This is a genomic window from Streptomyces rubiginosohelvolus (assembly GCF_014649875.1).
Taxonomy (GTDB): domain Bacteria; phylum Actinomycetota; class Actinomycetes; order Streptomycetales; family Streptomycetaceae; genus Streptomyces; species Streptomyces rubiginosohelvolus.
In genome coordinates this window covers 1-57,671 of record NZ_BMTW01000016.1, presented here as the reverse complement: position 1 = coordinate 57,671, position 57,671 = coordinate 1, and the positions used below count along the sequence as shown (strand labels likewise).

Below are 57,671 nucleotides of genomic sequence, written 5' to 3'. Positions count from 1 at the left end.
CGGCGGGGCGGCGGTGTCTCCGGAAACCGTCTCCCGGACTCCAGCGGTGTTCGAGAGGTTTGTCGGTTACAGTGCGGAAATCAGCAGACCGTATGGTGAGGCCCCCTCGTGTTGACGCAGACCACCACCCGGGTCCTCGAACCCAGCGACCTCGGCGCCGCACTCGCCATTCTCGAGAGCGAGCCCGTGGCCAACGCCTTCGTGACGTCCCGCGTGCAGGTCGCGGGGCTCGACCCCTGGCGCCTCGGCGGCGAGATGTGGGGCTGGTACGCCGACGGCAGGCTCCGCTCCCTGTGCTACTCCGGCGCCAACCTCGTCCCCATCTGCGCCGGACCCGAAGCCGTCCGCGCCTTCGCCGATCGGGCCCGCAGGGCAGGCCGCCGCTGCTCCTCCATCGTCGGCCCCGCCGAACCCACCACCCAGCTCTGGCGGCTCCTCGAACCCAGCTGGGGACCCGCCCGCGAGGTCCGCGGCAACCAGCCCCTCATGGTCACCGAGAGCCCGGCCGCCGACGTCACGCCCGACCCGCTCGTCCGCCGCATCCGCAAGGACGAGGTGGAGGTCCTGATGCCGGCCTGCGTCGCGATGTTCACCGAGGAGGTCGGCATCTCCCCGCTCGCCGGCGACGGCGGCCTCCTCTACCAGGCCCGCGTCGCCGAACTCATCAGCACCGGCCGCTCCTTCGCCCGTATCGACGACGGCAAGGTCGTCTTCAAGGCGGAGATCGGCGCGGCCACCCCCCAGGCCTGCCAGATCCAGGGCGTCTGGGTCGCCCCCGAGCACCGCGGCAAGGGCCTCTCCGAAACGGGCATGGCCGCCGTCCTGCGCTACGCCCTGGCCGACGTCGCCCCCGTCGTCAGCCTGTACGTGAACGACTACAACACCCCCGCCCGCAAGGCCTACCAGCGCGTCGGCTTCCGCGAGGTCGGGGCGTTCATGAGCGTCCTGTTCTGAACCGCCGCGCTTACCCGGGCGCCCGCCCCGGCCAGTAGGGTTCCGGCATGGCAGCCCCCGCAGAAGGCCCCCCAGCACCCGACGCCGAGATCGGCCCCGTCGACCTCGCCGCCCGCGTCGACGAAGCCCTGCACGTCCAGGCGGCCGCCTTCGGACTCAGCCAGGACGAGATCGACGTACGCCGCCACATCGTCCTCAGGCACCTGGAACACCCCCGTGCCCGGGCACTCGGCGCCACCGCCCCCGACGGCCGGCTCGTCGGCTTCGTCTACGGGCTGCCCAACGACCGCACCCAGTGGTGGTCCACCGTCGTCGAGCCCTATCTGCGGGCCACCGGGTCCGACGGCTGGCTCGACGACTCCTTCGTCATCACCGAACTCCACGTCCTCCCGGGCCACCAGCAGCGCGGCATCGGCCGCACTCTGATCACCACCATCACCGACGCCGTCGACCACCCGCGGTCGATCCTCTCGGCGATCGACAAGGACAGTCCCGCCCGCGCCCTCTACCGCTCGCTCGGCTACCGCGACCTGGCCCGCCAGGTCGTCTTCCCGAGCGCCCCGCAGCCGTACGCGGTCATGGGAGCGCCCCTGCCGCTGCTGCGGCCGAACTGAATGGATTTCCGCCCGCCCGCACCGCCCGGTTAACCTCGGGCTCACCACTTTCGCGAGCAGGAGTTCACCATGGCCCAGGTCCAGCGCATGTCCCGATTGATGATCAAGACACTGCGCGACGACCCGGCGGACGCCGAGACGCTCAGCCACAAGCTGCTGGTCCGCGCCGGATACGTACGCCGCAACGCGGCCGGCATCTGGTCCTGGCTGCCGCTCGGCAAGAAGGTCCTGGACAACATCTCCAACGTCGTCCGCGAGGAGATGGACGCCATCGGCGCCCAGGAGGTCCTGCTCCCCGCCCTGCTGCCCAAGGAGCCCTACGAGGCGTCCGGCCGCTGGGAGGAGTACGGCGACCTGCTCTTCCGCCTCAAGGACCGCAAGGGCGGCGACTACCTCCTCGGCCCCACCCACGAGGAGATCTTCACCCAGACCGTCAAGGACCAGTGCACGTCCTACAAGGACCTGCCGGTGATGCTCTACCAGATCCAGACGAAGTACCGCGACGAGGCCCGCCCCCGCTCCGGCGTGCTCCGCGGCCGCGAGTTCCAGATGAAGGACTCGTACAGCTTCGACACCACCGACGAGGGCCTCGCGCACTCCTACGCCCTGCACCGGGCCGCGTACATCAAGATCTTCGAGCGCCTGGGCCTGGACCACCGCATCGTCTCCGCCGTCTCCGGCGCGATGGGCGGCTCCGCCTCCGAGGAGTTCCTGGCCCCCGCGGCCGCCGGTGAGGACACCTTCGCCGACTGCCCGAACTGCGACTACGCCGCCAACACCGAGGCCGTGACCTTCGCGCTCGCCCCGGTCGACGGCTCGGCGCACGGCGCGGTCGAGGAGCTGGACACCCCCGACACCCCGACCATCGAGACCCTCGCCGCGCACCTCGGCGTCCCCGCCTCCGCCACCCTGAAGAACCTGCTGGTCAAGGTGGACGGCGAGATCGTCGCCGTCGGCGTCCCCGGCCACCGCGAGGTCGACCTCGGCAAGCTCGGCGAGCACCTGGCCCCCGCCGTCGTCGAGCTGGTCACCGCCGAGGACTTCGTCGGCCGTGACGACCTCGTACGCGGCTACGTCGGCCCCCAGGGCCTGGAGAAGGTCCGCTACCTCGCCGACCCCCGCGTCGCCCCCGGCACCTCCTGGATCACCGGCGCCAACAAGGAGGGCAAGCACGCGAAGAACGTGGTCGCGGGCCGCGACTTCGAGGTCGACGAGTACCTGGACGTCGTCGTCGTCGAGGAGGGCGACCCCTGCCCCAAGTGCGGCACCGGCCTGGTCCTGGACCGCGCCATCGAGATCGGCCACATCTTCCAGCTCGGCCGCAAGTACGCCGACACCTTCCAGCTCGACGTCCTCGGCCAGCAGGGCAAGCCCGTCCGCGTCACGATGGGCTCGTACGGCATCGGCGTCTCCCGCGCCGTGGCCGCCCTCACCGAGCAGACCGCCGACGACAAGGGCCTGTGCTGGCCCCGCGAGATCGCCCCGGCCGACGTCCACGTCGTCGCCGCGGGCAAGGCCCTCCAGACCGAGCTGGCCCTCGACGTCTCGGAGAAGCTCAACGCGGCGGGCCTGCGGGTCCTCGTCGACGATCGCCCCGGCGTCTCGCCCGGCGTGAAGTTCACCGACTCCGAGCTGATCGGCGTGCCCAAGATCCTGGTCGCCGGGCGCCGCTCCGCCGACGGCGTCCTGGAGCTGAAGGACCGCCGCACCGGCGAGCGCGAGGAGCTGACCGTCGACGAGGCGATCGCCCGCCTGACGGCCGACCTGGCCTGATCCCTCGGATCGCGTACGAGGAGGGCCCCCGCACACCGTGTGCGGGGGCCCTCCTCGTACGTACGGCGAACCGTTACAGCCAGCCCGCGAACTCCAGGTTCACCTCGCCCATCTGACGCCGCCCCTCGGCCAGCGCACGGGTGCCCGACTCGACCGCCCGGAACAGCGTCCAGCCGTGCAGCCGCGCCTGCTCCACCTCCAGCGACTCCGCCAGCTTCTTGACCCGCCGCCTTGCCGTCGCCGGGCCGCCGGGGGAGGCGATCAGATCCTCCGCCCGGTCCCGCACCAGCCGCGCCAGGTCATAGGCGCGCTCGCCCACCAGCGGCTCGGGGCCCACCGTCAGCCACGGCGCGCGCTCCCCGGACAGCACCTTGCTCTGCCGGAAGTTGCCGTGCAGCAAAAGGAGTTCGGGCTCCCCCTCGACCAGCTCCGCCCGGGCCGCGAGCGCCGCGTCCACCAGGGGTGCCAGCTCCGGGTCGGCCTCGGCGGCGGCCCGCATTCCGGCGCTCTGCCGTTCGGTCCGCGTGCCCACCGTCTCGAAGGCGTGCCCGGCGGGCGGCTCCACCCACAGCCGGCGCAGCGTGCCCGCCGCCTCCAGCAGGGCCTTCGCCTCCGGCAGCGAGCGCAGCGACACCTCGGGGTGCAGGCGCTCCAGCAGCAGCGCCCCGGACGCGTCGAGCTCCGTTCCGGCCGGTGCCGGGGTGTCCAGCGGCTTCACCGCACCCCAGCCGTTCCAGTGCTCCAGCGCCGCCCGCTCCAGCCCCGGCCCTGCGACCGGCGGGGCGAGCTTCAGCGCGGCCGGGGTCCCGTCGGCCCGCCGCACCAGGACCACCAGGGAACTGCGCCCGCCGGGGGCGGCCACCCGCTCCACGGTGAGGCCGTCCTCGGCGGCCAGCGCCCGCTCGGTCAGCGCGGGGAGCCCGGCCAGCCAGTCGGCCGCCGCGGCGTCCCCGTACATCTCACCGAGCGCGCGCACCAGGCGCTGCGGCGGTTCGCAACCCATACGTCGTGTGTTCCCTTTCCCGATCCTTCGGATCAGCGCGTCCCGTCCGCGCCCGCGGCCTCCACCGGGCCCGTAGCGGCCGGATCCGCACCGGCGGCCCGCTCGGCGAGCCCCGGAAAGGCTACGTTGCCGCCCCGCCAGCGGGCCGACCGCACCGCGGCCTCCCGCAGCGCGCCCGCCGCGTCCTTGCGCCGCGCGCCCTCGGTGGCCCGTACGAGATCGGCGTAGGCGCCCGCGATCCGGTCCTCCAGGACCGCGGCGAGCCGCACAGCGGCGGGGCCGTCCGGCACGGCGAACGGCAGGGCGTACGCCGCGTTCGAGGCCACCGGGCGCCCGCCCAGGTCACGCGCGGTGCGCGCCAGCGCGTCCCGACGGGCCCGGTGCGCGTCGTGCGCCGACCGGGCCTCCGCACCCTGCTTCCCGTCGAGACGGCCGCCCAGCACGCCGTACCCGTACACCGCGGCGTGCTCGGCGGCCAGGGCGGCCTGGAGGGCGGTCAGCTCGGGGGAGTCGGAGTCGTCATCGGACCGCCGGATCGAACGGGTGCTCATACGGCTGTCTCCTCGGCCAGTTCGGTCAGCAGATACGCGTGCGCCGCGGCGGCGGCCGCCACCGAGGCCAGCAGCCGGGCCAGCTCCGGCCCGGCCGTCAGCAGGGCCTCGGTGTGCGCGTCGGCCCGCCGGCGCTCGGCGGCGGCCAGCTCCCGCACCGCGGCCTTCGGATCGGCCGACACCGGACCGGCGGGCGCCGGAGGAGCCTTGTCGCCCTTCGGCTCGCCCTTCGCGCGCGGTGGCGCCAAGGCCTTCCCGTGCTCGGCCACGGCCGCCCGCAGCGGTACGAGGCCCGCCGCCGTGGCCGGATGAGCCTCGGCCACCAGGTCGTACCGGGCGAGCAGGAGGGCGCCGTCGCGCACCGCCTTCTCGCGCAGCGCCTTCTCGGCCTTCGCGGTGGTGGCCCGCGCGCCGGAGTGCGCGGGCTTCTTCCCCCCGGCGCCTTCGTCGTCGCCCCCGCAGCCGGTCAGCACCGCACCCAGGGCGAGAGCTCCCGTCGCGGTGAGCGCCCCCCTGCGCGTCGTCCCCGTGCGCCGCACGTTTCTCCTTCGGGCCTGGACCGGTCCTGACAGGATCTGTCCTGATGTGATCACCGCAGGCGAGCGTACCCGCGGCCGAGCGGCAGGCGGACGGCAACACCCCTGGCGACCGGATACCCTTTGACCTGACGCACGACGATCCCCACAACAGCACACGCGGCCGAGGAGTCACCCGGATGAGCACCACCCAGAGCGAGAGGCTGCGCGGGCTGCTGGAACCGCTCGTCAGCGCGCAGGAGCTGGACCTCGAGGAGATCGAGGTGTCCCGGGCCGGCCGACGGGGAGTGCTGCGGATCATCGTGGACTCCGACGAGGGCGTCGAGCTGGACGCCTGTGCGGAGCTGAGCCGCGCGATCTCCCAGAAGCTGGACGAGACCGACGCGATGGGCGAGGGCGAGTACGTCCTCGAAGTCAGCTCCCCCGGCGCGGACCGCCCGCTGACCGAGCACCGCCACTACGTACGCGCCACCGGCCGGCTGGCCAGATTCCATCTGACCGGCGACGGCTCCGGTGAGCTGGTCGCCCGCATCCTCGCCGTCGACGAGGACGGGCTCGACCTCGAAGTGCCCGGCGTCAAGGGCCGCAAGCCCACCGCCCGCCGCCTCGCCTTCGACGAGATCGCCAAGGCGCGCGTGGAGATCGAATTCAACCGCAAGGACAAGAAGGAAGAGGAGGCGTAGCCGTGGACATCGATGTGAAGCTTCTGAAGGGCTTGGCGCAGGACAAGGAGATCCCCTTCGACGTGCTCGTCGGGGCGATCGAGTCGGCCCTCCTCATCGCGTACCACCGCACCGACGGCAGCTACCGCCGCGCGCGCGTGAAGCTCGACGAGAACGGCCACGTCACCGTGTGGGCCAAGGAGGACCCGGCCGACCTCGAAGAGGGCCAGGAGCCCAAGGAGTTCGACGACACCCCCTCCGGATTCGGCCGTATCGCCGCGACCACCGCCAAGCAGGTCATCCTGCAGCGGCTGCGCGACGCCGAGGACGACAAGACCTTCGGCGAGTACGCCGGACACGAGGGCGATGTCGTCACCGGCGTCGTCCAGCAGGGCAAGGACCCCAAGAACGTCCTGGTCGACATCGGCAAGCTGGAAGCCATCCTGCCGGTGCAGGAGCAGGTCCCGGGCGAGGAGTACACCCACGGCCTGCGTCTGCGTACGTACGTCGTCCGGGTCGCCAAGGGCGTCCGCGGCCCGTCGGTGACGCTCTCGCGCACCCACCCCAACCTGGTGAAGAAGCTCTTCGCGCTGGAGGTCCCGGAGATCGCGGACGGCTCGGTGGTCATCGAGGCCATCGCCCGCGAGGCCGGTCACCGCACCAAGATCGCGGTTCGCTCCACCCGTGCGGGACTGAACCCCAAGGGCGCCTGCATCGGCCCGATGGGCAGCCGGGTGCGCAACGTGATGGCCGAGCTGCACGGCGAGAAGATCGACATCGTGGACTGGTCCGACGACCCGGCCGAGATGGTCGCCAACGCGCTCTCGCCCGCCCGGGTGAGCAAGGTCGAGGTCGTCGACCTCGGCGCGCGCTCCGCCCGCGTCACCGTGCCGGACTACCAGCTGTCCCTGGCGATCGGTAAGGAGGGGCAGAACGCCCGCCTCGCCGCCCGCCTCACCGGCTGGCGGATCGACATCCGGCCGGACACCGAGACGGACGAGGAGCGGGAGAACGCCGACCGCGAGCGGGCCGAGCGGGCCCGGGAGCGCTCGGAAAGGCGTTGACCCGAAGCCGCTCCAGGGAATAGATCTTGGACGCACGCCGCTGAGATCACGACAACATCCGTTCGATTTTTGCCCCAAAGGGGTGAGGTCGGTACGGGGAGGTAGACTTAACCGTGTCTGGCCGGACGCAAGCCCGCGCTTGCCCCGAGCGAACCTGTGTGGGATGCCGGGAGCGAGTGACCAAGAGCGAGCTGCTGCGCATCGTGGTGGACGAGGGCGCCTGCGCCCCTGATCCACGCGGTACGCTGCCCGGCCGGGGTGCATATGTGCACCCCACCTCTGTCTGTCTCGACCTGGCGGTTCGCCGCCGGGCGTTCCCCCGGGCCTTCAAGGCCAAGGGGCCGTTCGACACCGCGGCACTCACGCGGTTCGTCGAACGGGTGACACCGTAAGAAAGTGAACGGCACGGGACCCCGTGCGGTCAGGTACCTCGCGAGTTGGAAGTAGGTCGAGATTGCGATGAGCACTCGATGAGTACGCGATGAGTACGCCCATGAAGTAGCGACGGTCCGGCGGTAACCCGGACCTAAAAGGAGCGAAGTGGCTAAGGTCCGGGTATACGAACTCGCCAAGGAGTTCGGCGTCGAGAGCAAGGTCGTCATGGCCAAGCTCCAAGAACTCGGTGAATTCGTCCGTTCGGCGTCCTCGACGATCGAGGCGCCGGTTGTACGCAAGTTGACCGACGCACTGCAGGGGCCCGGCGGCAACGCCGGCAAGTCCGCTGCCAAGCCTGGCGCGCCCCGTAAGGCGACGCCCGCTAAGCCCGCAGCGCCCTCCCCGGCCGCTGCGGCACGTCCCGCTGCCCCGAAGCCCGGCGCCCCGGCCCCCAAGCCGGCCGCCGCCGAGGCCCCCAGCAGCACCCCGGCAGCGCCCTCCGCGCCGTCGGCGGGCCCCCGTCCGGGCCCGAAGCCCGCGCCGAAGGCGGCCCCGGTGACCCCGGTCCCGGCCGCCGAGTTCTCGGCTCCGGCGCCCGAGCGTCCGGCCGCCCCGCAGGCCCCGCGTCCCGCAGGCGCCACCCCCGGCCCCCGTCCCGCGCCCGCCCGTCCGGCTCCGGCCGGCGGTCAGCGCGACGGTGGCCAGCGTGACGGCGGCCGTGGTGGCGAGCGTGGCGGCGACCGCCCCGCGCGTCCCGCCGGCCAGGGCGCCCCGCGCCCCGGCGGCGCCCGTCCGGCCGGTCCCCGTCCGGGCAACAACCCCTTCACCTCCGGCGGCTCCACCGGCATGGCGCGCCCCTCGGCGCCCCGTCCCGGCGGTGCCCCGCGCCCCGGTGGCGGCTCGGAGCGCCCCGGCGCCCCGCGTCCGCAGGGCGGCCCCGGTGGCGCCCCGCGCCCCCAGGGCGGTCAGGGTCAGGGCGGTGCCCGTCCCACTCCGGGCGGCATGCCCCGTCCGCAGGCTCCGCGTCCCGGCGGCGGTCCCGCCGGTAACCGCCCGAACCCGGGCATGATGCCGCAGCGTCCCGCTGCCGGCCCGCGTCCCGGTCCCGGCGGCGGTGGCCGCGGTCCCGGTGGTGGCGGTCGTCCCGGCGGTGCCGGTGGCGGTCGTCCCGGCGGCGGCGGCTTCGCCGGTCGTCCCGGTGGCGGCGGTGGCGGCGGCTTCGCCGGCCGTCCGGCCGGTCCCGGTGGGGGCGGCGGCGGTGCCGGTCGTCCCGGTGGCGGCGGCGGCTTCGGCGGTCGTCCCGGCTTCGGTGGCCGTCCGGGTGGTCCCGGTGGCCGCGGTGGCACGCAGGGTGCGTTCGGCCGTCCCGGCGGTCCGGCGCGTCGTGGCCGTAAGTCGAAGCGGCAGAGGCGCCAGGAGTACGAGGCCATGCAGGCCCCGTCGGTCGGCGGCGTCATGCTGCCCCGCGGCAACGGACAGGCCGTCCGGCTGTCGCGCGGCGCCTCGCTCACCGACTTCGCGGAGAAGATCAACGCCAACCCGGCGTCGCTCGTCGCCGTGATGATGAACCTCGGCGAGATGGTCACCGCCACGCAGTCCGTTTCCGACGAGACGCTCCGGCTTCTCGCCGAGGAGATGAACTACGTCCTGGAGATCGTCAGCCCCGAGGAGGAGGACCGCGAGCTGCTCGAGTCCTTCGACATCGAGTTCGGCGAGGACGAGGGCGGCGAAGAGGCTCTGGTCTCCCGTCCGCCGGTCGTGACCGTCATGGGTCACGTCGACCACGGTAAGACCCGACTCCTCGACGCGATCCGCAAGACCAACGTGGTCGCGGGCGAGGCCGGTGGCATCACCCAGCACATCGGTGCCTACCAGGTCTCCTCCGAGGTCAACGGCGAGGACCGCAAGATCACCTTCATCGACACCCCGGGTCACGAGGCGTTCACCGCCATGCGTGCCCGTGGTGCGAAGTCGACCGACATCGCGATCCTCGTGGTGGCGGCCAACGACGGTGTGATGCCCCAGACGATCGAGGCGCTGAACCACGCCAAGGCGGCCGAGGTGCCGATCGTGGTCGCGGTCAACAAGATCGACGTCGAGGGCGCCGACCCGACCAAGGTGCGCGGTCAGCTCACCGAGTTCGGTCTGGTGGCCGAGGAGTACGGCGGCGACACCATGTTCGTCGACATCTCCGCCAAGCAGGGCCTCAACATCGAGGCGCTGCTGGAGGCCGTCGTCCTCACCGCTGACGCCTCGCTCGACCTGCGGGCCAACCCCGACCAGGACGCGCAGGGTATTGCGATCGAGTCCCACCTCGACCGCGGTCGCGGTGCCGTCTCGACCGTCCTGGTCCAGCGCGGAACGCTGCGCATCGGCGACACGGTTGTCGTCGGCGACGCGTACGGCCGCGTCCGCGCCATGCTCGACGACAACGGTCAGAACGTCCAGGAAGCGGGTCCCTCGACCCCCGTCCTGGTGCTCGGTCTCACCAACGTCCCGGGCGCCGGCGACAACCTCCTGGTGGTCGACGAGGACCGTACGGCCCGTCAGATCGCCGAGAAGCGCGCCGCTCGTGAGCGCAACGCCAACTTCGCCCGCAAGGGCGTCCGGTTCTCCCTGGAGAACCTGGACGAGGCGCTCAAGGCCGGTCTGGTCCAGGAGCTCAACCTCATCATCAAGGGCGACGCGTCCGGTTCGGTGGAGGCTCTCGAGTCCTCGCTGCTCCAGCTCGACGTCGGTGAAGAGGTCGACATCCGGATCCTGCACCGCGGTGTGGGTGCGGTCACCGAGTCGGACATCAACCTGGCGACGGGTTCCGACGCCATCGTGATCGGCTTCAACGTGCGCGCCGCAGGGCGTGCCGAGCAGATGGCCGAGCGCGAAGGCGTGGACGTCCGGTACTACTCGGTCATCTACCAGGCGATCGAAGAGATCGAAGCGGCCCTCAAGGGCCTGCTCAAGCCGGAGTACGAAGAGGTCGAGCTCGGCACGGCGGAGATCCGCGAGATCTTCCGCTCGTCCAAGCTGGGCAACATCGCCGGTGTGCTGGTCCGCTCCGGCGAGGTCAAGCGCAACACCAAGGCGCGCCTGCTGCGCGATGGCAAGGTCATCGCGGAGAACCTCAACATCTCCGGTCTGCGCCGCTTCAAGGACGACGTCACCGAGATCCGCGAAGGCTTCGAGGGCGGTATCAACCTCGGAAACTTCAACGACATCAAGATCGACGACGTCATCGCGACGTACGAGATGCGCGAGAAGCCGCGAGGCTGATCCGCGCGGATTCGGCGGGGTTCCGGGAGTCCGCTCCCGGAACCCGGCCACCACGGTCGGGGCCGGTCGACGGGTCGTATTTCCGTCGATCGGCTCCGGCCGTTCCGGTACGGTTCTGATGTCCCCGGCAAGCTCTGGCGGGGCACGAACCCGAACCGGCGGGACATCCGGACACACATGTATGTGGGGACCCTGTCCTTCGATCTGCTCCTCGGCGACGTACGGTCGTTGAAGGAGAAGCGTTCCGTCGTCCGCCCGATCGTCGCCGAACTCCAGCGCAAGTTCGCGGTGAGTGTGGCCGAGACCGGCGGGCAGAATCTCCACCGCAGGGCCGAGATCGGCCTTGCCGTGGTCTCCGGTGACACCGGACACCTCACGGACGTGCTGGACCGCTGCGAGCGGCTGGTCGCGGGACGCCCCGAGGTGGAGCTGCTGTCGGTCAGACGGCGGCTGCACACTGACGAAGACTGACAGTCGAGCGAAATCAGAAGGAAGAGTGACGGACCGGTGACCGACAACGCGCGGGCCCGCAAGCTGGCCGATCGCATCCAGGTCGTGGTCGCGGAGACCCTGGACCGGCGAATCAAGGATCCGCGGCTGGGATTCGTGACGATCACGGACGCCCGGGTCACCGGCGACCTGCGGGAGGCCACGGTCTTCTACACGGTCTACGGCGACGACGAGGAGCGCGCGGCCTCCGCGGCCGCGCTGGAGAGCGCCAAGGGCGTTCTGCGCTCCGAGGTGGGCCGGCAGACCGGGGTGCGGTTCACGCCGACCCTGGCCTTCGTGCCGGACGCCCTCCCGGACAACGCCCGCACCATCGAGGACCTCCTCGACAAGGCGCGGGCCAAGGACGCGGAGGTGCGCCAGGTCTCCACCGGAGCGACGTACGCCGGTGAGGCCGACCCGTACCGCAAGCCCGAGGACGAGGACGACGAGGCGGACACCCCCGGCTCGACCGACAAGAACGAGGGCCCCGCCTCCGCATGACCGAGCAGACCACCACGCCGGACGGCCTTGTCATCGTCGACAAGCCGTCCGGCTTCACTTCGCACGACGTCGTCGCCAAGATGCGCGGCATCGCCCGTACGCGACGCGTCGGCCACGCCGGCACGCTGGACCCGATGGCGACGGGGGTCCTGGTGCTCGGCGTCCAGCGGGCCACCAAGCTCCTGGGCCACCTCGCCCTGACCGAGAAGGAGTATCTCGGCACGATCCGGCTCGGCCAGGACACCGTCACCGACGACGCCGAGGGCGAGATCACCTCGTCCACGGACGCCTCCGAGGTGACCCGGGAGGGCATCGACGCCGGGGTGGCCGCGCTGACCGGCGCGATCATGCAGGTGCCGTCCAAGGTCAGCGCCATCAAGATCGACGGCAAGCGGTCCTACGCGCGGGTGCGCGGCGGCGAGGAGTTCGAGATCCCGGCCCGCCCGGTGACCGTCTCCTCCTTCCGCGTCTACGACGTCCGCGAGGCCGTCGCCGAGGACGGCACCCCCGTCATGGACCTCGTCGTCTCCGTCGTCTGCTCCTCGGGGACGTACATCCGGGCGCTGGCCCGCGACCTGGGCGCCGGACTCGGCGTCGGCGGCCACCTGACCGCGCTGCGCCGCACCCGGGTCGGCCCGTACGGGCTGGACGCGGCCCGCACCCTGGACCAGCACCAGGAGGAGCTGACCGTGATGCCGGTCGCCGACGCGGCGAACGCGGCCTTCCCCCGCTGGGACGTCGACGAGAAGCGCGCCAAGCTGCTCCTCAACGGCGTACGGCTGGACATGCCCGCCTACCCGCCGGGGCCGGTCGCGGTCTTCGGGCCCGACGGCACGTTCCTCGTGCTCGTCGAGGAGGAGAAGGGCAAGGCCAAGAGCCTCGCCGTCTTCGCCTGACCCGAGGCGTGTCCGGCAGACTCGCTGACTGCCTGTCGCCCACGCGCCGACCGCATGTCGTGGAGCGGGCACCACCCCCCAACCGGTGCCCGCTCCACCCCTTTCCCTCCCCGGCACCATCCCTGCTCCTCGGGGGTCACGCTTATTCACCCCATTGGACGGGCGCTCGGAGTGAACAGCGGGGGCGCGGGGGGCGCTTTCCCCGTCCGCGCGCTCCGGGCGATCACCGGCGGCCTACCGTCGGACCATGGGCAGTGGGGACCGGTCGAAGCTGGTAAAAATCTGCGATCAGGCCGGCCGGCCGCGAGGGACGGGATTCGTCGCGGACGAGCGCGGCACGGTCGTCACCGCCCATCAGGCCGTCGTCTCCCCGGGCCCGCTCCTCCTGCACGGCACGGGCGGCCGCACCTGCTCCGTCGCCCCCGACGACATCACCGCGCTCCCCGCCCTCGGCCTCGCCCTCCTGCGCACCGGCGGACCCGACGCCCTCGACGCCGAACCGCTCCCCATCGCCGGACGCGACCGCGCCGAGCCCGGGGGTTACGTCGACATCGCCGCCCACGGACGGCGCGAGGCCCGCGTGCTCGGCACCACCCCCGCCACGTACACCGCGCCGGACGGCGTCGGCCATCCGGTCCCCGCCGCCCTGGAGCTGGCCCTCGGCACCGACGGGCGCGACGCCCTGCGCTCCGGCGGCGCGGCCATCGGCGGACCGGTGACCGACCCGGCCACCGGTGCGGTCCTCGGCATCCTCACCACCACCCTCACGGCCCCGCACGAGGCGGCCGGCCTCGCCCTCCCGATCACCCGGGGCACGGACGACACCCTGGACGCCCTGCTCCGCCGCAACGCCGCCGTCGCCCCCGCCTACGGCCCCCACCTCAACCTCGCCGGGGCCCTCCAGCTCACCGCCACCTCCGTCGCCTCCGCGGACGGCCCGAAGGCCCGCACCGCGCCCGTCGAGCGCGCGGACGTCCACGCCGAGCTGGCCGCCTTCGCCGCCGGTACGGGCCTGGTCCTCGGCCTCGTCGGCGCACCCGGCACCGGCCGCACCACCGAGCTGGCCGCCCTCGCCGCCCGCCGCGCCGACGGGGCGCCCGCCCCCACGCTCTGGCTGCGCGGGGCGGACCTGCTGGCCGAGGACGTCTCGATCGCGGACGCCGCGAGCCGTACGCTCACCCGCTCCGCCCGGATCGTCACGGCTGCGGGCGCCCACGGCGACATGAGCACGGCGACCCCGGAGCGCGTCGCCAAGCTCGCCGCCGACGCGGGGCACCCGCTCCTGGTGGTCCTCGACGGCCCCGAGGAGATGCCGCCGCTGCTCGCCCACCGGCTGGCCGACTGGACGCGCGCCACCCTCGGCTGGCTCCGCGAGAACACCGTCCGGCTCGTCGTCGCCTGCCGCCCCGAGCACTGGGAGACCGCGGGCGCCCTCTGGCCCCCGGACGCCCTGCACCGCCCGCACCGCCCCGCCCGTCGGCTGCCGCCCGCCCTGCGGCTGTCCGACCTCACCCCCGAGCAGGCCGAAAGTGCCAAGGAGGCGTACGGCATCCCGCCCACCGCCCTGGCCCCCGGCCACGACCGGCACCCGCTGACGCTGCGGCTCCTCGCCGACGTCCGCGCGGCTCTGCCACCGGGCGTGCCGGGCCGCCCCGACACCGAGGACGTCTTCGGCGCCCACCTCGACCTGCTGTGCGTGCGCGCCGCCGTCCGGATCGCGGCCGCCGCCGACGAACAGCCCCGCGGGGCGGCCGTGCGCCGGCTGGCCGCCCGGGTGGCGGGCCAGGTCCACGAGGCGGCCCGCCGCTGCCTGGGCCCGGGCCAGGGCGAGCTGGACCGGGCGGCGTTCGAAGAGATCTTCCCCTGGCGCACCGGCTGGGCCTCCGCCGTGCTCACCGAAGGGCTCCTCGTCCCCGCCGGGGCGGGCTACCGCTTCGCCCACGAGGAGCTCGGCGACTGGGTGCAGGGCGCCCACCTCGACCTGGACGCGGCCCTGCGCTCCCTCGTGCACCGCTGGCACCGGGGGAGCGGTGGGACGGTGCGTCCGCCGAGCGCCGAGGGCGAGCCCCGCTCCCTGCCCGTGCCCCGGCACCGCATCGGGCCGGTGATCCAGGCGATGGTGCTCCTCGGCCGCCGCCAGGGCACCGCCGCCCTCGCGCACCGGATGGCCGACCTCATCGAGGCGCTGGACCGGCTCTGGACCGACGAGGGACCGCGCGACGAGGACGCCGCCTGGTGGGCGGCCCACCTGCTGAACGGCAGCCTGCTGCGGGTGGCCGACGCCCGCCCGTATCTCGGCGTCCTGCGGGTCCTCGCCGGGCGTATCACCCGCCGCTCCGCAGCCCCCGAAGGACCCGGGGACCTCGGGGCGTACGGCGAGTTCGGGCCCTGGTTCTGGCGGCGGCTCCGGCTGCCCGAGGAGGACCGGATCGACCTGCTCCGCCGCCTGGTGCCCGCCGACGGGCTGCCCCGCACCGACGGCGACGAACGGTATCTGGACGCGGTCGCCCGCCGCCTCGCCCTCGACGCCCCGGCCGTCCAGCCGCTGCTGTGCCGCTGGTTCACCGACGAACGCCCGCTGCTCGTGGGCCCCGACGCCCCGGACGTACCCCTGCGCCCCACCGTCGCCGCCGCCGCGCAGGCCCTGCTGTACGCCCGCCGCGAGCTGGACCTCGACGGCCTCGCCGACGCGCTGATCGCCACCCCGCACACCCGGGCCGGGGAGCTGCTCGCCGCCCTTGCGGAGGACGAGCCCACCGCGCTCTGCCGGGCCGTCGAGCGCTGGGCCCGCGACGAGGACCGCCCGGCCCGCCGCTCCGCCGCCGCCCGCTACGCCGGACTCCTCCAGCAGCGGGTCACCGCCGAGGGCGACCGGGCCCTGCTGCGCTCCGCCGCCGAGATCCTGCTGGAGCGCCCCGAGGACGCCGGCCTGCACGCCGCCGCGCACACCCTCCTCGTCCGCGACCCGAAGGCCCGGGGCCGTCACCTCCCGGGCGCGCTGCGGGCGTTCGCCGCCGGGGACCCCCGGCTCCCCGTCGAGCTGCTCGCCGAGGTGTTCCCGTCCCACCAGGAGCCGGTCCTCGCCGCCCTCCGCACCCGTCTCGCCCGCCCCGGCGACGGCGGGGGAGCGGTGCTGCGGGCCCTGGCCGGCCTCGACACGCCCGCGCTCGCGCTGCACGTCGCCGGGCTCGTACGGGAGTACATCGACGCCCACCCCGACGACGGCACCCACGCCGCCGAGTACGTCGACCTCCGTCTGGAGCACGGCCCGGCCGCCCGCGCTCTCCTGCTGCCGCTGGTCACCGGGCTGCTGAGGGACCGCCCCGCACCGCCCCCGGTGCGTGCCGCGCTCGCCGCCGTCCTCGCCGGGCCCGGCAGTGCGGACTCCCGGCCGCTGCGGGCCGAGCTGCTGGAGGTGCTGCTGGAGTTCGAGCAGACCACCGGCCGGAACCCGGACGTGCTGGAAGCCCTGCTCCGGGCCGCCGCTCTGGGCTCCGAGCGGCGCCCCGAGATCCGTACCCGAGCCCTCGTCCACCGCACCGGCATGCTGCTGGTCCGCACCCCCGAAGGCGCCGCGCGCTTCGACCGGGGCCTCGTCGAGTGCGCCCGAGAGGTGCCCGGCTTCGCCGCCCTCGTCACCCGCTGGCTGGGCGACGCCCCCGAGGAGTGGGCGGCGGTCGTGGGCCCGAGCGCGCGGCGCACGGTGGAGGCGTTGGAGACATCACGTCCGTCCATGCCGATGCCGATGCAGGCGGCGGGACGTGAGCATGGCAGTCTTAGACCTGCGTAATCGACATACACACGTACACAGGTTCGGGCGAGGAGCGGTCACAGTGCAGCGCTGGCGTGGCTTGGAGGACATCCCCCAGGACTGGGGACGCAGCGTCGTCACCATCGGCTCCTACGACGGCGTGCACCGCGGCCACCAGCTGATCATCGGCCGGGCCGTCGAGCGCGCCCGTGAGCTGGGCGTCCCGTCGGTCGTCGTCACCTTCGACCCGCACCCCAGCGAGGTCGTCCGCCCCGGCAGCCACCCGCCGCTGCTCGCCCCGCACCACCGCCGCGCGGAGCTGATGGCGGAGCTGGGCGTGGACGCCCTGCTGATCCTGCCGTTCACCGCCGAATTCTCGAAGCTGTCGCCCGCCGACTTCATCGCGAAGGTCCTCGTCGACCGCCTCCACGCCAAGGCCGTCATCGAGGGCCCCAACTTCCGCTTCGGCCACAAGGCCGCGGGGAACGTCGCGCTGCTGACCGAGCTGGGCGCCACCTACGACTACACCGTCGAGGTCATCGACCTGTACGTCACCGGAGAGGCGGGCGGCGGACAGCCGTTCTCCTCCACGCTCACCCGCCGCCTGATCGCCGAGGGCGACGTCGCCGGAGCCGCCGAGATCCTCGGCCGCCCGCACCGGGTCGAGGGCATCGTCGTGCGCGGCGCGCAGCGCGGCCGCGAGCTGGGCTTCCCGACGGCCAACGTCGAGACCCTGCCGCACACCGCGATCCCCGCCGACGGCGTGTACGCCGGCTGGCTGGAGGTGGACGGCGAGTCGATGCCCGCCGCGATCTCGGTCGGCACGAACCCGCAGTTCGACGGCACCGAGCGGACGGTGGAGGCGTACGCCATCGACCGCGTCGACCTCGACCTCTACGGGCTGCACGTGGCCGTCGACTTCCTCGCGTACGTCCGCGGCATGCTGAAGTTCGACTCGATCGACGACCTCCTGGTCGCCATGGCCGCCGATGTGAAGCGCTCCAGCGAGCTGACCGCCGCGTACGACCGCACCCACTGACGTACGCCGGGGGAATGCGTCCCGCCCCCGGACGACGGATGCTGACAGGGTGCGCGACATCCTGCCCGACCTCCGCTCCCGGTGCGCCGACGGCGTCCCCCTCGCCCTGGCGACCGTCGTCGCCGTGCACGGCAGCGCGCCCCGCGACCCCGGCGCCGTCATGGCCGTCGACGCGGCGGGCACGGTGGTGGGCAGCGTCTCCGGGGGCTGCGTCGAGGGCGATCTGTACGAGGTCGCCCGCGAGGTCCTCGCCGGTGCGGGGCCGCGCGTGGTGGCGTACGGGATCAGCGACGACGAGGCGTTCGGCGTCGGGCTGACGTGCGGCGGCACCATCGAGGTGCTGGTGCGCCCCTACGTCTCCGCAGCCGAACTGGCGGATCTCGCCGCTCTCCTGGACGTGATCGCCGACGACCGTCCGGTGGCCGAGGCGACCGTCCTGTCCGGCGCGGCGGAGACCGGGGCCCGCCTGGTGGTCCGCCCCTCCGACGCCGGGCCCACCACCGGCACGCTCGGCTCCGAGGGGCTCGACGCCGCCGTCACCGACGACGCCCGCGGCCTGCTGGCCCAGGGCCACACCACGATCCAGTGGTACGGGGCGCACGGTCAGCGCCGGATGCAGGAGGTGGCCGTCTTCATCCGGACGTACGCCCCGCCGCCGCGCATGCTCGTCTTCGGCGCGATCGACCACGCGGCCGCCACCGCCCGCATCGGCTCGTTCCTCGGCTACCGGGTCACCGTCTGCGACGCCCGCCCCGCCTTCGCCACCCGGGAACGCTTCCCCACGGCCGACGAGGTGGTCCGCGCCTGGCCGCACACCTACCTGGCGTCCACCGAGGTCGACGCCCGCACGGTGATCTGCGTCCTCACCCACGACCCGAAGTTCGACGTCCCCCTGCTCCTCGCGGCCCTGCGCACGCCCGCCGCGTACATCGGAGTCATGGGCAGCCGCCGCACCCACCACGACCGGCTCGCCCGGCTGCGCGAGGCCGGGGCGGACGAGGCGGCCCTCGCCCGCCTCGCCTCACCCGTGGGCCTCGACCTCGGAGCCCGTACGCCGGAGGAGACGGCGGTCTCCATCGCCGCCGAGGTCATCCAGCACCGCTGGGGCGGGACGGGACGGCCGCTGGGGGAGCTGACGGGGGCGATCCACCACCCCGGCGGGCCCGCCGGCCCGCGGTGATCAGGGCACCGTCTGCGCACCGTCCCGAGCCGCGTTCTCCCGTTGTGCGCCGTTCTCGCGGGAGCGGTCCATGCCCCGCCACTCCGGCCGCAGCCCGGCCAGGGTGGTGGTGAGGAAATAGGCCGCCCCGCAGACGAGCAGCACCGGAGTCAGCCCGGCGGCCGTCACCGCCGCCCCGGCGAGCAGCCCGCCGAGCGGGATGCCGGACCAGGCCAGCGAGTCCCCGAGGGCGTTGACCCGGCCCAGCATCCGGCGCGGCACGCGCTCGACGAACACAGCGCCCAGGACGGGGTTGATGAACCCGGCCCCGAACCCGCTGACGGCGAAGACGGCCAGCACCACGGCCAGGGGGGCGTCCACCGCGAGGACCAGGAACCTCGGGGCCCCGGCCAGCAGGAACCCGAGGAGGAACACCGCCCTGCGGGGCAGCCGGTGGGCGGCCATCGCGGCGATGAGGCTCCCGCCGACCGCTGCGGCCCCCAAAGCCGTGCTGACCAGGCCGATCGCCGCCGGGCCGTTCCCTGACTCCTCGGCCCACACAGGGACCATGAGGGTGGTCAGCGCGGCGTCCAGCAGGTTGGTGATCCCGACCACGACGATCACGGCGAGGAGCAACGGCTCGCCCCGCAGGAAGGTGAAGCCCTCGCCGAACCGTCGCCAGTAGCCCGGTTCCTGGGCGTCGGCGGATGCTGACGGGTCCACGGCCGGACGCCCCATGCCGCGCGGCAGCGCGACCGCGACGATCACCGAACCGAGGACGAAGCAGCCCGCGTTGACGACCAGACCGGTCATGGGCCCGAGCAGCGCCACCAGAGCACCGCCCGCCGCCGGGCCGATGGTGGAGGCGAGCCGTTCGATCACTCCGGACAGGCCCATGGCCCGCTCCAGAGGTGTTCCGGCGCGCTCGGCGGCCTCCGGGACCATGACCTCTTTTGCCAGGTCGCCCGGACCGCGCGCGGCCCCGATCAGGGCGACCAGGCCCAGCAGGACGGGGAAGGAGAGCAGGTCCAGGGTGTGCAGGAGAGGGATCGACGCGGCGGCGGCCGCGCTCACCAGGTCCGTGGTCCAGGAGACGGTCCGGGGGCCCGTGCGGTCCACCAGTGGGCCGGACAACGCCTTGACCAGGACGTACGGCGCCATCTCGCAGAAGGCGACCAGCCCGGTCCGGGTGGCGCTGCCCGTGCTGACGAGGACGAACCAGGGCAGGGCGATCAGGGAGATCCGGGTGCCGGTGACGGAAGCGGCGATGGCCGCCAGTACCCCGGCCAGCGGCCGTAAGGACCGCTTGCCCGATAGGGCGGGTCCTTCGTGCGTCACGGTGTCTCCTCTTCCGGGGCGGGCGTGTTCAGCTCAGGCAGGATGTGCGTGATGAGGCCGACGCGCTCCGCACCCGCCGGGGCGGTCGCCGCGTTCTCCGGGGTGTCCCGCCGGTAGCGGCCGATCACGTCCCCCAACTCCTGGTAGAGCGCGGCGGTTTCCTCGGGAGTGAGCCGCAGCACCCAGTCGCTCAGATCGAACCGCTCCCGCCAGACGCGGGGCATCGTCTGGAGTTCGTTCAGCGTCTGCCGGGTGCGCAGGGCGTAGATGGAGGCGACGGACTGCTGGTAGGCGAGGGCGGCCTCCGGTTCCCGCTCGGCCAGCTCCGGGTCGTTGAACCAGGTCGACCGGTGCACCGAACGCCACCAGCGCTCGCGGGCGTTGCCGCGCTCCGTGTCCTCCTCGACGAAGCCCGCCGCGCCGAGTTGGCGCAGGTGGTAGCTGGCCGTTCCGGAGTTCACCCCCAGCCGCTCCGCGAGCCGGGTGGCCGTGGACGGGCCGTGCTTCCGCAGCAGCCCGACCACCTGCACACGGACCGGATGCGCCATGGCGCGCAGCCCCTTGGCGTCGAGGACGACCGATCCCTCGTCCAGTGAGGGGTCGTCGGAAGGGTGCGGTGTGTGGTCTGTCATGCGGCAGACTCTAGACCGCAAAGAGTTCTTCGCAAAGGATTCTTCGCGAAGAACTCTTTGCGGTCTGTGGTGGCGCTGGTGCCGACGCATGCCGACCGATGAATTCCGCGAGGCGCGGCGGTCATCATCTGCGGGACCGCCGGAAGGCGCGCGTCCGTACCGAAGGAGACGCCGTGGCCAAGCTCATCTACTCCATGATCACCTCGCTCGACGGCTACGCCGAGGCGGCGGAGGGCGGTCTCGGCACGGGGGCCGAGGATCCGGAGGTCCACACCTTTGTCAACGACCTCTTCCGGCCGGTCGGCACCTACCTCTACGGCCGGCGGATGTACGAGACGATGGTCTACTGGGAGACGGCGCTCGACGAGCCCGGCCAGCCGCCGCACATCGCGCAGTACGCCCGCGACTGGCAGGCCGCCGAGAAGGTCGTGTACTCCACGACGCTCGACGCGGTCTCCAGCGCGAAGACCCGCATCGAGCCGTCCTTCGACCCGGACGCGGTACGCCGCCTGAAGGCCGAGGCGGACGCCGACCTCACCGTCGACGGCCCGAACCTCGCGGCTCAGGCCATCGCGGCAGGTCTGGTGGACGAGTACCACCTGTTCATCACCACGAGCGTGGTCGGGGGCGGCAAGCGGTTCTTCCCCGACGGCGTGCGCCTCGACCTCGAACTGGTCGAGGAGCGCGCCTTCGCCGCGAGCGGGCTGATCTACGCCCGCTACCGGACCCGTTGAGCGCCCGGCCTCAGCTCGTCGCCGCCTCGACGGGCCCACCGCACGCCGCCGCCCAGTGGCACGCCACCTGGGCGTCCCCGCCCCCGTTCAGCACCGGCAGATCCACCGTGCGGCAGGCCTCCGCCACTCCCGCCCGCTCCGCCTCGCCCGAGGCCAGGACCTGGCAGCGGACGTGGAACCGGCAGCCGGAAGGCACCTTCGAGGGGTCCGGCGGCTCGCCGGCCAGCACCACGGGTTCGCCCTCGGCCTCCGGGAGGACGGACAGCAGGGCCCGGGTGTACGGGTGCTGAGGGGCCGTGAGCAGTTGTTCGACCGGGCCCGTCTCGACGATCCGGCCCAGATACATCACCGCCACCCGGTCCGCGATGTTCCAGGCGAGCCCCAGGTCGTGGGTCACCACCAGCGCCGAGAGCCCCAGCTCGTCCCGCAGGCGCAGCAGGAGCGCCAGGATCTCGCCCCGTACCGACGCGTCCAGCGAGGCCACCGGCTCGTCGGCCACGATCAGCTCCGGCTCCAGCACCAGGGCCCCGGCGATCACGACGCGCTGGCGCTGACCGCCCGACAGCTCGTGCGGGAAGCGCAGGAAGAACCGCTCCGGGGGGCGCAGACCGGCCCGGGAGAGGGCATCCGAGACGGCCGCCCGCTCGTCACCCGCGTACCCGTGGATGCGCAGGCCCTCCGCCACCGCGTCGTACACCGTGTGCCGGGGGTTGAGCGAGCCGCTCGGGTCCTGGAGGACCAGTTGTACGCGTTTGCGGTACGCCTTCAGCGCCCGGCCCGTGTAGTCGAGCGGGGCGCCCCCGAAGGTGACCCTCCCCGAGGTGGGCGGGACCAGACCGAGCAGGGAACGGGCCAGCGTCGTCTTTCCGCAGCCGGACTCGCCGACCAGCGCGACGATCTCGCCGGGCCGGATGTCCAGGTCGACGCCGTCGACGGCCCGGGCGGTGGCGGCCCCCCGCCGGCCGGGGAACGCGACCTTCAGCTCCTCGGCGCTGAGGAGGGGGGCGGTGCTGACGAGGGGCGAGGGCGTGGTGCTCAAGAGGTGCTCCTTGCTTCGTCGTCCCCGGGCTGTGCGCCGTCCGCGCGTACGCCCTTGGCATCGGGCCCTGTGCCGTGCGGGTGTGCGCCGTCCACGTCCACCAGGACGCAGGCCGCCCGGCGCTCCGCCCCGGCCTCCCGCAGCTCCTGGTCCTCGGTGTCGCAGACGTCCAGCGCCACCGGGCACCGCGGATGGAACGTGCAGCCGCCCGGCAGCGCGGCCGGGTCCGGCGGGTCGCCGGGCAGCCCGCGCGGGGCGTGCCGCGAGGACAGGTCCCCGATCCTCGGGAACGCGGCGGAGAGGGCCTTGCCGTACGGGTGACGGGCGTCCGTGTACACCTCCGCCGCCGGGCCCTCCTCCACGACCCGGCCCGCGTACATCACCGAGAGCCGGTCGCAGGTGTCGGCGAGCACCGCGAGGTCGTGGCTGATCATGATCAGGCCGACGTTCTGGTCGGACACCAGCTGCTCGATCAGGCGCAGGATCTGCGCCTGGATCATCACGTCCAGCGCGGTCGTCGGCTCGTCCGCCACGATCAGCCGCGGATCGCAGGCGAGCGCCATCGCGATCATCACGCGCTGGCGCTGCCCGCCGGACAGCTCGTGCGGATAGGCCTGCGCGCGGGCGGCGGGCAGGCCCACCTGTTCCAGCAGCTCACCGGCGCGCTTGCGGGCGGCGGCCGGGGTGGCCTTGCTGTGCAGGAGGATCGGCTCGGCGATCTGGTCGCCGATCCGGTGCACGGCGTTCAGCGAGTGCATCGCGCCCTGGAAGACGATCGACGCGCCCGCCCAGCGGACCGCCCGCAGCCGCCCCCACTTCATGGTGAGGACGTCCTCGCCGTCGAGCAGGATCTCGCCCGTCAGCTTCGCCGTCGCGGGCAGGAGGCGGAGCAGGGCCAGGGCCAGGGTGGACTTCCCACAGCCGGACTCCCCGGCGATGCCGAGCTTCTGCCCGGCCTCGACCCGCAGATCGACTCCCCGTACGGCGGGGACGGCGTCGGCCCCGCCGCCGTAGGTGACGGTCAGATTCCGCACCTCCAGGAGCGGGGGATCGCCGACCGGCTCCGACAGGCCGGGCGATCCCGACGGGTCCGGGTTCGGCGTGGTGGTCGTGGTCGTCGCGGTCAACGGGACACCCCCAGCTTGGGGTTGAGCACGGACTCGATGGTGCGGCCGCACAGCGTGAAGGCGAGGGCGACGACGGCGATGGCGAGTCCGGGCGGAGCGAGGTACCACCAGTTGCCGGAGCTGACCGCGCCGGCCTCACGGGCGTCCTGGAGCAGGCCGCCCCACGAGACGATCGTGGGATCGCTGAGCCCGAGGAAGGCGAGGGTCGCCTCGGTGAGGATGGCGGTGGAGATCACGAGCGTGGTCTGCGCCAGCACCAGCGGCATGACGTTGGGCAGGACGTGCCGCGACATGATGTGCCCGTGACCGCCGCCGAGCGCCCGCGAGCGTTCGATGTACGGGCGGGATTCGACGGACAGCGTCTGGGCGCGGACCAGCCGGGCGGTCGTCGGCCAGGTCGTCACGCCGATCGCCAGGATCGTCGTCCAGATCGACCGGGAGAGGACCGTGGCCAGGGCGATGGCCAGCACGAGGGTCGGCATCACCAGGAACCAGTCCGTCACCCGCATGATGACGGTGGCGTACCAGCCCTTGAAGTGGCCCGCGGTGATCCCGATCAGGGTGCCGATCGCCACCGACAGGAAGGCGGCGAGCAGCCCGACCGTCAGCGACACCCGCGTGCCCCACAGCATCAGGGCCAGCAGGCTGCGCCCGAACTGGTCGGTCCCGAGCGGGAATGCACCGCTCGGCTCCTCCAGCGGGCCGCCCGGGGCGTTCGTCACGCTCTGCGAGTCGGCCCCGACCAGCAGCGGGGCCGTCAGCGCCAGCAGGGCGATCACCGCGAGCACGGCGAGCCCGACGAGGCCGGCGCGGTGCGTGCGGTACTGCCGCCAGAAGCGGGCCACCGCCTGCCGCCGCCGGGCCCGGGTCAGGGCGCGGGGGCTCTGTGCCCGTACGCCCTCGGGGGGCTTGCGGGAGTCCGGCTCCTGCGGTTCGGAGGGCTTCTCCATCGACGTCGTCATCGGCCCACCCGGGGATCGAGCAGCGGATAGATCACATCGGCCAGCGTGTTCATCAGGATCACCGCGGCGGCGAACACGAAGAACAGCGCCTGCACCAATGGCAGGTCGGGCACGCTCAGCGCCTGGTAGAAGAGACCGCCGAGACCCGGCCAGGAGAACACCGTCTCCACCAGGATCGCCCCCGCCACCGTCGTACCGAGGTTCACGAAGAGCAGGGTGACGGTGGGCAGCATCGCGTTCGGCACGGCGTGCCTGCGGCGCACGAGGTCGTCGCGCAGCCCCTTGGCGCGGGCCGTCGTCAGGTAGTCGCTGCCCATCTCGTCCAGCAGCGAGGAACGCATCACCAACAGGGTGCGCGCGTACTCCACGGCGACCAGTGTGACGACGGGCAGCACCAGGTGGTGGGCGATGTCCAGCACCCGGTCGAAGCCCTCCGTGTCGCCGGACTCCATGCCTCCGGTCGGGAACATCCCGGGGATCGGGCCGATGCCCACCGACAGGGTGATGATGAGGAGCAGACCGAGCCAGAACGAGGGCACCGAGTACAGCGTCAGCGCGAGCGCCGTGTTGGCCCGGTCTCCGGCACTGCCGTTGCGCCACGCGGAGCGCGCGCCCAGCCAGATGCCGAGCAGCGTGTAGATGACGAAGGCGGTGCCGGTCAGCAGCAGGGTGGCGGGCAGCGCCTCGGTGATCTTGTCGACGACCGGGGCGCGGAACTGGTACGACGTACCGAAGTCGCCGGTCAGCGCCTTGCCGCAGTACTGCGTGAACTGCTGCCACAGAGGGAGGTCGAGCCCGAACTCACGGCGCATCGCCGCGATCTGTTCGGTCGACACCTGACGGCCGCCGGTCATCTGCTTGACCGGGTCGCCGGGGATCAGCCGGAAGAGGAAGAAGCTGGTGACGAGGACGGCGAAGAGGGAGACGGCCGCCCCGGCGAGCTTGCCCGCCACGTAGCGGGCGTAGGCGGCCGTACTGCGGGAGCGCGGGGAGCGGGCCGACGGCCCGGCCGGAGCCGGGCCGCCGGATTCGGTGCTCTCCACGCCCGCCGCGCCCTTCAGCAGGGCGGGAGTGCTTTCTGAGCTCATGGACTATTCACGGTCTTCCGCGGTGGAGCGGCGACGCATGGCGAACAGCAGTCCGCCACCGGCGAGGACGACGACGGCGATCCCGACCCCGACGAGCACCCCGGTGGAGGAGCCACCGGAGTCGGAGGAACCGGACGAGGAGGCCCCGGCGGCCGGGACCGCCGACCACCAGCTCCAGTAACCGTCCTGGCCGTAGATGTTGCCCGCGGCCGACGGCATGGTGGTGATGGACTCGATGTGGTCGGTGCGGTAGGCCTCGACGGCATTCGGGTACGCCATGACGTTCATGTACCCGGTGTCGTACAGCCGCGACTCCAGTTGCTTGACCAGATCCGCCCGCTTGGCGGGGTCGTACTCCGCCAGTTGCTTCTTGTAGAGGTCGTCGTACTGCTTGTCGCAGATGAAGTTGTCCGTCGCGGCCGACTCCTTCGCCTTGGCCGGCAGGGCGGCGCAGGTGTGGATGGAGAGGACGAAGTCGGGGTCGGGGTTGACGGACCAGCCGTCGAAGGCGAGGTCGTACTCACCGGCGTACCAGGGGTCGGAAACGTTGTCGAGGCAGTCGACCTTCAGCCCGATGCCCTGCTCGCCCCACCACTCCTGGAGGTACTTGCCGATCGCCTTGTCGTTGGGGTCGGTGGCGTGGCAGAGGATACGGAAGTCGAGCGGCTTGCCGTCCTTGCCGACGCGCTTGCCCGCGCCGTTCTTCTTGTACCCGGCCTCGTCGAGGAGGGAGGCCGCCTTCGCCGGGTCGTAGGCAAGCTTCTGGCCGTCCGCCGGCTTCCAGAAGTAGTCGCCGAAGCGCGGCGGGATGTAACCCTCGCCCTCGACGGCGTGGCCCTGGAACACCTTGTCGATGATCGTCTTGCGGTCGACCGCCATGAACAGCGCGTGCCGCACCTTCTGGTCCAGGAGCGCCGGGTGGCCGTCGCCGAACTTCTGCCCGTCCTTGGTCCGCGCCCCGGGGTTGACGGCGAGCGCGAAGAAGCGGCGGCCCGGCGCGTCGTTCACCTTGATGTCCGGGGCCTTCTCCAGCGAGGCGGACTGGGCGGGCGTCAGGCTGGGGCTGCCCGCGACGAAGGAGACCTCACCCTTGCGCAGGGCGGCCACGGCCGCGTCCTGGTCCTTGTAGTAGCGGAAGACCAGCTCGTCGAACTTGGGCGACCCGCGCCAGAAGTCCTTGTTGGCCTTCAGCTTCACATAGCTGTCGACCTTGTAGTCCGTCAGGATGAACGGACCGTTCCCCACGACGGGGAAGTCCTTGTCGTTGTTGAACTTCGAGAAGTCGCCGACCTTCTCCCAGACGTGCCGGGGCACGATCGGAACGTCGAGCGCGGCCATCGTGGCCTGCGGCTCCTTGAGCTTGATGACCAGCTTGTCCTTGCTGGGGGCGGTCACCTTCTCGAAGTTGCCGACGAAGCTGCCGTTGGAGGTGGCCGCGCCCTCGTCGGTCATCATCTTGTTGAACGTCCAGGCCGCGTCCTCGGCGGTGGCCTGCTGCCCGTCGGACCACTTCGAGTCCGAGCGGATCGTGTACGTCCAGGTCAGCTTGTCCGCGGAGGGCTCCCATGCGGTGGCGAGGCCCGGGATCGCCTTGTTGTCCTTGGCGTCGTAGTTGGTGAGGTAGTCGTACATCAGCCGGTGGATGCTCGTGCTGACGAGCCGCTGCGCCAGGAACGGGCTGAGGGAGTCGACGCTCTGCGCGACGGCGACCGTGAGCGTCGTCTTCCCGTCGTCGGCGCGGGCCTCGGAGGGCGCGGGCGCGAGCGGGTTGCCCGGGACGACGGACCCGGCGGCGAGCGCCAGGGCGGCCGCTCCGGAGGCCAGCAGGAGGCGTAGGCGTCGGCGTGGCCGGACGGAGTGGTGAGGAACTCTTGTGACCATGGACGGGGACCTCGCGTCATCACTCGCTGAAGAAGGCGGGCAGATCTCTGGTTCGCCAGTTGGTGATGCGAAGGTTTATCAGCGGTGGTCGAGCCTCGTCAACGGTGTGTCAAACCGCGTGTGGGCTGCGGGAATGCGGAAGGGCTCGCACCGCGTGAGCGATGCGAGCCCTCATTGGTCTAAACCACTTCGGCCGTTTCGGCGGCCCTTCCGCCGGCCTACTGCTGCGGTGCCGGCGGCGGCTGCGGAGGCGTCTGCTGCCAGCCGGCCGGAGGCACGGGGCCCTGCAGATCGGGCTGGCCTGCCGGGTTGGCCTGTCCGCCCTGCTGCTCCGGCTGCCCCTGCTGCGGCACGCCGGCCCCGGGCGCACCGGGCCCGCCCGGCGGGGGAGGCGACTGCTGCCACCCGTTCTGCGGTCCGCCCGGTGCCGGCTGCGGCGGGTAGGGGGCCTGGGGTGCGCCCGGCTGACCGGCCGTCTGATATCCCCCGTACGGCGGCTGCCCGCCGTAGGGCTGACCGCTGTAGGGCTGCTGGCCCTGCTGCGGCTGGCCGGGGTGCTGCGGCTGGTGGGGATGCCCGGGGTGCTGCGGCTGCGGGGCCTGCTGCGGGTAGGGCTGGCCGGGGCCGGGCTGCTGCGGCGCGTACGGCTGCTGACCGGGGATCTGCTGACCCGGGGTCTGCCGGCCGGGGAACTGGTGGCCAGGGACCGGCTGTCCTGCTGCGGGCTGTCCGGGCATCGGCTGACCGGGGGCACCCGGCTGGGCCGGGACCTGCTGGCCCGGGGCCGGGTAGCCCTGCTGGCCGGGCATCGGCGGGGCGAACTGCGGCGGTGGGTTCTGGCCGTCCGCCGTCCACAGCCCCTGCTGCTGCTGGGCCCGCGCGAAGTCCTCGGCCACCAGCGCCGAGAGGTGGAAGTACGCCTCACGGGTCTTGGGCCGCATCATGTCGAGGTCGACCTCGGCGCCCGCCGCCAGGTGCTCGTCGAACGGCACGACGACGACGCCGCGGCAGCGCGTCTCGAAGTGCTGCACGATGTCGTCCACCTTGATCATCTTGCCGGTCTCGCGGACCCCGGAGATGACGGTGAGCGAACGCTGCACCAGGTCCGCGTACCCGTGCGCCGAGAGCCAGTCCAGCGTCGTGGAGGCGCTGGAGGCGCCGTCGACCGAGGGGGTCGAGATGATGATCAGCTGGTCGGCGAGGTCGAGGACCCCGCGCATCGCGCTGTAGAGCAGCCCGGTGCCCGAGTCGGTGAGGATGATCGGGTACTGCTTGCCGAGGACCTCGATCGCGCGCCGGTAGTCCTCGTCGTTGAACGTGGTCGAGACGGCCGGGTCCACGTCGTTGGCGATGATCTCCAGACCGGAGGGCGCCTGCGAGGTGAACCGGCGGATGTCCATGTACGAGTTCAGGTACGGGATCGCCTGGACCAGGTCGCGGATGGTCGCCCCGGTCTCGCGGCGCACGCGGCGGCCCAGCGTGCCGGCGTCCGGGTTGGCGTCGATGGCGAGGATCTTGTCCTGCCGCTCGGTGGCCAGCGTCGAACCGAGGGCGGTGGTCGTGGTGGTCTTGCCCACGCCGCCCTTGAGGCTGATGACGGCGATGCGGTAGCAGGACAGCACCGGCGTACGGATCAGCTCCAGTTTGCGCAGCCGTTCGGCCTCCTCCTTCTTGCCGCCCAGCTTGAACCGGGAGGCGGCGGAGGGGTTGCGGCTGCTCTTGGCCTTCTGCTTGCCCCGCACCAGCCGGTCGGAGGAGAGCTCGACGGCCGCGGTGTACCCGAGCGGGGCGCCCGGCACGGACCGCTCGCGCTGGTCGTGCGCGACGGGGGTGGGCCAGGCGCCGCCCGCCCGCGGGTCGACGGGCTGCTGCTGATGCGGCTGGGCCTGGGCCTGGGCCGGGGGCTGACCTTGCGCCTGGGGCTGGGGCTGCGCTTGGGGCTGCTGCCGGTACGCCTCCGGCTGCTGCGGGGCGACGGGTGCGGGGAGGTTCGGGGTGCCCTGGGCGGGGAAGGGCGCGTGGGGCTGCGGCTGCTGGGGTGCGTGGGGCGGCTGGCCCTGCTGGCCCTGCTGCTGGGGCTGCTGACCCGGCTGGCCGGGCTGCGGGAAGCCGTAGCCGCCCTGTGGCGGGAAGCCGTAACCGCCCGCGTTCTGGGGGGACTGGGGGTGCGCCTGCGGCGGCAGCGGTGCGCCCGGGACCTGGCCGGGGAACGGCTGCTGCTGGTGCGCCTGCGGGGGTGCCTGGGGCGTCTGCGGCGGCTGGGCCGCCGGGCCCGTCTGGGGGAAGCCGTAGCCGCCGGGCGCCTCGTTCGCCGGGGCGGCACCCGGCCACTGCGCCGCGGGCTGCGGTGCGGAGGGCGCCGGAGCGGCCGGCTGGAAGGCGGGCGGCAGGGGCGGCAGCGCGCTGCCCTGTGCGGGCGGCGACCACGGCACCGGTGCGGCGGCGGCCTGCGGGGCGTCGGCGGCGGGCTGCGGCGCGTCCTGGGGCGCGGCGTCCTGCGCGCCCGCGTCCGTAACGGCGGTGTCGGGGGCGGCGGGTGCGTCACCGGCGTCCGGAGTCCGGTCCGTGCCGGTCCCGGCCGCGTCGCCGTCGTTGGGGTCCGAGGCGTCCGCGGAGGCGGCTTCGGTGAGGGAGGCGGGAGAGGCCGACGGCTCGGAGGGCGTATCGGAAGAGGACGTACCGGAAGAGGACGTACCGGAAAGGGAAGCGTCCTCGGAGTCCGTACCGGAGGAGGCCGAGGAGTGGTCCTTCTCGTCGCCCTTCGCATCGGCGTAGGACGCGCTGTCCGCGGCGGAGCCGGAACCGGCCCCGGCGGCGGACGCCGCCGCTTCCGCCTCGCGCTCGGCGATCTCCCGCTTGAGCGCGGCGGGCGAGAACCGCATCGTCGCGCCGCTCTCCACATCGCCACCGCCGAACGGGCCGGCATCCGCGCCCTCCGCAGCCGGAACAGCAGGAGTCGGAGCGGCAGGAGCCTGGGCCTGCGGAGTCTCCGGAGCGGCGGGGGCGGCCGGGGCCTCCTCAGCCGCAGGGGCGACCGGCTCGGCGGGCGCCGACGGAGTGGGCGCCGACGGAGTGGGCGCCGACGGAGTGGGCGCCGGCGGCGCGGGCGCCCAGTTGGGCTCGAAGCCGCCGGGCGTCGCCGACAGGTCGGGCGAGGACAGGGGCGCACCGACCGGCGGCGGAGGGGGTGCCAGATGCGAGCCCGCTCCTCCCGACGAGTCCCCCGCCGCGTTCTGCGTGTACCAGGCGGGAGGGGTGTAGTCGATGGTGAACTCACCCGTCATCTCGGCGGGATCCGCGTCGGACGACTCGTCGACGGGCAGGTCCCATCCGCCGCGGATCTCGTCCCGATCGCCGTTCACTTTGCCTCCTGGTGTGGTCGAGCACCCTTGTGCCGTGGTGGGTGGGGGCGACCGTTCCCGATGTGCCGGTCCGCCCGGCTCTCCCCCTTGCGACGCGCATCACCTGCTCGCAGGTTCTGATGGCGCGCCCCACCCACCCTAATCGCCATCCGGCGAACTCAGGCAGGGCGTAGGGCACGGCAAAAGCCGCCCCACCGGCCCTGTGTCACAGCCCGGTGAACCCCGTGTGAGGGAAGGGCGGTCGCGAGCCGGGCATTACCGGCCATACGCGCACAAGGAGAAGGGGGGAAGGTCATTCCGGCGGCCCGTCCACCACCGCGCCCGGCGTCCCTGCGGTGACGAGACCGCCCGACGCCGGACCTACGTGAGGTCGAACTCACCGTCGCGAGCGCCCAGGACGAACGCCGTCCACTCCGCCTCCGTGTACCGCAGGACGGTGTCCGGGTCCAGCGAGGAACGCATGGCGACGCCGCCGCCCGGCAGATGCGCGATCTCGACGCGCTCCTCGGCCTCCTCGGTGCCCGGGGCGCTGAGCCAGGTCACGTCCGAGATGTCGAGAGCGTAGAGCTCGTCCTTTTCCTGCTGGGTGCCCATGACGGCGTCCCTTCGATCGAACGGATTCGGTGCGTGGTCCATGTTCCCCGGCGGGAAGGGCGTTCGTGGGCCGAACGGGACAGGAATCAGTCCATCCGGCGAGCTGTGCCCAGCAGACCGGTCTCGGCGTCGGTCGGGTTCGTCATCACCCAATGGTGTTCGCGCCCCGCGACCCACAGGGTGACCCCGTCCGCCAGCGTCGGCAGCGCCTCGTACTCGGCGCGCGCGAGCCCCAGGATCCGGCCGATCTGCTCGGCCTCGCCGGGGGAGACCCGCTGGACGCCCACCAGCGCCGAGGACCGCATCAACCGCGGTGCGACGGGGCTCAGATAGGGGAGCAGTGTCAGCACGGACTGCCACGGCGAGGACACCACCCGGCCGCGCGGCGGCCGCATGCCGCAGTCCCGTACGACGACCACGGGGCTGCCCACGGTCGCACCCGTCGGCGGAACGCGGCCCACGTCGTACAGGGACACGCACTCAAGACCGGCGCCCGCCGCCTGGGCGAGCGTCGTCCAGGCTTGGACGCGACCGGTCTCGACCGCCACCCGGGCGCCGGTGCCCGCCGCCCGCAGCGCCAGGACCTGCGCCGTCCACAGCCCGCCGATCAGCGTGACGTCGTACGGCACCGGCCGATGGAACCCGATCAGCTGCGGCTTGTTGTTCGCGTCGTTGCCGATGATCACGCCGTCGTCGCCGACCGGCAGCGACAAGGCGCCCAGATGGTCCGCGGCGACGGTGTGCCCCGCGTGACGGGGGCCGCGCAGCCCGCGCCGGGGCTCGGTCCGGTTGCTCACTGTGCGCCTCCCAGCGGGAGCGTGGCCAGGACACCCGGCAACTGCTCGCGGTCCAGCCGTACCAGACCCACCTTGGCGTGGCGGGCGGCCTGCTCCAACGTCCTTCTCACGCCGATGAGTTCGGTGTCCGAACCGCCGGTGACCCGCACATGGCCGGCCACGCTCGCCGAGCCCTGGAGCGCCCCGCGGCGCACCGTCAGGCTGAACGTCGTCGCGTACGCGGGCACCGACGTCAGCAGCGCGACCAGCTGCGGCAGCGGCGTCGCGCCCCGGCCCAGCTCGGGCCAGCGGTCCACCGCGTACGTGGTGTGCCAGCGGTCGTCGCACCGCCAGACCCGCGACGTCTCCATGGTGCGCCGCTGCGGGGCGGCGTCCGGGCGGCCCGCCCGACCCGACAGGATGGGATTGGCGCACGCGGAGGTGGCCACCGCCGAGTTCAGCTCGTCCTGGTCCAGCACCGCGGCCTGGAAACCGGCGCCCGTGACCCGGCTCGCCACATGGTCGGCGACCCGCACCAGACAGCGCTGCGCCCCCTCCATGCCGCCGCCGCGCGCCTCGATGGCCTCACGGCACAGCTCCGGATCCAGCTTCACCGCCACCCACGTCATCCGCAGGGCGGGCGCACCGGTCTGGTCCTGCAGCGGCGCGTACGAGAGCCGGGCCACCGACTGCTGCGGCAGATGGGGAGCGGGTGCGCACCGCACCTGCTGCACCAACTGCGCCGACTCCGCCACGATGTCGTCCACCGTGAGGGCGTCGCCCAGCAGCGACAGCGGAAGCGACCGGGCGCCGAACGCGGGCCGCAGCGACTCGCCGCTCGCCTCCACCCGCACCACGGCGGTCAGGAACGTACCGTCGCCGAGCATCCCCACCGTCCGGTGGTTCCGGTCGACGTAGACGTGCGGGGCGAAGCCGGGAACGTTCTCGGCGACCGGGGCCAGCATCGGCTCCGCGTCCGCGGACGACGGGGCGGCGGCGGCCCGGCGCCGGGCCCGTAGCCCGAGCGCGCTCGACGCCCAGTCCTGGAGCGCGCGGCCCCGCCGGCGTACCACCGCGAGCGCGACCAGCAGACACAGCAGCACGAGCGAGGGGATCAGCCACGCGCCACCCAGCGCCGCACCCACGGCGGCGATCACGAGACCCACCTCGACGATCACCAGCTGCCGCAGCACCGGGCGCACCCGGTCGGTCCGCGAGATCGAACGCAGGGTCGCCGCGGCGGGCGCGGTCTGCCCGGGGGCGGCGGAACGTGAGGACGGATCGGCGGCCGGTGCGGGCGACTGGTTGCTGCGTTGCCTCCGGGAAGTCCCGGCGGCTCGACGGCCGGCCCGCCCGGTACGCTCGCGCGTAGCTGAACCCATCGCCGCGTTGCCCCCTCGTGTCCGTATTCACCGCTTTTTACACGGGTGTTGATCGGGTCGTCACCCTACCTGAGCACAGGCAGCGGGACCCCAGCAGGCATAGTAGGGGCGCGGTACGGCAGCGGGGGCCGACGGTGCGTGTGGGACCCTGCTCCGATCACTTTCGATCACTGGGGACGAAGGGTCAGCGGACACATGGCATCACGGCGGGACGAGCTCAACGCCTATACCTTTGCGAAGCGGAGGTTGATCGCACAGTTCCTGCAGCCCAACCCCACCGGTTCCGAGGAAGGCGCCCCCCGGCCGCTGCGCGCGGTGCTGCCCGGGGCCATCATCGCCATCGTGGTTCTCGCCGTGTTCGGGGCCTGGGGCATGTTCAAGCCGGTGGCCCCCCAGAAGTGGGACACCCCCAAGGAACACGTCATCATCGCCAGCAAGTCCACCACCCGGTACGTGGTGTTGACGACCGACGGCAAGAAGCAGCTGCACCCCGTGCTGAACATGGCCTCCGCCAAGCTCCTCCTCGCCCCGGACAAGGGCACCGTCGTCAACGTCAACGAGTCAGTCCTGGACAGCGGCAAGATCCCGCACGGCGCCACTCTCGGTATCCCGTACGCCCCCGACCGGCTGCCCGACTCCAAGGAAGCGGGCGCGGCCAAGCGCTGGGCGGTCTGCGAACGCCCCGGGGAGGGCGGCCGGGCCATCCAGAAGGCGACCTTCATCTTCGCCGAGCGGGAAGAGAAGAAGACCGAGGGGAAGAACGCCCTGCGGGGCGGCGAGCTGATGTACGTCGAGGGCCCGGACCGGACCCGCTACATCGTCGACGCCTCGGGCAAGGCCTACCCCGTCCAGAAGGACGAACTGCTCCTGCGCACGCTGGTCGACCAGAACCCCAAGCCCCAGCGGGTCTCCGCCGCCTGGCTGGCCACGCTCCACACCGGGGACCCGATCACCTTCCCGACCGTGGACGGCAACCCCGGAGACCCCGCCGGCGCCCCCGGCACCCTGGACGCGCAGACGAACCGCGTCGGCATGGTCCTGACCGCGACGGCGGGAACCAAGACCCAGAGCTACGTCGTCCTGCCGGGCAGGATCGCCCCGGTCTCCGACTTCACGGCCAAGCTGCTGCTCAGCAGCCGGCAGCTGGTCCCCCTCAAACAGGCGGGCACAGCGAAGCCGGTCAGCGCCGCCGAGCTCGAACCGGGCGCCCCCTTCGGCCAGGAAAGGGACTGGCCGGTCGACAGGCCCGAGCCCGTCAACTCCCCCGACGTCAAGAAGGGCAGCCGGAACACCGTGTGCAACGTTCTGCGAGGCGTTGACGCCGACAGCGGCGCCACCACACTGAGCACCTGGGTGGGTACGAGCTTCCCCGCGACGCTCCCCACCGGCTCCAGCAGCGCCTACGTCACCCCCGGATCGGGTGAGTTCTTCCGCCAGTTCAAGGGGTCCACCACCAGCGCGGGCCCGCTCTTCCTGGTCACCGACACCGGCCTGCGCTACGCGATGCAGTCCAACAGCGACAGCGGCCAGGACGACTCCGGCATCGGCGAATCCGGCAGCAAGAAGGACCGGGACGACCAGCAGCAGGAGGCGCAGCAGGCGCAGAACCGCCTCGGCTACAAGGACGTCGACCCCAACCCCGTACCGGCGACCTGGTCCGCGCTCCTGCCGACCGGCCCCCGGCTCTCCACCGGCGCGGCTGGCCAGCCGCAGGGCTCGTGACGATGGCAGACACCTTTACCGTCGGCCGGACGACCCGCCGCCTCCTGACGGCCACGGCGGCAACGGCTGTCCTCCTGATCACCCTGCCGGTGGCCCCCGCGGCGGCGGAGGACTCGACCCAGTGCACGTTCCCGTCCAAGAAGTACCCGGGCCGCCCCTGGGCGCTGCAGCGCGTCCTGCTGGACGAGCTGTGGAAGCAGTCCACCGGCAAGGGCGTCCGCGTCGCGGTCATCGACACCGGCGTCGACATCAAGAACGACCAGCTCACGAAGGCGGTCGACGTCAAGGCGGGCCGCAACTACCTGCCTAAGGGCCTCAAGACCGACGACAGCATGAAGATCGAGCGCGGCAAGGAGAACGGCACCACGGACACCGTGGGCCACGGCACCAAGGTCGCCGGCATCATCGCCGCCCGCGAGGCGAAGGGCACCGGCTTCAGCGGCCTCGCCCCCGACGCGACGATCATCCCGATCCAGCAGAACGACGCCGAGGGCCACGGCAACACCGATACCCTCGCCAGGGCCATCACCTACGCCGCCACCGAGGCGAACGCCGACATCATCAACATCTCCCAGGACACGGCCGAAGCCGTGAAACCGTCGGCGCCCCTGAAGCAAGCCGTCGACAGCGCCCTGGCCAGGAACATCGTGGTCGTCGCCTCGGCCGGCAACGACGGACTCGGCGGAAACGTCAAGGAGACCTACCCGGCCTCCTTCAAGGGCGTCCTGGCCGTCGCCTCCTCGGACCGCAACAACGAGCGTGCGCCCTTCTCCCAGTCCGGAGACTTCGTCGGCATCGCCGCCCCCGGCGTGGACATGATCTCCACGGTCCCCGGCGGCGGACACTGCGCCGACAACGGAACCAGCTTCTCCGCCCCATACGTCGCCGGGGTCGCCGCCCTGATCAGGGCGAAGCACCCCGACTGGACACAGGCGCAGATCGTCGCCCAGATCCAGCAGACCGCGGAACGCTCCATCGCCGGCCACGACCGCGCGGTCGGCTGGGGCGTCGTCGACCCGGTACGCGCCCTCACCGAGGACGACAAACCGATCGACCGCCCGATCGCGACCGAGGGCATGAGCAAGGGCAAAGCCCCCACCCCCGCCGAACTCCACCTGGGCGAAACGGCCGACGAGCGGAACGCCCGCCTGGCGACGTACGTCATGGTCGGCGGCGGCGTCCTGGTGGCGGCCATCGCGGGCACGGCGGTGGCGGTACGGGACAAGCGGCGGCGCGCGGGGCGGGTGGCCGGGTGAGGCGAAGCGGAGAAACGGTGAAGGTTCGTCATGAGACCGGTCATGAGACAAGTCACGTGGCCACCAAGTCGATTGGCGCTGTCGTAGGCAGTGACTAGAGTTGTCACGATGAGATCGGATCGGACCGTGTCAGTGCGAAAGCAACGCGGAACGGGCCGAGCAAACGGGGATGCAGAACGGGGAGGTCGGCGCTGTGGCCGAAGACGGTACGGGTGATCTCAAGCGCGGGGTCGGTGCGCTGGAGAAGTTCAAGAAGAGCGTCGACGCCCTGCTGGCGGACTTCGAGGGCTCGGCTGCCAGCAAGACGAAGGTCGCCGACCAGAAGATCACGCGGGCCTCACTGAGCGGCCAGAACGCCTGCTTCGCCGAGGCGGACGGCCTGTACACCCAGTACAACCGGGTCCACTCCTCCCTTGTCTCGCTCTCCAAGTCGCTGGGCGACCAGATCGAGTACCTGAGCTTGGGGGTGCATGCGGCGGCGGTCGGGCTGGACAACGTCGAGGACGACGTCAGGCGGCGCTTCTACGAGATCCAGATCCGGTTGGACAAGGAACGCGAAGAGCACGCGAAGTCTGAGAAGGCCACTGAGAAGACCAACGATGACAAGCAGGTCGACTCCGGGTGGGGAGCGGAATGAGCGACGAGAAGCCGGAGAACCTGACGCCTGCCGAGCAGCGGGTGCAGGACCAGGCGCAGGTCAAGATCCAGATGGCGCAGACGGACATCTCCGAGGCCATCGGCCGGATGCCCTTCGCCGGCGGGCCCGTCGGCCGTACCTCCTTCGAGGGATTCCAGCTCAACTCCATGATCGACCTGGTGGAGAACACCAAGCCGGAAGACCTGGAGAACGCAGGCAAGTCGCTCTGGGACGCCAGGGACGCCATCAAGAAGGCCGCGCAGGAGCTGGAAGACAACATGAAGGGGGTCGACTGGCACGGCGAGTCCGGCACGGCCTTCCGCGCCTTCGGAAAGGGCCTGGTCGCCCACGCCCGAAAGCTGGGCGACTTCGCGGACGTGGCCGGCACGCAGATCACGGTCGCGGGCACCGGCCTGGCCTCCGTCCGCAGCGCCATGCCGCCCCGCGACAGCCGCCAGGTACGCAAGAACCCGGACGACATCGAAATGCCGGGCCGGGTCGCGGACAACCCGGAGTACCAGGCGGCCTTGAAGGTGGAGAAGGACCGCCAGGAGGCCATCAACCAGATCAACCGGTTGGCTTCGTACTACTCGGTCTCGGGGGAGCGGCTGGAGGGGCAGGAGCCGCCGAGGTTCGAGAAGGACCTGAATATCCAGATGCCGTTGCCGGAAAAGGGGAGCGGGGGCGATCTTCCGCCCCGTAGTTCCACAGGGGGCTCTGAGGCTCTGGGTAGCAGTGCTGTGTCAGGACCTGCAGGACGCTCGGTCACGGATGGCTCCGCTCCAGTAGCAGCAGCCAGCCGCCCACCGGCCGAGGTTCTCGGCTCGGCACCTCTGCCGGACAGGACCGTTGGCACGGAAATCAACACCGTCGCGCCTCCGCTAGCTCCGACGCCGATCACCACCACGCCACCGCAACCGTCACCGACGCCCACGACGGGGCCGACAGGAACTCCACCGACGTTCATGCCGCCGAGTCTCACCAACCCTGTGCAGGGCGGCACAAAGCGTTCGACGGGGCCGACAGGCATGCCGCGACCGGTCAGTCAGGCTGGCCAGGGTATGGGCAAGGCTCAGCCCACCGGGAGAGGTCCCATTGCCCAGGGGCAGGGCGGTCCCCCGATCGGTCGTCCCGGCCCGATGGGGGGCGGAGGAGCGTTCAACGGTCGTCCGCCGGTCGGACCGCAGTCGCAGGTGCCGCCTGCCGGTCGATCCGGTGTGACGGGCGGTCGGCCCACTGTCGGCCCCGGTGGTACGTCCACCGGCGCCGGTCCCCGTGCCGGAGGCAGGAACGGCATCGTCGGTGGAACCCCCCAGCAGACGCCGGCTCAGGGCCGAGCCGCTGCCGGAGGTACCGGTCAGCGCGGAGTGATCGGGGGACGTGGAGCAGCTGCTGCTCCCTCTCGTCCCGGTGGGCGAGCCACTCCTGCTTCCGGCGCCAACGGAGTAGTCGGTGCACCCCGCAAGGCTGCGGGAACCGGCTCGAACGCCAAGGGCTTCACTGCCGGTGGCGCGGGCCTCGTTCGAGGCCCCGCAGGCCGCCGCGACCAGGGCCGGGAGGACGAGGCCAATGGATCGACCCGTCCCGACTACCTGACAGAAGACGAAGAGACGTGGAATGCCGGACGGCGCGGGGCCGTGCCGCCGGTGGTCGAGTAGCAGTCCCAGGGAAGGTACGGAAGTCGGGATGACAGCAGGAATGGGCCGAGCTCGGAGGCGCGTGCGTGTGCTCGGTGCGCTGGCTGTGGCCGCTTCGTGGAGTGTGGTGTTTGTCGGCGCGGCGCAGCCCGCCGCAGCCGATACACAGTCAAAACAGTGGTACCTCAGTGCAATGCAGGCTGAGGACATGTGGAAGGTCACTACCGGCGAAGGCATCAAGGTCGCTGTCGTTGACACGGGGGTGAACTCGTCCACGCCGTCGCTGCAGGGACAAATTCTCAAGGGTGTTGATGTTACTGGGGCACCGGGCGACGAGACTGACGACTACCACGGCCACGGTACGACGATGGCTGAGTTGATCGCAGGGACAGGCAAGGGAGGCGGTCTGAAGGGACTTGCCCCCGGAGCCAAGATCATCCCCGTGCGTATGAGCGACGTCCACTTTATGGCCAAGCGCAACACCGTCATCAGTGACTCTGCGGATGCCATCAGAGCTGCGGCCGATAGCGATGCACGAATCATCAGCATGTCTTTCGGTAGCGAGTCCCCCACACGCCAGGAGCGTGAAGCGGCAAAATATGCCGAATCCAGAGGAAAGCTATTCCTTGCGTCTGTCGGAAACGATGGGAACAAAGAGAACACCCGGGGGTATCCTGCCTCATACCCTGAGGTAGTGGGTATTGCCTCGGCGGACCGAGATGGGAAAGTCTCGGACTATTCGCAGCACTCGGATTCGGTAGACGTTGCGTCTCCCGGGAGTGACGTTCCCAGTTGGTGCGACAACTCCTTCAAGAGCTACTGCGACGGCGACGGCGGGACCAGCGCGGCCACAGCCATCGCCTCCGCCTCCGCAGCCCTCGTCTGGTCTCTTCACCCCGACTGGACCGCCAATCAGGTCCTGAACGTCCTCTTCGACACAGCCGGCCGTGACTGGAAAGACGGCGAGCGCAGCGAGTACCTCGGCCACGGACTCATCCGCCCCTCCATGAACGTCCTCAATGGCAAGGGGAACCCCGGCGCCCCCGACATCAGCCCGCTCACCAAGGAGAAGACGACCGACGCCGCCAAGTCGTCCGAGCCTTCCGCCTCCACCTCCGCCTCCCCGCAGCCCGCCAAGAACGGCGCGGAAGGCGAGAAGGCAGCGGCGCTGAAGGAGTCCAACTCCTCCGACGACGGAAACCAGTTGGGCCTCATTCTCGGCGTGGCCGCAGCCGTGGCCGTGCTCGGCGGGGTCGCCTACGCCGTGGTCCGCAGGCGTAAGGCCGCTTGACCACACGTTCCGCATGTACCGGTCGGCGGCCCACGCCGGCCTTGCAGAACCAACCGAAAGGGAAAGAGAACCATGGCAGACCAGAAGGTCTCAGATGCCGCCCTCCTGAAGCTGGAGGGTGACCTGACCATCAAGTTCGAAGCGGTCAAGGGGCAGGTCAAGAAGCTCCACGCGACGATCGACAACCTCGAAGGCAAGTGGCAGGGCATCGGCGCCAACCACTTCAACCTGAAGCAGACCGAGATCAACAACCGCATGGTCGAGCTGGCAAAGCAGCTCACGGTTTTCCAGGAGGCCATCAAGGCCGCCCGCACCATCTCAGGCGACAACGAGCTTCAGATCCGCGATGCACTCAAGGGCGTGGACGTTGTTCCGGGCTACACCCCCAAGAGCGGCCTGAACGACCTCTGACCCTCATCTCGTAACCAGAATTCAGCGGAGGACCCCATGGGAAAGAACGACGGCACGACAGTTGTCACTTACGCGAGCCTGGATCTCGCGGCCGGCGAGATCAAGCGGCAGGCCGGGCAACTCGCGAAGGATCTCGAGGAGATCAGGGCCATGGTCGCGAAGGTGTCGGAGATGTGGGAAGGCGAGGCGAAGGAGGCCTACCGCACGGCCCAGGACAGGTGGCGGACGGACGCCAACGCCATCCGCGCCAACCTCGACGACATCGCCAAGAAGGTCCTGGAGGCGTCGCCCACCTACCGCGCCGGTGACAAGCGCGCGGCGGCGAACTTCTGACCGAGTTCGCACAGCACAGCAGCACATCAGGGTGGACATGCGCGGGAGATGTCCACCCTGAACTGTTGCAGGGCACGACGTAAGCCGTCGCCCACGGAACAAGGAAGGTGCGGAGCCCCAGGGCCCCGCACCTTCCTCGTTTCACCCTTAGGACCGGTCCTCCTACCGCTCCCCGCCGAGCACCCCCGTCTGCACCAACGGGTTCCCCCGCCGCCGCGTCACGAAGATGCCCCGGCCCGGCGGCATCGGCCGCGGCCGCACGTTGCCCATGATGTCGCCCTCGCCCGGGTCGCCCGACAGCATCAGCCCCTGGGCACCCAGCTCGATCATGCGCTGGAGGAAGGGTTCGTACAGGGCCCGGCTGGCCCCCGCCGAGCTGCGCGCGACGATGAAGCGGACGCCCACGTCACGGGCGAACGGCAGCATCTCCGTGATCGGCGCCAGCGGGTTGCCGCTCGACGTGGCGACCAGGTCGAAGTCGTCGATGACGACGTACACCGTGGGGCCCTGCCACCAGCTCTGGTCGCGCAGTTCCTGCGCCGTGACGTCGGCCGACGGCGTACGGCGCTTCATCAGGTCGTACAGCGCCGTCATGTGATGTTCCATGTTGTTGGACATCGGGATGTACTCCGCCAGGTGCGAGCGCGGAGTCACGTCCAGCAGCGAACGCCGGTTGTCGATGACGAAGAGCTTGCAGGAATCACCGTCGTACCGCTCGGTGAGCTGCTTGATGATCAACCGCAGCAGGTTGGACTTCCCGGACTCGCTCTCGCCGAACGCCAGGAAGAACGGGTCCTGTTCGAAGTTCAGGTACACCGGCTCCAGGTTGTTCTCGTCGATGCCGAAGGCGATACCGCGCTCCGGAACCGCGTAGCCGGCCGGGAGTTCGCTCGCCGGAAGCTCGCGCGGCAGCAGACGCACCGCGGGAGCGGGCGCCGCCGTCCAGTGGCGGGTGACCTCCTGGTTCATCGCGGCGGTGGCCTCGGAGAGGTCGCTGTCGGAGTTGATGCCGTCGATCCGCGGCACCGCCGCCATGAAGTGCAGCGCCTCCGGCGTCTGGCCGCGACCCGGCACCCCGGCGGGCACGTTGGCCGACACCTTGCGGTCCAGCTCGGAGTCCATGGGATCGCCGAGGCGCAGCTCCAGGCGGTTCATGAGCTGGTCCTTCAGGCTGGCCCGCACCTCCATGGAACGCGACGCCGTGATGATCAGGTGGATGCCGTAACCCAGTCCGCGGGCGGCGATGTCCGTGACCGCGTCCTCAAGACCTTCGTAGTCCGTGCGGAAGTTGCCCCACCCGTCGATGACCAGGAAGACGTCGCCCCACGGCTGGTCCGTCACCGAGATGTCACCGCGCGCCCGCAGCCGGCGGAACGTGGCGATGGAGTCGATCCCGGCGCTGCGGAAGTACTCCTCGCGCCGCGCCATGATGCCGTACACCTCGGCGACCGTACGGCGAACCCGCTCGGGGTCGAGGCGGGAGGCCACCCCGCCGACGTGCGGCAGACCGGCGATGGAGGACATGCCGCCACCACCGAAGTCGAGTCCGTAGAACTGGACCTCCGCCGGCGTGTGCGTGAGCGCGAAACCGGCGATGATCGTCCGCAGCAGCGTCGACTTCCCCGACTGCGGGCCACCGGTGATCTGCATATGACCGGCCGCGCCGGAGAAGTCCCGGTAGAGGGTGTCGCGCCGCTGCTCGAACGGCTTGTCGATGACGCCGATCGGCGCGACCAGCCGGCCCGCCCCCTCGAAACCGGGCTGCGTCAGCCCCCGGCCCTGTACCGGCGAGAGGCCCGGCAGCAGCTCGTCCATCGACGGCGGATTGTCCAGCGGCGGCAGCCACACCTGGTGCGCGGAGGCCCCCCGGCCCTCCAGCCGGCGCACGATCACATCGAGCACCGTGTCCGCCAGCGCGTCGTCCTCCGCCGAGCGCTGCTCCGGTACGCCCCCGGCCTGCGCCGCCCGCTGGACGTACTGCACCGGAACCGGCGCTGCCGTGAACGGAACCGGCCTGCGGTCCACCGGCAGCGGAGCACCCGGCGCCGCCGCCCGGTGCGCACCCGAGCGGTACACCCCGGAGACGTACGCGGCCTTGAACCGGACCATCTCCTCCGTACCGAACTTGAGCAGCCCGGAACCGGGCACGTTCGGCAGGTGGTACGCGTCGGGCACCCCGATCGCGGCCCGCGACTCCGCCGCCGAGAACGTCCGCAGACCCACCCGGTACGACAGATACGTCTCCAGACCGCGCAGCCGCCCCTCTTCCAGCCGCTGCGAAGCCAGCAGCAGATGCACGCCCAGCGACCGGCCGATACGCCCGATCTGGACGAACATCTCGATGAAGTCGGGCTTCGCGGTGAGGAGTTCACTGAACTCGTCGATGACCAGCACGAGCGAGGGAATGGGCTGCAGCGGCGCCCCGGCCGCCCGCGCCTTCTCGTAGTCGTGGATGTTGGCGTAGTTGCCCGCGTCGCGCAGCATCTCCTGCCGGCGGTTGAGCTCACCGCGGATGGAGTCACCCATGCGGTCGACCAGCGTCAGGTCGTCCGCGAGGTTGGTGATCACGGCCGCGACATGCGGCATCTGCGCCATACCGGCGAAGGTCGCACCGCCCTTGAAGTCGGCGAGGACGAAGTTCAGTGTCTCCGAGGTGTGGGTGACGGCCAGGCCGAGCACCAGGGTGCGCAGCAGCTCGGACTTACCGGAACCGGTGGCGCCCACGCACAGGCCGTGCGGGCCCATACCCTCCTGCGCCGCCTCCTTCAGGTCCAGCATCACGGGCGAACCGTCCTCGCCCACACCGATCGGCACCCGCAGCCGCTCCGCCTGCGACCGCGGCCGCCAGGTCCGGCTGACCTCGATCGACGCGGCGTCCCCCAGGTTCAGCAGATCGGTGAACTCCAGGTTGGCCAGCAGGGGTTCGTCGTCGTCCCCGCCCGTCGCCATGTGCAGCGGGGCCAGCTGGCGGGCGAGCGCCTCGGCCGCCTCGTAACTGAGCAGGTCCGGAACCCCGTCGTAGACCAGTCCCTGGCCCGACTCCAGCTGCAACGTCTTCGGCTGCACCACGACGGAGAGGCCCCCGCGGGCCCCGGTCACCTCGCCCGGCACCACCTCGATGACCGTCACGCCCTGCAGGCCCTCCGCCGACGCCAGCACCGACATGGGCGGCACCGACTCACCGTCCAGGACCACGACGACATGGGGCTGCTCCACGAGCGGCTGCCCGCCGGGCTGGAAGCGCGGCCTGCCCTCCAGCCGGCCGGCCAGCAGATCCTCCAGGGCCGGCAGGCTGGTGGTGATCAGCCGCCGACTCCCCGCCCCGTCCGCGGGGCCCGGAGCCTGCGCGTGCGGCAGCCACTTCGCCCACTCCCACTGCGGCGCCGCCTCTCTACCCGTCGCGACCGCGATCACCAGGTCCTCGGGGGAGTGCAGGGAGGCGAGACCGCCGACCATCGCCCGTGCCGCGGAGCGCGCGGACTCCGCGTGACCGCTGATCGTCAGGTGGTAGAACGCCCGCAACGAGACGGCCATGGGCAGGCCGTCCAGCGTGGAGTGCGTCGCCAGGAACTGCTGCATCGCCCCGGCGGCCAGCGGCTCCAGTTCGTCCACGGGCGCCGTCTCGGGCGCGATGAGCGGCGTCGCCAGCTCCTGACTGCCCAGACCGATGCGCACCTGCGCGAAGTCCGCGTCACCCGCGCGCCGCTCCCACACCCGGCTGCCCTCGGCGACGAGCGCCCACAGCTGCTCGGGAGAGGGGTGGAGGTAGAACTGCGCGTCGCGCTGCTTGCGGGCCGTCTTCAGCACGGTACGCCGGGTCTGCGTCAGGTACTTCAGGTAGTCGCGGCGCAGATCCGCCAGCTCGCCCTGGGTGCCCCGTCGGTACCGTACGAGCATCGCGATGGCCATACCGACCGTCGAGGCGATCATGATCATGCCCATGATGCGCATGATCGGGTTCGGCGTCATGAAGAAGAAGACGACGGACCCACCCATGCCCAGCATCGGCAGGAGCTGCATCAGCGCCCCCTCCTGCTGGCCCCGGGGGAGTTCCGGCGGAGGTTGCAACTGCACCTGCTCGACCGGCACTTCGGTGGGCAGGGCCCGCGGTGGGCGCTTGACGACGATCTGGCTCACAGCTCACCAATTCCCTTGCCGGACGGAAGTGTTCCTATCGGCGCCCCCGTGGCGACGGGCTCCATCCGCGGGAAGGATCCTACTGGCGTGGCGCCACTCCCATGGCGGTAGGGTGTCGCGACGCGTGTACGCACCGCTAACTGTCGCGCGAAGGCGGTCATTCGGGACGAACGCGGAAGCCGAAGCGCGGAACAGAGCAGAGCGACGCAGAACGAGCGCGTCGCAAGCTCACGGAACAGGCGCGTCGCAACCTAACGGAACGAGCGCGGCACAGCCCAGAACAAGCGCAGTACAGGGCAGTGCACGTCAGCAGGCAGTACAAGTCGGTACCAGTAGGCAGTACAAGTCAGTAGTAGGGGGAGCACCAGGTGACCATGACGGCCCAAGCGGCAGCCACCGGATCCGGTCGGCAGAGTCACGGGACCCCGTCCGGCAGCAGCACCGGATTCTGCCGGGTCACGGTCGTCGCGCCCGACGGCCGGGTCGACGTGGCCCTGCCCGAGGACATCCCCGTCGCCGACCTGTATCCGGAGATCCTCCGGCTGTCCGGCCAGAGCCCCGCCCCCGGCGCCCCGGTCGGCTACCACCTGGTCCGCCGCGACGGCACCGTCCTGGACAGCGCCCGTACGCTCGCCGGCCACCGCATCCTCGACGGCGAGCTGCTGTCGATGCGGCCCTTCTCCGAATCGCTGCCCCCCGCGGTCTTCGACGACGTGTCGGACGCCGTCGCCACCGCCGTGGCCAAGGACCGCACGCTCTGGGGCGACTCGCTCATGCGCGGCGCCGGCCTCTTCGGCGGCTCCGTCCTGCTGTCCCTGCTCGGCTTCGTCCTGTGGACCGCCGACCCGCGCCACGACATGAACGGCCTGCCCGGAATCCTGGCCGCGGTCGTCGCCCTGCTCCTCCTCGCGTTCGCCTGCGTGCGTGCGCGGGTGTACGAGGACCGGGCCTCGTCGATCGCGCTCGGCATCGGCGCCCTGGTCAACGCGGCCGTCGCCGGCTCCGGCCTGCTGTCCCTGAGCGCCGGGCAGGGCATCGGACGGCTGCAGTTCCTGCTCGCCTGCGCGGCGGTCCTCGTCGTCGCGGTCATCCTGATGATCGTCGCGCCCGGCGGGGACGGCCCGTTCGTCGCGTTCGTCTTCGCGAGCGCCGTCGGCCTCCTGGTCACCTTCATCGCGATCATGACCGGCATGCGGCCGATCGAGGCCGCCGCCGTGTGCTCCCCGCTCGCCGTCGGCGCCCTCGCCTTCCTGCCGGGACTCTCCACCCGCTTCGCCCGGATCCCCATCGGATTCGAGCCGCCCCGCACCACTGTCGGCGACTACGGGACCTCCGAGCCCGCGCCCACCGGCCCGGTCGACGCCGAACGCCTCGCCGCCCAGGCGCGTCGCGGCCACGAACTGCTCCTCGGCCTGGTCGGCGGCTGCGCCCTGGTCGCCGTGGCGGCCGCCGCCGTGCTGGGCTTCTCGGACAACGTCTGGGGCCAGCTGCTGGCCCTGGCCACCGGCGTCGCCATGCTGATGCGCGCCCACCTGTTCCGCTACACCGCCCAGGTCGGCTGCGCGCTCGCCGCGGGCCTCGCCTCCCTGGTGCTCCTCGGCCTCGGGCTCTCCCTGAACCCGCCGGTCGCCATCGTGCGCGACGCACTGCGGGGCGACGGGGCCGCACTCGACATCCGTACGGTGTGGCTCGCCGCGGCCGTCGCCGGCGTCGCCGTCCTGATCACCGCCATCGGCCTGATCGTGCCGAGCAAGGGCGTCACCCCGTTCTGGGGACGCTTCCTGGAGATCGCCGAGACGGTCGTCCTGCTGACGCTGCTCCCGCTCTGCCTCGCGGTCTTCGACGTCTACCACTCGATCCGGGCCCTCACCAGCTGATCACCGGGTCACGCCCCGCCGGTCAAGCAGATGACCGGCGGGGCGTGACCCGAACGGCTGGTAGTCTGTGCGGTGGCCGTTTGTGTACGCGCCCTCGGATCATCCTGGGGGCTGCGCTCATCGGACCTTCGCCTCCGAGTCACGGAAGCTCCCCTGAGATCAAGACCAGGGGCACTCGTGGGCGCTTCGAACATCAAGAGGAGTACGCGTGCCGCTCGACGCCGCTACGAAGAAGCAGATCATGTCCGAGTTCGCCCAGAAGGAGGGTGACACCGGATCCCCCGAGGTCCAGGTCGCCATGCTCTCCCGCCGGATCTCGGACCTGACCGAGCACCTCCGGACGCACAAGCACGACCACCACTCCCGTCGTGGTCTGCTGATCCTGGTCGGCCAGCGTCGCCGCCTCCTGCAGTACCTGGCCAAGAAGGACATCCAGCGCTTCCGTGCGCTCGTCGACCGCCTCGGCATCCGCCGTGGCGCGGCCGGCGGCGCCAAGTAAGGACGCTGTGGAGAGGGAGCGGTTCCCGCGTTTGAGGGGACCGCTCCCTTTGCCGTACGTGCAGGACCGGTGTCAAGCTCAGTAACCTGGGTGCAGCGACACCCGCACGACCCGTAGGACCCGCGCGACGAACACGCGCGAGAAGCAAGATCGAGCAAGAACGAGGGAGAGGCGCTACGACGCCGCCGCCGGTCCTCGGTAGTGGCCCCCGGGAACATGCCCGGGAGCTTCGATCGAAGACCGGCCCGCATCCACGGTGCGCCTCTCCCGCACCGTCCCGCGCCACACGGGCGCGCGGACGAAAGACGACGAGTATGGAGAAATCACTAGTGGAGAACGAGACCCACTACGCCGAGGCCGTCATCGACAACGGCACCTTCGGCACCCGCACCATCCGCTTCGAGACGGGCCGCCTGGCCAAGCAGGCCGCCGGCTCCGCCGTCGCGTACCTGGACGACGACACCATGGTGCTGTCGGCCACCACCGCTTCCAAGCGGCCCAAGGACAACCTCGACTTCTTCCCCCTCACGGTGGACGTCGAGGAGCGGCAGTACGCGGCCGGCAAGATCCCCGGCTCCTTCTTCCGCCGTGAGGGCCGCCCCTCCGAGGACGCGATCCTCACCTGCCGTCTGATCGACCGCCCGCTGCGCCCGTCCTTCAAGAAGGGCCTGCGCAACGAGATCCAGATCGTCGAGACGGTCATGGCGCTCAACCCCGACCACCTGTACGACGTGGTCGCGATCAACGCCGCCTCCTGCTCCACCCAGCTCGCGGGCCTGCCCTTCTCCGGCCCGATCGGCGCCACCCGCGTCGCCCTGATCAAGGGCCAGTGGGTCGCCTTCCCGACGCACACCGAGCTCGAGGACGCCGTCTTCGACATGGTCGTCGCCGGTCGCGTCCTGGAGGACGGCGACGTCGCGATCATGATGGTCGAGGCCGAGGCCACCGAGAAGACCATCCAGCTCGTCAAGGACGGCGCCGAGGCTCCCACCGAGGAGATCGTCGCCGCCGGTCTGGAAGCGGCGAAGCCCTTCATCAAGGCCCTCTGCAAGGCGCAGTCGGACCTGGCGTCCAAGGCCGCCAAGCCCGAGGGCGACTTCCCGGTCTTCCTGGACTACCAGGACGACGTCCTGGACGCCCTGGCCAAGGCCGTCACGCCGGAGCTGAAGCAGGCGCTCACCATCGCCGGCAAGCAGGACCGCGAGACCGAGCTGGACCGCGTCAAGGAGATCGCCGCCGAGAAGCTCCTCCCGGAGTTCGAGGGCCGCGAGAAGGAGATCTCCGCCGCGTACCGCGCGCTGACCAAGAAGCTGGTCCGCGAGCGCGTCATCAAGGACAAGGTCCGCATCGACGGCCGTGGCGTCACGGACATCCGTACGCTCGCCGCCGAGGTCGAGGCCATCCCGCGCGTGCACGGCTCGGCGCTGTTCGAGCGTGGCGAGACCCAGATCCTGGGCGTCACCACCCTCAACATGCTCCGGATGGAGCAGCAGCTGGACACCCTCTCCCCGGTGACCCGCAAGCGTTACATGCACAACTACAACTTCCCGCCGTACTCCGTCGGTGAGACCGGCCGCGTGGGCTCGCCCAAGCGCCGCGAGATCGGCCACGGTGCGCTCGCCGAGCGCGCCATCGTGCCGGTCCTCCCGACCCGCGAGGAGTTCCCCTACGCGATCCGCCAGGTCTCCGAGGCGCTGGGCTCCAACGGCTCGACGTCCATGGGCTCGGTCTGCGCCTCCACCATGTCGCTGCTGAACGCCGGTGTGCCCCTCAAGGCCGCCGTCGCCGGTATCGCCATGGGTCTGATCTCGCAGGAGATCGACGGCAAGACCCACTACGTCGCCCTCACCGACATCCTCGGTGCGGAGGACGCCTTCGGCGACATGGACTTCAAGGTCGCCGGTACGAAGCAGTTCGTGACCGCGCTCCAGCTCGACACCAAGCTCGACGGCATCCCCGCCTCGGTGCTGGCCGCCGCGCTGAAGCAGGCCCGTGACGCGCGTCTGCACATCCTGGACGTCATGAACGAGGCCATCGACGTCCCGGACGAGATGTCCCCGAACGCCCCGCGGATCATCACCGTCAAGATCCCGGTGGACAAGATCGGTGAGGTCATCGGCCCCAAGGGCAAGATGATCAACCAGATCCAGGAGGACACCGGCGCCGACATCACGATCGAGGACGACGGCACCATCTACATCGGTGCCCAGCAGGGCTCGCAGGCCGAGGCCGCCCGCGCCACGATCAACGCGATCGCCAACCCGACCATGCCGGAGGTCGGCGAGCGCTACCTGGGTACGGTCGTCAAGACCACCACCTTCGGTGCGTTCGTCTCGCTCATGCCGGGCAAGGACGGTCTGCTGCACATCTCGCAGATCCGCAAGCTCGCCGGTGGCAAGCGCGTGGAGAACGTCGAGGACGTGCTCGGCGTCGGCGCCAAGGTCCAGGTCGAGATCGCCGAGATCGACTCCCGCGGCAAGCTCTCCCTCATCCCCGTCATCGAGGGTGAAGAGGACGAGAAGAAGGACGACACCGACAAGTGACGTCCCGTAGTTCCGCGACGACGGCCCGCACCTCCTCGGAGGGGCGGGCCGTCGCCCGTACCCAAACGCTTCTCAAGGGCAGCAACGGCATCGGAACGGTCCGCCGGACCGTCCTCCCCGGCGGTCTGCGGATCGTCACCGAGACGCTGCCCTCCGTCCGGTCCGCCACCTTCGGCATCTGGGCGAACGTCGGCTCCCGCGACGAGACGCCCACCCTGAACGGCGCGACCCACTACCTCGAACACCTCCTCTTCAAGGGCACCGCCCAGCGCACGGCCCTCGACATCTCCTCCGCCATCGACGCGGTCGGCGGCGAGATGAACGCCTTCACGGCGAAGGAGTACACCTGCTACTACGCGCGGGTCCTCGACACCGACCTGCCGCTGGCCATCGACGTCGTCTGCGACATGCTGACCGGATCGCTGATCGCCCCCGAGGACGTCGACGCCGAGCGCGGCGTCATCCTCGAAGAGATCGCGATGACCGAGGACGACCCGGGCGACTGCGTGCACGACCTGTTCGCGCACACCATGCTCGGCGACACCCCCCTCGGCCGCCCCGTCCTCGGCACCGTCGACACGATCAACGCCCTGAACCGCGGCCAGATCGCCCGCTTCTACAAGAAGCACTACGACCCCACGCACCTGGTCGTCGCCGCCGCGGGCAACGTCGACCACGCCACGGTCGTACGCCAGGTCCGCCGCGCCTTCGAGAAGGCCGGCGCCCTCTCCCGTACGGACGCGGTGCCCATGGCACCCCGCGAGGGCTCCCGCACCCTGCGCGCCGCAGGCAAGGTCGAGCTGCTGAACCGCAAGACCGAACAGGCCCACGTGGTCCTCGGCATGCCCGGCCTCGCCCGCACCGACGACCGCCGCTGGGCCCTCGGGGTCCTCAACACGGCCCTCGGCGGCGGAATGAGCTCGCGCCTCTTCCAGGAGGTACGGGAGAAGCGCGGCCTGGCCTACAGCGTGTACTCGTACACCTCGGGCTTCGCCGACTGCGGCCTCTTCGGCGTCTACGCGGGCTGCCGGCCCAACCAGGTCCACGACGTCCTGAAGATCTGCCGCGACGAACTGGACCGGGTCGCTACCCACGGCCTGGACGACGACGAGATCACCCGCGCCATCGGCCAGCTCTCCGGCTCCACCGTCCTCGGCCTGGAGGACACCGGCGCGCTGATGAACCGTATCGGCAAGAGCGAGCTGTGCTGGGGCGAGCAGATGTCGGTCGACGACATGCTGGCCCGTATCGCGGAGGTCACCCCCGACGACGTACGGGACGTGGCGGGCGAACTCCTCACCCAGCGCCCCTCGCTCTCGGTCATCGGCCCGCTCAAGGACAAGCAGGCGGACCGCCTCCACGAAGCGGTCTCCTAATCCCTTAAGGAATCAAGATGAGCAAGCTGCGCGTAGCCGTTCTCGGTGCTCAGGGCCGGATCGGCTCCGAGGCCGTACGAGCCGTCGAGGCCGCCGAGGACCTGGAGCTGGTGGCGGCCCTCGGCCGGGGCGACAAGCTGGAGGCCCTCGCCGAGGCGGGCGCCCAGGTCGCCGTCGAGCTGACCACCCCCGCATCGGTGATGGGCAACCTCGACTTCTGCGTCCGGCACGGCATCCACGCCGTCGTCGGCACCACCGGCTGGACCGACGAACGGCTCGCGCAGCTGAACGGCTGGCTGGACAACTCCCCGGAGACCGGGGTCCTCATCGCCCCGAACTTCTCCATCGGAGCCGTCCTGACCATGAAGTTCGCGGAGCAGGCCGCCCGCTACTTCGAATCCGTCGAGGTCGTCGAACTCCACCACCCCAACAAGGTCGACGCCCCCTCCGGCACCGCGACCCGCACCGCCCAGCTCATCGCGGCGGCCCGCGCCAAGGCCGGCAGCGCCCCCCAGCCGGACGCCACCACCACCGCCCTGGACGGCGCCCGCGGCGCGGACGTCGACGGCGTCCCGGTCCACGCGATCCGCCTCCGCGGCCTGCTGGCCCACCAGGAAGTGCTGCTCGGCGGCGAGGGCGAGACCCTCACGATCCGGCACGACTCCCTCCACCACAGCAGCTTCATGCCGGGCATCCTGCTCGGCGTCCGCCGCGTGGTGACCACTCCCGGCCTCACGTTCGGCCTGGAACACTTCCTCGACCTGAACTGACGGGCCCCCATGCGCGCGAAGATCACCTACTTCATCACGGCCGCCGTCCTGGTCTTCTACTTCGTCCTGGTCGGCAGCCGCGGCCTGATGCTCATCCGGCACGGCACCGCGGTCACGGTCACGTTCGGCGTCGCCGTGCTGATCCTGCCGGTGATCGGCGTCTGGTTCCTGTGGAAGAACACCCAGTTCGTCCGCCGGGCCAACGCCCTGGCCGCCGAGCTGGACGCCGAGGGCGGCCTCCCGGTCGACGACCTGGCCCGCACCCCGTCCGGCCGCATCGACCGGGACGCCGCCGACGCGGTCTTCACCAAGCGCCGCGAGGAGACCGAGGACGCCCCGGACGACTGGCGCACCTGGTTCAGGCTGGCGGTCGCCTACCAGGACGCGAGGGACACCCCGAGGGCCCGCAAGGCCATGCAGAGGGCCATCGCGCTGCACAAGTCCAGGCCGAGCACCCCCTCAAGCCCGACCGTGCCCACGTCCCCGTCCGGTGAGCCGGCACCTTCGAGCCCGGCCGCACCCTCCAGCCCGTCCGGCGCTTGAGGACGAATTCAAGCCCGTCCGGCGCTTGAGGGCATCTTTCCACCCGTACGCACGTGAGCCCGGGACCCCCACAAGGGTCCCGGGCTCACTCACACACAGACGGCGACAGCCAGACGCTCACCCGAGCCGATACTCATCCGCCCAGGCCTCCACCGCATCCGTGGCCCGCTCGAACGCCTCCTCGCGCCCGAGGAAATCCGCATTGTGGTCGGTGGCCAGCGGCGGCAGCGTCTCACCGCTCCGCCGGACCACGACGAGCGCCTGGCCCTGGACCGTACGGGGAGAGCCCATCCACTTCACGGGCTGCTGGACCGTACGAACCGCCGACGTGTCGCTCCAGGCCACCGTGACGGTCCGGAAGAACCCGACGCGCCGGACACCGTGGCGGCTGACCCACGCACCGGCCCGCAGCAGCCGCAGGGCGGCGGCGATCACGGCACCGGCGAGCAGCAGACACACCGTGGCGCCCGAAGGCGCTCCGGCCACTCCGATGATCATGGCTGCGAGCAGAACGAACGAGGCCAGCAACAACAGGGTGGCCGCCGCCGCGACCCGCCACGGACCGGGGCGGTAGGGCCGCCGCCAGCTGTCGTGGTCGTCGAACGGCAGCGCGACGTCCTCCGCGCTCGCGTCGAATGCGCGGTCGGCCGTCAGAAAGGGCAGGGGCACGACTCATCCTCACTCACAAGCACGCTCGATTGCTGTGCCCGGTGAGGCTACCGAGCGGGCCCCCGGCCCGACCACCCCAGGGGGTCCGTACGAGTCAGCGGCCCACGGCTCAGCGGCCCTGAGACGCGGTGGACTGCTTGTCGTGCCCCGCGGACTGCTCGGCGTCGAGCGCCGGGAGGCCCAGGAGCAGGGAGCCCACGAGACCGGCGACCACGGTCAGCCCGACGAGGGACCGCCCCAGCAGCTCGGGAACGGTGGCGCGGGCGGTGGGAGGGGGAGTGACATTACTGCGGAACCGGTCGGACTCGGCGACGAACGAGAACGGGACGGCTTCACGCCGGCGGAACATGAGGAAACTCTCCTTGATCTGCATGACGGGTGCTGCTATTGAGTCAGACGTACGACAGCCCGAATCGGTGCCCGAATCGCCGTACTTGTTGGGGGAACTCCACGAACGGCTGCCCGAGACCGCCCCGTACATGCACGGTCCTTCGGCCCGTAAAGTGGTCGCCGCCCGAGCGATGCCCCTGGAAGGACCCCCGTCGGTGACCGACACCCCCGAACCCGCCAAGCCCCACTTCCGCAGTGACGTCACCGTCGAGCTGGTGAAGAGCGACGCGCGCGACGCGGACGTGCTGTTCGCCGCCCGGGTCTCCACCGCCGGCGAGCAGTCGCTCGAAGAGGTCACCAAGGACCCCGAGCGCTCCAAGGGACTCATCAACTACCTCATGCGGGACCGGCACGGCAGTCCGTTCGAGCACAACTCGATGACGTTCTTCATCAGCGCCCCGATCTTCGTGTTCCGCGAGTTCATGCGGCACCGCGTCGGCTGGTCGTACAACGAGGAATCGGGCCGCTACAGGGAGCTGGAGCCGGTCTTCTACGTCCCCGGAACCTCCCGAAAGCTGGTCCAGCAGGGCCGCCCCGGCAAGTACGAGTTCGTCCAGGGCACCGAGGAGCAGTACGACGTCACGACCCGCGCCATGGAGGAGTCCTACCGGGCCTCCTACGAGGCGTACCAGGAGATGCTGGCGAAGGGCGTGGCCCGTGAGGTCGCCCGCGCGGTCCTCCCCGTGGGTCTGTTCTCCTCGATGTACGCCACCTGCAACGCGCGCTCGCTGATGCACTTCCTGGGCCTGCGCACCCAGCACGAGCTGGCGAAGGTGCCGTCCTTCCCTCAGCGCGAGATCGAGATGGTCGGCGAGCAGATGGAAACCCACTGGCAGCAGCTGATGCCGCTCACTCATGCCGCCTTCAACAAAAATGGACGGGTCGCCCCATAGGCGGTGTCCGTATTGCGGCGTTTCGAGAAGTTCATCTAGGCTGATCAAACGGACCCGGCACTGCTTGAACCCCCGAGCAGGCAGTGCCGGGCTCCTCTTCCCCGTCCCCCCGAGGGCACCCCGCGCGCTGAGCAGCGAGTAGCGTGTTACCCATGGCTCCGATCTCCACTCCGCAGACCCCCTTCGGGCGGGTCCTCACCGCTATGGTCACGCCCTTCACGGCGGACGGCGCTCTCGACCTCGACGGCGCCCAGCGGCTCGCCGCCCACCTGGTGGACGCAGGCAATGACGGCCTGATCGTCAACGGCACCACCGGTGAGTCCCCGACCACCAGTGATTCGGAGAAGGACCAGCTCGTACGAGCGGTCCTCGAAGCCGTAGGAGACCGGGCCCACGTCGTCGCCGGCATCGGCACCAACGACACCCGTCACAGCGTCGAGCTCGCCCGGACGGCCGAGCGCACCGGTGCCCACGGCCTGCTCGCCGTGACGCCGTACTACAACAAGCCGCCGCAGGAGGGCCTCCTCCGCCACTTCACGGCCATCGCCGACTCCACCGGTCTTCCCGTGATGCTGTACGACATCCCCGGCCGCAGCGGGGTGCCGATCGACACGGAAACCCTCGTCCGGCTGGCCGACCACCCGCGTATCGTCGCCAACAAGGACGCCAAGGGCGACCTGGGCCGCGCCAGCTGGGCCATCGCCGAATCCGGCCTCGCCTGGTATTCCGGCGACGACATGCTCAACCTGCCGCTCCTCTCGGTCGGAGCGGTCGGCTTCGTCTCCGTCGTCGGCCACATGGTCACCCCCGACCTGCGGGCCCTGATCGAGGCACACCTGAGCGGCGACGTCCAGAAGGCCACCGAGATCCACCAGAAGCTGCTCCCGGTCTTCACCGGCATGTTCCGGACGCAGGGCGTCATCACCACGAAGGCCGCCCTGACCCTCCAGGGCCTCCCGGCCGGACCGCTGCGCCTGCCGCTCGTGGAGCTCAGCGTCCAGGAGACGGCCCAGCTCAAGATCGATCTCGCCGCCGGCGGGGTAGAGCTCTGATCACAGACTTCACAACTGAACAGCAGAACAGGCGAGGCGACTCGCCAGGGCACCACCCAAGACAACAGCAAGTGCACGAATGACATGCGCGCCACGTGCCTCAGCGGTACGTGGCGTGCGTGGTAAGGAGAGTCTTTTGAGTCATCCGCATCCTGAACTCGGTACCCCGCCGAAGCTCCCGAAGGGCGCCCTGCGGGTCACCCCGCTCGGCGGCCTGGGCGAGATCGGCCGCAACATGACGGTCTTCGAGTACGGCGGCCGCCTGCTCATCGTCGACTGCGGCGTCCTCTTCCCCGAGGAGGAGCAGCCGGGCATCGACCTGATCCTGCCGGACTTCACCACGATCCGGGACCGTCTGGACGACATCGAGGGCATCGTCCTCACGCACGGCCACGAGGACCACATCGGTGGTGTCCCGTACCTGCTGCGCCTGAAGCCGGACATCCCCCTCATCGGCTCGAAGCTGACCCTCGCGCTCATCGAGGCGAAGCTCCAGGAGCACCGCATCCGCCCCTACACCCTTGAGGTGCAGGAAGGTCAGCGCGAGCGCATCGGAGGCTTCGACTGCGAGTTCATCGCGGTCAACCACTCGATCCCGGACGCGCTGGCCGTCGCCATCCGCACCCCCGCGGGCATGGCCGTGGCCACCGGTGACTTCAAGATGGACCAGCTCCCGCTGGACGGCCGTCTCACCGACCTGCACGCGTTCGCGCGCCTCAGCGAGGAGGGCATCGACCTCCTCCTCTCCGACTCCACGAACGCCGAGGTTCCTGGCTTCGTGCCGCCGGAGCGGGACATCTCCAACGTCCTGCGCACGGTGTTCGCCAATGCCCAGAAGCGCATCATCGTGGCGAGCTTCGCCAGCCACGTGCACCGCATCCAGCAGATCCTGGACGCCGCCCACGAGTACGGCCGCCGGGTCGCCTTCGTCGGCCGCTCGATGGTCCGCAACATGGGCATCGCCCGTGACCTGGGCTATCTGAACGTTCCCGCCGGCCTGGTCGTCGACGTCAAGACCCTCGACGACCTCCCGGACGACGAGGTCGTGCTGGTCTGCACGGGTTCGCAGGGCGAGCCGATGGCGGCCCTCTCCCGGATGGCCAACCGCGACCACCAGATCCGGATCGTCCCCGGCGACACGGTGATCCTGGCGTCGTCCCTCATCCCCGGCAACGAGAACGCGGTCTACCGCGTGATCAACGGCCTGACCCGCTGGGGCGCCAACGTCGTCCACAAGGGCAACGCCAAGGTCCACGTCTCGGGCCACGCCTCGGCCGGCGAGCTGCTGTACTTCTACAACATCTGCAAGCCGAAGAACCTGATGCCGGTCCACGGCGAGTGGCGCCACCTGCGGGCCAACGCCGAACTGGGTGCCCTCACCGGCGTGCCGAAGGACCACATCGTCATCGCCGAGGACGGCGTGGTCGTCGACCTCATCGACGGCAAGGCGAAGATCGTCGGCAAGGTCCAGGCCGGATACGTCTACGTCGACGGCCTCTCCGTCGGCGACGTCACCGAGACCTCCCTCAAGGACCGCCGCATCCTCGGCGACGAGGGCATCATCTCGGTGTTCATCGTGGTCGACAGCTCCTCGGGCAAGATCGTGGGCGGCCCCCACATCCAGGCCCGCGGCTCCGGCATCGACGACAACGCGTTCGCCGGCGTCACCCCGAAGATCCAGGAAGCCCTGGACAAGTCGGCGCAGGACGGCGTGATGGAGCCTCACCAGCTCCAGCAGATGGTCCGCCGGACGGTCGGCAAGTGGGTGTCCGACACCTACCGCCGACGCCCGATGATCCTTCCGGTCGTCGTCGAGGTCTGACCCTCACGACCGCCTGACCTGGAGCGGGGCCCTCGATTTGCATCGGGGAGCCCCGCTCCAGTACGTTTACGTCTCCGCCTGAACGGGAAGCACCGCGCGCACTCGTGCGTAGGGAGCACCTTGGAGGGGGCGGGAATTCCGACTCAGAATCTCTGATAAAGTCGGGTCCGCCGAAAGGCAAGGTCACTCCACAGGCCACCGGAAATCGAATTCGGGCCGGAAACGGAACGAAAAAGAGTCTGGTAAAGTTGGAACCGCCGG

47 protein-coding genes are annotated in these 57,671 nt (G+C 71.3%); 30 read left to right on the top strand and 17 right to left on the bottom strand.

Features of this window, described 5'->3' with window-relative positions; translation table 11 throughout:
• Nucleotides 1-108: 108 nt before the first annotated feature.
• From IE134_RS27865 to IE134_RS27855, 3 genes are all read left to right on the top strand, one after another.
• Nucleotides 109-954 carry a GNAT family N-acetyltransferase gene (locus IE134_RS27865; protein ID WP_030715761.1) on the top strand — a complete coding sequence of 282 codons (846 nt, stop codon included), beginning with the start codon at nt 109-111 and terminating at the stop codon, nt 952-954.
• A gap of 47 nt (nt 955-1,001) precedes the next feature.
• Complete coding sequence (locus IE134_RS27860) at nt 1,002-1,568, top strand: GNAT family N-acetyltransferase (protein ID WP_030715765.1); 567 nt, start codon at nt 1,002-1,004, stop codon at nt 1,566-1,568.
• Nucleotides 1,569-1,637: 69 nt separating this feature from the next.
• Nucleotides 1,638-3,341, top strand: a complete 1,704-nt coding sequence (locus tag IE134_RS27855) for a proline--tRNA ligase (RefSeq protein WP_030715769.1) — start codon at nt 1,638-1,640, stop codon at nt 3,339-3,341.
• A gap of 73 nt (nt 3,342-3,414) precedes the next feature.
• On the opposite strand, the gene IE134_RS27850 is transcribed toward IE134_RS27855, so the two are convergent.
• Genes IE134_RS27850 through IE134_RS27840 form a run of 3 tightly spaced genes read right to left on the bottom strand, consistent with a single transcriptional unit; the run spans nt 3,415 to nt 5,434 of the window.
• Nucleotides 3,415-4,344, bottom strand: a complete 930-nt coding sequence (locus IE134_RS27850) for an aminoglycoside phosphotransferase family protein (RefSeq protein ID WP_030715771.1) — start codon at nt 4,342-4,344, stop codon at nt 3,415-3,417.
• 32 nt (nt 4,345-4,376) lie between these two features.
• Entirely contained in the window at nt 4,377-4,895 is a 519-nt protein-coding gene (locus IE134_RS27845; RefSeq protein WP_030715773.1) for a ferritin-like domain-containing protein, read from the bottom strand.
• Nucleotides 4,892-5,434, bottom strand: a complete 543-nt coding sequence (locus IE134_RS27840; RefSeq protein ID WP_030715775.1) for a hypothetical protein — start codon at nt 5,432-5,434, stop codon at nt 4,892-4,894. Before IE134_RS27840 ends, IE134_RS27845 begins: the two co-directional genes overlap by 4 nt.
• A gap of 176 nt (nt 5,435-5,610) precedes the next feature.
• On the opposite strand from IE134_RS27840, the gene rimP reads away from it, so the two are divergent.
• From rimP to IE134_RS27790, 10 genes are all read left to right on the top strand, one after another.
• Nucleotides 5,611-6,114 carry a ribosome maturation factor RimP gene (gene rimP, locus IE134_RS27835; RefSeq protein ID WP_030715777.1) on the top strand — a complete coding sequence of 168 codons (504 nt, stop codon included), beginning with the start codon at nt 5,611-5,613 and terminating at the stop codon, nt 6,112-6,114.
• A 2-nt stretch (nt 6,115-6,116) separates the two neighbouring features.
• Nucleotides 6,117-7,157, top strand: a complete 1,041-nt coding sequence (gene nusA, locus IE134_RS27830; protein WP_006127966.1) for a transcription termination factor NusA — start codon at nt 6,117-6,119, stop codon at nt 7,155-7,157.
• A gap of 113 nt (nt 7,158-7,270) precedes the next feature.
• The gene (locus tag IE134_RS27825) at nt 7,271-7,549 is read left to right on the top strand and encodes a YlxR family protein (protein ID WP_006127967.1); all 279 of its coding nucleotides are present in this window, start codon (nt 7,271-7,273) and stop codon (nt 7,547-7,549) included.
• 148 nt (nt 7,550-7,697) lie between these two features.
• Nucleotides 7,698-10,802: a translation initiation factor IF-2 gene (gene infB / locus IE134_RS27820; RefSeq protein WP_078614422.1), complete on the top strand. Its 3,105-nt coding sequence runs from the start codon at nt 7,698-7,700 to the stop codon at nt 10,800-10,802.
• Between the two features lie 177 nt (nt 10,803-10,979).
• Nucleotides 10,980-11,273, top strand: coding sequence for a DUF503 domain-containing protein (locus IE134_RS27815; RefSeq protein WP_006127969.1), 294 nt, complete (start codon nt 10,980-10,982; stop codon nt 11,271-11,273).
• Nucleotides 11,274-11,309: 36 nt separating this feature from the next.
• Nucleotides 11,310-11,792, top strand: coding sequence for a 30S ribosome-binding factor RbfA (gene rbfA / locus IE134_RS27810; RefSeq protein WP_010061881.1), 483 nt, complete (start codon nt 11,310-11,312; stop codon nt 11,790-11,792).
• Nucleotides 11,789-12,688, top strand: coding sequence for a tRNA pseudouridine(55) synthase TruB (gene truB, locus IE134_RS27805; RefSeq protein WP_030715783.1), 900 nt, complete (start codon nt 11,789-11,791; stop codon nt 12,686-12,688). The genes rbfA and truB overlap by 4 nt, the downstream gene beginning before the upstream one ends.
• 247 nt (nt 12,689-12,935) lie before the next feature.
• A complete protein-coding gene (locus IE134_RS27800; RefSeq protein WP_189432071.1) occupies nt 12,936-16,478 on the top strand; it encodes a serine protease in 3,543 nt (1,180 codons plus the stop codon).
• A 43-nt stretch (nt 16,479-16,521) separates the two neighbouring features.
• Nucleotides 16,522-17,478, top strand: a complete 957-nt coding sequence (locus IE134_RS27795; protein WP_030715788.1) for a bifunctional riboflavin kinase/FAD synthetase — start codon at nt 16,522-16,524, stop codon at nt 17,476-17,478.
• A gap of 49 nt (nt 17,479-17,527) precedes the next feature.
• Complete coding sequence (locus IE134_RS27790; RefSeq protein WP_030715790.1) at nt 17,528-18,658, top strand: XdhC family protein; 1,131 nt, start codon at nt 17,528-17,530, stop codon at nt 18,656-18,658.
• Here the strand turns inward: IE134_RS27790 and IE134_RS27785 are convergent, their stop codons facing one another.
• Both IE134_RS27785 and IE134_RS27780 read right to left on the bottom strand, forming a co-directional pair.
• A complete protein-coding gene (locus tag IE134_RS27785) occupies nt 18,659-19,975 on the bottom strand; it encodes an MFS transporter (RefSeq protein WP_030715792.1) in 1,317 nt (438 codons plus the stop codon).
• Nucleotides 19,972-20,607, bottom strand: coding sequence for an ArsR/SmtB family transcription factor (locus tag IE134_RS27780; RefSeq protein WP_030715795.1), 636 nt, complete (start codon nt 20,605-20,607; stop codon nt 19,972-19,974). Before IE134_RS27780 ends, IE134_RS27785 begins: the two co-directional genes overlap by 4 nt.
• Before the next feature lie 173 nt (nt 20,608-20,780).
• Here IE134_RS27780 and IE134_RS27775 point away from each other — a divergent pair, with 173 nt between their 5' ends.
• Nucleotides 20,781-21,341 carry a dihydrofolate reductase family protein gene (locus IE134_RS27775; protein ID WP_189432069.1) on the top strand — a complete coding sequence of 187 codons (561 nt, stop codon included), beginning with the start codon at nt 20,781-20,783 and terminating at the stop codon, nt 21,339-21,341.
• A 10-nt stretch (nt 21,342-21,351) separates the two neighbouring features.
• On the opposite strand, the gene IE134_RS27770 is transcribed toward IE134_RS27775, so the two are convergent.
• The 9 genes from IE134_RS27770 to eccE all read right to left on the bottom strand — a co-directional run bounded on the left by IE134_RS27770 (nt 21,352) and on the right by eccE (nt 33,552).
• Nucleotides 21,352-22,380, bottom strand: coding sequence for an oligopeptide/dipeptide ABC transporter ATP-binding protein (locus IE134_RS27770; protein ID WP_030715801.1), 1,029 nt, complete (start codon nt 22,378-22,380; stop codon nt 21,352-21,354).
• Complete coding sequence (locus IE134_RS27765) at nt 22,377-23,507, bottom strand: ABC transporter ATP-binding protein (RefSeq protein ID WP_126930666.1); 1,131 nt, start codon at nt 23,505-23,507, stop codon at nt 22,377-22,379. The genes IE134_RS27770 and IE134_RS27765 overlap by 4 nt, the downstream gene beginning before the upstream one ends.
• Nucleotides 23,504-24,469, bottom strand: a complete 966-nt coding sequence (locus IE134_RS27760) for an ABC transporter permease (RefSeq protein ID WP_189432067.1) — start codon at nt 24,467-24,469, stop codon at nt 23,504-23,506. The genes IE134_RS27765 and IE134_RS27760 overlap by 4 nt, the downstream gene beginning before the upstream one ends.
• Entirely contained in the window at nt 24,466-25,557 is a 1,092-nt protein-coding gene (locus IE134_RS27755) for an ABC transporter permease (RefSeq protein WP_098019724.1), read from the bottom strand. The genes IE134_RS27760 and IE134_RS27755 overlap by 4 nt, the downstream gene beginning before the upstream one ends.
• 3 nt (nt 25,558-25,560) lie before the next feature.
• Entirely contained in the window at nt 25,561-27,438 is a 1,878-nt protein-coding gene (locus IE134_RS27750; RefSeq protein WP_030715814.1) for an ABC transporter substrate-binding protein, read from the bottom strand.
• A gap of 218 nt (nt 27,439-27,656) precedes the next feature.
• Nucleotides 27,657-30,800 (bottom strand): SCO5717 family growth-regulating ATPase, encoded by a 3,144-nt coding sequence (locus tag IE134_RS27745; protein ID WP_189432065.1) that lies wholly within the window; start codon nt 30,798-30,800, stop codon nt 27,657-27,659.
• A gap of 360 nt (nt 30,801-31,160) precedes the next feature.
• On the bottom strand, nt 31,161-31,394 hold the full coding sequence (locus tag IE134_RS27740) for a DUF397 domain-containing protein (protein ID WP_010061864.1): 234 nt from the start codon (nt 31,392-31,394) through the stop codon (nt 31,161-31,163).
• A gap of 86 nt (nt 31,395-31,480) precedes the next feature.
• Nucleotides 31,481-32,191 (bottom strand): hypothetical protein, encoded by a 711-nt coding sequence (locus IE134_RS27735; RefSeq protein WP_010061862.1) that lies wholly within the window; start codon nt 32,189-32,191, stop codon nt 31,481-31,483.
• Nucleotides 32,188-33,552, bottom strand: a complete 1,365-nt coding sequence (eccE, locus tag IE134_RS27730; protein WP_030715825.1) for a type VII secretion protein EccE — start codon at nt 33,550-33,552, stop codon at nt 32,188-32,190. Before eccE ends, IE134_RS27735 begins: the two co-directional genes overlap by 4 nt.
• Nucleotides 33,553-33,747: 195 nt before the next feature.
• Between eccE and eccB the strand changes: the two genes are divergently transcribed.
• The 7 genes from eccB (at nt 33,748) to IE134_RS27695 (ending at nt 40,839) form a co-directional block, all read left to right on the top strand.
• The gene (gene eccB / locus IE134_RS27725) at nt 33,748-35,274 is read left to right on the top strand and encodes a type VII secretion protein EccB (protein WP_189432063.1); all 1,527 of its coding nucleotides are present in this window, start codon (nt 33,748-33,750) and stop codon (nt 35,272-35,274) included.
• A gap of 2 nt (nt 35,275-35,276) precedes the next feature.
• The gene (gene mycP, locus IE134_RS27720; protein WP_189432061.1) at nt 35,277-36,530 is read left to right on the top strand and encodes a type VII secretion-associated serine protease mycosin; all 1,254 of its coding nucleotides are present in this window, start codon (nt 35,277-35,279) and stop codon (nt 36,528-36,530) included.
• Nucleotides 36,531-36,699: 169 nt separating this feature from the next.
• A complete protein-coding gene (locus IE134_RS27715; RefSeq protein WP_189432059.1) occupies nt 36,700-37,167 on the top strand; it encodes a DUF2563 family protein in 468 nt (155 codons plus the stop codon).
• On the top strand, nt 37,164-38,825 hold the full coding sequence (locus IE134_RS27710; RefSeq protein WP_189432057.1) for a hypothetical protein: 1,662 nt from the start codon (nt 37,164-37,166) through the stop codon (nt 38,823-38,825). Before IE134_RS27715 ends, IE134_RS27710 begins: the two co-directional genes overlap by 4 nt.
• 28 nt (nt 38,826-38,853) lie before the next feature.
• Nucleotides 38,854-40,095, top strand: a complete 1,242-nt coding sequence (locus IE134_RS27705) for a S8 family serine peptidase (RefSeq protein ID WP_189432055.1) — start codon at nt 38,854-38,856, stop codon at nt 40,093-40,095.
• 72 nt (nt 40,096-40,167) lie between these two features.
• Nucleotides 40,168-40,506, top strand: a complete 339-nt coding sequence (locus IE134_RS27700) for a WXG100 family type VII secretion target (RefSeq protein ID WP_030715833.1) — start codon at nt 40,168-40,170, stop codon at nt 40,504-40,506.
• Nucleotides 40,507-40,542: 36 nt separating this feature from the next.
• Complete coding sequence (locus tag IE134_RS27695) at nt 40,543-40,839, top strand: WXG100 family type VII secretion target (RefSeq protein ID WP_030715835.1); 297 nt, start codon at nt 40,543-40,545, stop codon at nt 40,837-40,839.
• A 162-nt stretch (nt 40,840-41,001) separates the two neighbouring features.
• Here the strand turns inward: IE134_RS27695 and eccCa are convergent, their stop codons facing one another.
• On the bottom strand, nt 41,002-44,976 hold the full coding sequence (eccCa, locus tag IE134_RS27690) for a type VII secretion protein EccCa (protein WP_098019719.1): 3,975 nt from the start codon (nt 44,974-44,976) through the stop codon (nt 41,002-41,004).
• A gap of 374 nt (nt 44,977-45,350) precedes the next feature.
• Here eccCa and eccD point away from each other — a divergent pair, with 374 nt between their 5' ends.
• The 6 genes from eccD to IE134_RS27660 all read left to right on the top strand — a co-directional run bounded on the left by eccD (nt 45,351) and on the right by IE134_RS27660 (nt 52,584).
• Nucleotides 45,351-46,853 (top strand): type VII secretion integral membrane protein EccD, encoded by a 1,503-nt coding sequence (gene eccD, locus IE134_RS27685; protein WP_032789279.1) that lies wholly within the window; start codon nt 45,351-45,353, stop codon nt 46,851-46,853.
• Nucleotides 46,854-47,061: 208 nt separating this feature from the next.
• The gene (gene rpsO, locus IE134_RS27680; protein WP_030085294.1) at nt 47,062-47,352 is read left to right on the top strand and encodes a 30S ribosomal protein S15; all 291 of its coding nucleotides are present in this window, start codon (nt 47,062-47,064) and stop codon (nt 47,350-47,352) included.
• A 329-nt stretch (nt 47,353-47,681) separates the two neighbouring features.
• Nucleotides 47,682-49,895: a polyribonucleotide nucleotidyltransferase gene (locus IE134_RS27675; RefSeq protein WP_030715848.1), complete on the top strand. Its 2,214-nt coding sequence runs from the start codon at nt 47,682-47,684 to the stop codon at nt 49,893-49,895.
• Entirely contained in the window at nt 49,892-51,271 is a 1,380-nt protein-coding gene (locus IE134_RS27670; protein WP_030715851.1) for a M16 family metallopeptidase, read from the top strand. Before IE134_RS27675 ends, IE134_RS27670 begins: the two co-directional genes overlap by 4 nt.
• Before the next feature lie 17 nt (nt 51,272-51,288).
• Nucleotides 51,289-52,041, top strand: coding sequence for a 4-hydroxy-tetrahydrodipicolinate reductase (gene dapB, locus IE134_RS27665; RefSeq protein WP_030715853.1), 753 nt, complete (start codon nt 51,289-51,291; stop codon nt 52,039-52,041).
• A 9-nt stretch (nt 52,042-52,050) separates the two neighbouring features.
• On the top strand, nt 52,051-52,584 hold the full coding sequence (locus IE134_RS27660) for a tetratricopeptide repeat protein (RefSeq protein ID WP_030715855.1): 534 nt from the start codon (nt 52,051-52,053) through the stop codon (nt 52,582-52,584).
• 117 nt (nt 52,585-52,701) lie between these two features.
• On the opposite strand, the gene IE134_RS27655 is transcribed toward IE134_RS27660, so the two are convergent.
• Nucleotides 52,702-53,253, bottom strand: a complete 552-nt coding sequence (locus tag IE134_RS27655; RefSeq protein WP_189432053.1) for an SCO5741 family PH domain-containing membrane protein — start codon at nt 53,251-53,253, stop codon at nt 52,702-52,704.
• A 109-nt stretch (nt 53,254-53,362) separates the two neighbouring features.
• Nucleotides 53,363-53,602, bottom strand: a complete 240-nt coding sequence (locus IE134_RS27650; RefSeq protein WP_010061841.1) for a hypothetical protein — start codon at nt 53,600-53,602, stop codon at nt 53,363-53,365.
• 196 nt (nt 53,603-53,798) lie between these two features.
• On the opposite strand from IE134_RS27650, the gene thyX reads away from it, so the two are divergent.
• The 3 genes from thyX (at nt 53,799) to IE134_RS27635 (ending at nt 57,410) form a co-directional block, all read left to right on the top strand.
• Nucleotides 53,799-54,536 carry an FAD-dependent thymidylate synthase gene (thyX, locus tag IE134_RS27645; protein ID WP_006128002.1) on the top strand — a complete coding sequence of 246 codons (738 nt, stop codon included), beginning with the start codon at nt 53,799-53,801 and terminating at the stop codon, nt 54,534-54,536.
• Between the two features lie 152 nt (nt 54,537-54,688).
• Nucleotides 54,689-55,588 carry a 4-hydroxy-tetrahydrodipicolinate synthase gene (gene dapA, locus IE134_RS27640; RefSeq protein WP_030715857.1) on the top strand — a complete coding sequence of 300 codons (900 nt, stop codon included), beginning with the start codon at nt 54,689-54,691 and terminating at the stop codon, nt 55,586-55,588.
• A 136-nt stretch (nt 55,589-55,724) separates the two neighbouring features.
• On the top strand, nt 55,725-57,410 hold the full coding sequence (locus IE134_RS27635) for a ribonuclease J (protein ID WP_010061839.1): 1,686 nt from the start codon (nt 55,725-55,727) through the stop codon (nt 57,408-57,410).
• Nucleotides 57,411-57,671: the final 261 nt, after the last annotated feature.

Bases quoted from the DNA above. Each gene is read 5' to 3' on its own strand.
- IE134_RS27860 (WP_030715765.1), top strand. From the start codon at position 1,002: ATGGCAGCCCCCGCAGAAGGCCCCCCAGCACCCGACGCCGAGATCGGC.
- IE134_RS27855 (WP_030715769.1), top strand. From the start codon at position 1,638: ATGGCCCAGGTCCAGCGCATGTCCCGATTGATGATCAAGACACTGCGC.
- IE134_RS27850 (WP_030715771.1), bottom strand. From the start codon at position 4,344: ATGGGTTGCGAACCGCCGCAGCGCCTGGTGCGCGCGCTCGGTGAGATG.
- IE134_RS27845 (WP_030715773.1), bottom strand. From the start codon at position 4,895: ATGAGCACCCGTTCGATCCGGCGGTCCGATGACGACTCCGACTCCCCC.
- rimP (WP_030715777.1), top strand. From the start codon at position 5,611: ATGAGCACCACCCAGAGCGAGAGGCTGCGCGGGCTGCTGGAACCGCTC.
- IE134_RS27815 (WP_006127969.1), top strand. From the start codon at position 10,980: ATGTATGTGGGGACCCTGTCCTTCGATCTGCTCCTCGGCGACGTACGG.
- truB (WP_030715783.1), top strand. From the start codon at position 11,789: ATGACCGAGCAGACCACCACGCCGGACGGCCTTGTCATCGTCGACAAG.
- IE134_RS27800 (WP_189432071.1), top strand. From the start codon at position 12,936: ATGGGCAGTGGGGACCGGTCGAAGCTGGTAAAAATCTGCGATCAGGCC.
- IE134_RS27780 (WP_030715795.1), bottom strand. From the start codon at position 20,607: ATGACAGACCACACACCGCACCCTTCCGACGACCCCTCACTGGACGAG.
- IE134_RS27760 (WP_189432067.1), bottom strand. From the start codon at position 24,469: ATGACGACGTCGATGGAGAAGCCCTCCGAACCGCAGGAGCCGGACTCC.
- IE134_RS27755 (WP_098019724.1), bottom strand. From the start codon at position 25,557: ATGAGCTCAGAAAGCACTCCCGCCCTGCTGAAGGGCGCGGCGGGCGTG.
- IE134_RS27750 (WP_030715814.1), bottom strand. From the start codon at position 27,438: ATGGTCACAAGAGTTCCTCACCACTCCGTCCGGCCACGCCGACGCCTA.
- IE134_RS27740 (WP_010061864.1), bottom strand. From the start codon at position 31,394: ATGGGCACCCAGCAGGAAAAGGACGAGCTCTACGCTCTCGACATCTCG.
- eccE (WP_030715825.1), bottom strand. From the start codon at position 33,552: ATGGGTTCAGCTACGCGCGAGCGTACCGGGCGGGCCGGCCGTCGAGCC.
- eccB (WP_189432063.1), top strand. From the start codon at position 33,748: ATGGCATCACGGCGGGACGAGCTCAACGCCTATACCTTTGCGAAGCGG.
- mycP (WP_189432061.1), top strand. From the start codon at position 35,277: ATGGCAGACACCTTTACCGTCGGCCGGACGACCCGCCGCCTCCTGACG.
- IE134_RS27715 (WP_189432059.1), top strand. From the start codon at position 36,700: ATGCAGAACGGGGAGGTCGGCGCTGTGGCCGAAGACGGTACGGGTGAT.
- IE134_RS27710 (WP_189432057.1), top strand. From the start codon at position 37,164: ATGAGCGACGAGAAGCCGGAGAACCTGACGCCTGCCGAGCAGCGGGTG.
- IE134_RS27705 (WP_189432055.1), top strand. From the start codon at position 38,854: ATGACAGCAGGAATGGGCCGAGCTCGGAGGCGCGTGCGTGTGCTCGGT.
- IE134_RS27700 (WP_030715833.1), top strand. From the start codon at position 40,168: ATGGCAGACCAGAAGGTCTCAGATGCCGCCCTCCTGAAGCTGGAGGGT.
- IE134_RS27695 (WP_030715835.1), top strand. From the start codon at position 40,543: ATGGGAAAGAACGACGGCACGACAGTTGTCACTTACGCGAGCCTGGAT.
- eccD (WP_032789279.1), top strand. From the start codon at position 45,351: ATGACGGCCCAAGCGGCAGCCACCGGATCCGGTCGGCAGAGTCACGGG.
- dapB (WP_030715853.1), top strand. From the start codon at position 51,289: ATGAGCAAGCTGCGCGTAGCCGTTCTCGGTGCTCAGGGCCGGATCGGC.
- IE134_RS27660 (WP_030715855.1), top strand. From the start codon at position 52,051: ATGCGCGCGAAGATCACCTACTTCATCACGGCCGCCGTCCTGGTCTTC.
- IE134_RS27650 (WP_010061841.1), bottom strand. From the start codon at position 53,602: ATGTTCCGCCGGCGTGAAGCCGTCCCGTTCTCGTTCGTCGCCGAGTCC.
- dapA (WP_030715857.1), top strand. From the start codon at position 54,689: ATGGCTCCGATCTCCACTCCGCAGACCCCCTTCGGGCGGGTCCTCACC.